This is a genomic window from Neobacillus notoginsengisoli, assembly GCF_003515685.1.
Taxonomy (GTDB): Bacteria; Bacillota; Bacilli; order Bacillales; family Cytobacillaceae; genus Bacillus_D; species Bacillus_D notoginsengisoli.
Window position 1 is genome coordinate 1 of the sequence record NZ_QWEG01000022.1, and the last position, 50,838, is coordinate 50,838.

The window sequence follows — 50,838 nt, forward strand, 5'->3', positions numbered from 1 at the left end:
CGTTCGTCCTGAGCCAGGATCAAACTCTCCAAGAAAGAGTATGAGTTTAGCTCATAAAGTTACGTTGGCTAGTGATCCGAAGATCACTATATTATTGTTTGTTGACGCTTGTTTGTTTAGTTTTCAAGGAACAATATTTTCGGAAACAACTATTCTAGTATAACATTTTCTGAGTCGCTTTGTCAACAACTTTTTTCAACTCGTTTTTGCTGAGTGAATCACTTGCCGACGAGGCAACTTTCTAAATATACCACCCGGATTAACAGCTGTCAACAGCTTTTTTAAAGGTTTATGAAAAATATTGTAGTGAAAACCTGTTCTCTCCTAGTGTTTTCTTATAATAGCACCGCATGTAATTTCCGTCAACAAAATATACCTTACCAAATTTTTCCTGAATGCCTCACAAAACATCCAGTGTGTTCTTTTGACCTTCTTCTATAATATACTTCATTATTTTTCTCAATACGCAGGTAATGCCGCAAGCCGATCCTTCTGATGAATTCCACATAAATTAAAAAGCGCCGGCTGCAGAAATCGTCCCGCCCGGCGCTTTTTTAAACATCTATTCTATTGAAATAATCCCTTCTTCACCCGCAGCAACGATTCCAGGTTTTTTAATCTGGATGCTTTCTCCTTCGCGAAGATTCGTAAATACAATTGGGGTAATTGTAGATGTTGCATTCTTTTTGATAAAGTCTAAATCGAACTTTAACAGAGGCTGGCCTCTTTTAATCACATCATTCTCCTGAACAAGTGATTCAAAGCCTTCACCCTTCAGATTTACCGTATCTATTCCGACGTGTATCAAAATTTCTTTGCCTGCATCAGATAAAATCCCAATCGCATGTTTTGTTGGGAACAGATTGATGATTTTTCCGTCAACCGGTGAAACAACAAGTCCTTCGGAAGGCTCTATCGCAAAGCCATCCCCCATCATTTTGCCGGCAAATACTTGATCGGGAACTTCAGTGATTGATTTGATTTCACCCTTTATAGGAGAAACAACCTTAAAATCCGTTCCTCTGCTGGCTTCATTTTGCAAAGCCGCAGGATTAACTTCCTCAATTTGCTGGACAACTTCCGCGGATTGATTTGTTTCCACAACCCTCGGCCTTTTACCACTCATAATATCCTTCATCTGTCCTTTGATTGTTTCCGAGCGCGGTCCAAAAATGGCTTGAATATTATTTCCGACTTCCATGACTCCCGCTGCACCAAGTTCTTTCAGCTTTTTCTTATCAACATTATTAATGTCCTTAACTGAAACACGCAGCCTTGTAATGCAAGCATCTAGATGGGAGATATTTTCTTTTCCGCCCATTGCTTCAAGAATATTAAATGGAAGGTCCCCCGCTTTTCCGTTTCCTTTTTCCCGCGTTTCCCCTTCATCTTCTGTGAGTTCACGGCCCGGAGTTTTCAAATTGAACTTAATGATAGCAAAACGGAATATAAAGTAATACACAACGGCAAACCCAATTCCTAATAGTATCGTAATCCACCAAGGTTCCCTGCCTGGCAGGACCCCGAACAGGAAGAAGTCGATCGCGCCGCCTGAGAAAGTATAGCCCAAATTGACATCAAATGCAGCCATTAATACAAATGCAAGTCCGTCAAGAACTGCATGGATCACAAAAAGGAGTGGTGATACAAACATAAATAAAAATTCTATTGGCTCTGTAATTCCTGTTAAGAAGGATGTTAATGCAGCAGACCCAAGCAAACCGGCTACTATTTTTTTCTTTTCAGTTCGTGCCGTATGGTACATAGCTAACGCCGCAGCAGGGAGCCCGAACATCATAATAGGAAATTCCCCAGCCATGAAATTACCTGCAGTAATATCGACGCCATCCTTCAATTGAGAGAAGAAAATCGTCATATCCCCGCGGACGATTTGGCCTGAGGCTGTCGTATAGGAACCAAATTCATACCAGAATGGCGCATGGAAAATATGATGCAGCCCGAACGGTATGAGCAAGCGTTTAATAAATCCAAAGAAGAAAGCCGCAATATACGTCCCGCTTCCCATCAGCCATAGGGAAGCACTATTCATCGCTTCCTGTACTGGAGGCCAGACGACCAAAAGCAAAAGGCCTGCCACTAGAGATGCAGCCGCTGTAACAATAGGTACGAACCGTTTCCCTGCAAAAAAGCCGAGGAACGAAGGCATTTCAATATCATGGTATCGGTTATAGCAAAACGCGGCAATAAGTCCTACGATAATCCCGCCGAATACCCCTGTTTGCAGTGTAGGTATTCCTAACACACTTGCGAAACTTGGGTCTTTCGCAATCATTTCACCAGTAACGCCAAGCCACGAACTCATGACTTGATTCAAAACGAGATAACCGACGATTGCAGCGAGTGCAGCCGCGCCATCAGCCGCCAGCCCAATCGCAACGCCAGCAGCAAAAATCAGCGCGAGGTTACCAAAAATAATCCCTCCCGCGTCCTCCATTACACTAGCTGTTAACTGAATCCAATGTGCATTCAGAAACGGCAAGTAATTAAGGGTTGTTTCTTGTTGCATCGCGTTGCCAATACCCAGCAATAAACCCGCAGCTGGTAAAAGAGCGACCGGCAGCATGAGCGCTTTACCGATTTTTTGCAAAACGCCAAATATTTTTTTAAACATTGTAAACCCTCCTATATGTTTTTGCCCAATAAAGTAAGCGGAGACAAAAGAGCAAATAAAAAAGGCATGAGCATAGAAAAGAACTGAACAGAATACAGGCATACTATACCTGTAAAAAAAGAGGGCGTTACTCCTCAATTTCCATCCAATTATTTTCTGTGCTCATGCCTGATCGAATCAGTAACACGCAAGAAAATGATTGCTATTTTGTTTTCTTTTGAAGCCGTTGCAAATGCATCGTCAGATAAACCGCCTCAGCATCGTAGACCGGCATCTTTAATGTTTGCTGCATTACTTTAATGAGTTTCCACGACAGATTATAGCATAATGGATATTCCTTTTTCAATAGTAATGATATCGCTTTCGGCTCTTCAACCTTTTCACCGGATTTTACGCGTTCGATGGCAAAACGCAAGTGGCGCACGAGTCTCATGTATTCTACACTTTCTTTATCAATGGTTATCCCAAGCTGGTCTTCAATCATTTGTACCAAAGTCGTCACAAGTTGGGAGTACTGGTTCACTTCGGAAAGCTCCCTGTTCGTTAAGGCACTGTGGATATGGAGCGCGATAAAGCCCGCTTCTCCTTCCGGCAGCAAAATCCCGGCCTTTTCTTCAAATAACTGAAGGACGTCTTTTGCAATTTTATATTCAAGAGGGTAAAGGGTTTTCGTTTCTATTAAAAATGGATTGCGAATTTCCATCCCATTCGCAACCCGGCTGACCGTAAACATTAAGTGATCTGTAAGGGCAACATGAATATGTTCATTCAAGGATTCACCTGCCTCTTTTTTGATCAGTTCAATGGCAGATATAATCAGCTGCTGCAACTCCTCTTCCAGGAAAGGAAGAAGCTTAATGTAGTTCATTTGCTCCTTCTCGTTTTTCAGAACAAAGACTTTTTCAGCGGCTGCGGCATCCAGTAACTCATTCTGCTTACGGTTAAAACCGATTCCTTTGCCAATTAGGACAACTTCGCCGTAATCCGGATGGTCCGCAATCAGGACATTGTTATTCAATATTTTGTTAATAGCCAATGTTGTTGACATCGTTTACATCCCCGCTTCTTGCATAGTATTCCCATCGTATAAGAGCCGTCAGCGTTCGTCAACTACATAGAGATTAAGGCATTTTTTGCAAAAAGAAGACCGGCTTAAGAAGCCAGTCTTTGTCATCTAGCTTCAGCGCCTATCGCCTAGCAAACTTCAGATCTCCTCCCTACGATAAGTCATCATCGAATCGCTTACGCTCTTCGTGATTCCTTTATCTCAGTCGAAGCCCTTCCAGTTTGTACGGCGATGACCACAAAGGAAAGCTCCCCAGAATAATCATCGCAGGGACAGGCGCTTTTTGCCTGTCACGAGGCGCTTGCGCTTTTGTAATTTATTCAGTCAAGAAAATAAAATACAGCAGGAAGATAATAAAGAAAAGATACATGATAGGATGTATTTCTTTTCTTTTACCCGCGACCAGCATTGTAATCGGATAGAAGAGAAATCCAGCCGCGATGCCAGTTGCGATGCTGTAGGAAAGTGGCATCGTAATAATCGTCAAGAAGGCTGGAACAGCAATCTCGAATCTTTTCCAGTTAATATTGCCTAATGATGAAACCATCAAAACACCTACGATAATCAATGCCGGCGCTGTAACTGGAGCTGTAACGATGGACAGAAGCGGGAAAAAGAAAATGGACAGGAGGAAACATCCCGCTGTGATAATCGCTGCAAAACCTGACCTTGCGCCCGAGGCAACCCCAGCGGACGATTCAATATAGGAAGTTGTCGTTGATGTACCAAAAATGGAACCGACCAACGAGGCAACTGAATCGGCGAAAAGGGCACGGCCCGCCCGCGGCAGCTTGTTGTCTTTCATGAGTCCGGCTTGGTTAGCAACAGCTACCAATGTACCGGCGTTATCAAAGAAGTCTACGAACAGGAATGTCATGACGATACCCAACATAGCCGTCGTATAAAAAGAACTATCGTTAAACGAGCTGAAAAGCGCCCCAAATGTCGGGTCAATGCTTGGAACAGCCCCAACAATTTGTGTTGGAGGATCAATAAGCTTAAAAATAATTCCAATAATGACGGTCACAATCATTCCGTAAAACACGGCCCCTTTAATACCTCTCGTCATCATAATAACGGTAATTAACAGACCAAAGAGTGCCAAGAGTGTTTCTGGACTTCCTAAATGTCCAAGACCAACAAGTGTTGCATCATTCTTTATAATAATTTTGGCATTGGTCAGTCCGACAAACGTAATGAACAGGCCAATCCCGGCACCCACTGCATATTTGAGCTCAACCGGTATTGCATTGATGAGTTTTTCACGCAGCCCGGAAAGGGTCAGCAGCAGGAAAAACACACTTGAAATGAACACGGCCGCAAGTGCATGCTGCCATGGCGCACCGTGACCAAGAATAACAGAATAGGCAAAGAATGCATTGAGTCCCATTCCCGGCGCAAGGGCAATCGGGTATTTACCGACCAAACCCATGATGATTGAACCAACGGCTGCAGCAAGCGCTGTTGCTACAAACACCGCTCCATAATCCATCCGTGCAGAATCTGGGAGACCCTCCACATTCGCTAGTGTCAACGTAAGCGGGTTAACAACAAGAATGTAAGCCATCGCCAGAAACGTTGTCAGTCCGCCAATAATCTCGCGGCGGTAATTCGTGCCCAGTTCATCGAACATAAAATACTTCTTCATCAGAATCCCCCTAATTTATATACCGGCACTAAAAACCGTTTTTATGCCGGGAACGAAAAAACGCCCCGGCTAAAGTTGCCGGGACGCTGACACGAAGCATGCATAAATAAATGGGCAGAAAAGTTCCCTTTACACACACCTCGTAGTCAAGCTCTTTACGGCAGCTTGGTAGAAACTTCTGGGCCATATCCCCAGTATTATACGAAGCAATCTATAATTACCTTGAAATTTTATCAGCTAAAACAAAAACAGTCAACAAGAAATACGAACATTTGACAATAAAAATGGAGTCATCGTACGTTAGAAATCCGTATCCTTACTCCCACTCAATCGTCGCCGGCGGCTTTGAAGTAATGTCGTAGACTACACGGTTGACATGCGCAACTTCATTGACGATGCGCGTAGAGATTTTCTCCAATACATCCCAAGGAATGCGGGCCCAATCGGAGGTCATGCCGTCGATTGACGTAACCGCGCGGATACCGATTGTATAATCATACGTTCTTGTATCGCCCATCACACCTACACTGCGGATATTTGGCAGGACCGTAAAGTATTGCCATACTTCACGCTCCAGCCCCGCAAGCCGTATTTCCTCACGCAAAATCGCATCGGACTCCCGGACAATTTCAAGCTTGTCCTCCGTAATTTCACCGAGTACACGAATCCCAAGCCCCGGTCCAGGGAAAGGCTGCCTCCAGACGATTTCATCCGGAATCCCAAGCTCTGTCCCAAGCGCCCGAACTTCATCTTTAAAGAGGGTGCTTAGAGGTTCGATCAGCTTAAATTGCATATCCTCAGGTAGGCCGCCGACGTTATGGTGTGATTTAATCGTTTGGGCCGTAGCCGTTCCGCTTTCAATAATATCGGTATAAAGCGTACCTTGGGCAAGGAAATCAATTCCTTCCAGCTTATGCGCTTCATCGTCGAATACATAAATGAACTCGTTTCCGATAATTTTCCGTTTTTGCTCAGGATCGGAAACGCCGCGGAGCTTCTCCATAAACCGTTCACGGGCATCCACCTTGATGACATTCATATGGAAACCGTCCGCGAAAGTTTTCATGACCTGGTCAGCCTCACCTTTTCGAAGTAAGCCGTGGTCAACGAAAATACATGTCAGCTGATCGCCAATCGCTTTATGGATTAGGACGGCGACGACCGAGGAATCCACTCCGCCGCTTAGCGCGCAAAGGACTTTTTTGTCTCCAACCGTCTGGCGGATTTTTTCCATTTCAATTTCAATAAAGTTTTCCATTGACCATGTCCCGCTGCAGCCGCATACACCTAAAACGAAATTCTTAAGTAGTTCATTTCCATGAACCGAATGGCGGACCTCAGGATGGAACTGGACACCGTAAAGCTTGCGTCCTTCGTCACTCATTGAAGAGATTGGGCAAGAAGGACTGTTCGCATCGACAGTGAAGCCCGGCGGTACTTGAGTGACCAAGTCACCATGGCTCATCCAGACAACTTGTGTTTCTGGAAGGCCTTTGAACAAGGCAGATTCATTCCCAACCGCAATGGAAGCTTTTCCATATTCACGGTTTTTCGCCCGTTCAACGCCGCCGCCGAAATGGACAGCCATCAGCTGCATCCCATAACAGATTCCGAGCACAGGGAGCCCCAGTTCAAAAATTCTTTCGTCACAGCGGAAGGCATTTTCGTCATATACGCTGTTCGGGCCGCCGGAGAAAATGATCCCCTTCGGATTCATTGCTTTAATTTCCTCAGCAGTGATCGTATGCGGATGAAGCTCGCTATAAACGCCAAATTCCCTGATTCTTCTCGTAATCAGCTGGTTATATTGGCTCCCGAAGTCGAGAACCACGATCAATTCCTGGTTTTGAAGTTCTGTTTTTCCAGACAAATGCTCCACCTCTTTCTCTCTTTTTAGTATACACAATAAGGTTTTTTACAATAAAAAATCGGACTTCCCCTTCTTTTTTGCAAAAAAGAAGGCAGAAATCCGATTCCACATGCATAGTCTTCCCGAAATTTCTGCCTTCATAGTCAGGCCATTTACGGCGGCCCGGTAGAGACTTTCGAACCATATCATCGAGGATATATGAAGGAGTCGTACAGATTCATTTAAATTTCTATTAACCCATTGTATCTGTACGAAAAATTCCGGTCAAGAGATTGTCTTTTTAATTAAATTTTCCCACAATTGCTTTGTTTCTAGCCACGTTCCCTCAGGAAGCTCCTTCCTGTATAAGAACTGCTCATACCTGGCTGTCAGTTTACCCATCTCTTTCGTCGCGAAGAATCGGTCGATATAGCCTGCATAATTCCTTAGTGTCTGTCCCTCATCCCTTTTAAGGCCAAACCTTTTCAGCTGCTCAAGCAAAGTCAGGTACGCCTTGCCAAATTGATCATCGTTCTTGGAAAACTTATACCGGTAGATGAGGTAATATGGAAGCCACCTTCCCCTTTTGCTATAAATGAACCATCCCACTGCAACTATAATCGCCAAGCATGCAGCAAGCCACTTCCACTCATTCTTCATAAAGATTCTCGCCTTTTCCAGCGGGCTCTTATTCGCTTTCAATTGTTGCGGAATCGGGTCATTCTCTTCAAGCCGGTTCAGCCGGTCCTGGGGATTGCTGTCTTTTTTGTCAGGCGTTGCAGCCGGTGTTTTCCCTGAAGAATCTGTATCTCTATCAATATCAATTTGAATGCTGTTCGAGAAACCCTTCGTCGGTTCAAATGGAAGCCAGCCAAGGTTCGGCAAATAGACTTCAACCCATGAATGGGCATCATTGTTCGTTACTTCATAAAGACGCTTCTTGGAATCGCCATCACCAAATGACTTTGCTTCCCCATACGTATATCCCTTTACCCAGCGCGCGGGGATACCGATACTTCTAAGCATTGTAACCATGGAAGTTGAAAAATTATCGCAATACCCTGTCTTCGTATCAAACAGGAATTGGTCAACATAGTCCTGATTTTTGTCCGGTACCGCGACATTCTTTTGGTCATACGTAAATTCACTTGACGCAAAATAACTTTCAACTGCCTTTGCCTTTTCGTACCAATTTAGCTTGTCTTTTGTAATTTCTGCAGCCAAATCCCTTACCCTGTCAGGCAAAGAAGGCGGCAGCTGGGTAAAGCGTTCAAAAAAGTCTTCAGGCATTTCCGCAAGGTCAGTTCCATCCGCCCATTTCAAATCATCCATCTTATAAGCAGGCACATCATAAATAAACCCGTAATCATCCAGTTCCGCTGGTTCATTCCAAGGCTCCATGGGCCGGATTTTTTCACTCACAGGATTATAAAGGAAACTCACCCCATACCTTGCGGCGACTTTTTTAGTGCCCTGCGGATAGACAATATGGGGGTACTTAAATTCGATATAGACCTTTGCGGCTTGCTCTTCCGTTTTTACATTTGGAGGGAAGCCCCCAAGCGGGAACGGATCATCTTGGCTAAACCCTTCCCCACCCTTTACCTGGTCGGAAAGTATCCATCCCTTCCCGGTATATACATCCTTTGTTTCAACCCTCCAGTATTGGCGGCTCTCACTATCAGCCCTGAAAACGACTGTATCATCCGGCAAAAAAGGCCCCCCAAGCCTGGAGTCATTCGTCCCATAACCAATTCTCGCGATACCGCCAGTTCCGCCACTACCGCTATTTTCATTGAAAGATTTCAAAAAAGGAACCGGATCGGGCCAAATGGGGGCTGCCTTCGGTGCTGCAAGGCCGACAGCCGCACTAAAAATGACCATTCCGGCGAGTGGCAGCATCCATTTACCGGCAAGAGTCCCATCGCCACGCAGCTTTCCTTCGGCCACGAGGCGCAAATACGTCAGAATGCCCATTACAGTAAATCCTAATACAACTGTCCTGATAATGGACCCGTTCCCTTTAAAGGTTGTAAAGGTATCCAGGACAGAAATATAAATAATCGTCATCAGGAAGAAAACAAAAATTTTCCGCCTGTTCAACAGCCAGTACTGAATGAGATAAACCATTAGCCAAAGCAGCAGGAAAAACAGGACGGTACGAAAAACATTCGTAAACTGTTGAAAATCGCGGCCAAGGAGCAGGCCAAGATTATATTTTACATCCGAAAAGAAGAGTCCTAACCATTCCGGGCGCAAGAAGCCGCCCTCAAAATAAAATCTGTAAACGGCATAGAAAATATAAAAGGTTTTAATAAATGCCTGGACAACCATCGGAAGCTGGAACAGTGCCGCAGCAAAGGCAATGACAAGGAAGATGAGAAACACTTCTATATTCTCCGTATCGGTCAGTTCCCCCATTGGCCTCAGCCATTCCCAGATCAGCAGAAATCCAATTAAATAAAGGAGGATTGAGGAAAAATTGAACTTTTCCTTGTTCGTGCTCACTGCATGCTCACCTCCGAGAATGCCGAATCAAATTGGTTTTCATGAACCAGGACAATACTGACGCCACGGGCAATTCCCATCGCCTTTAAAGCACGCTCTTCGTTTGTGGGTAGCTCCCGTTCATTCTTAATCAGGAACACTGTAACCTTGCCCTTTTTTTGCCCTAAATGTCCCGCCCTTTCAATCAGTGCTTTTGTTAGGTTTGAGGTAACAAGCATGATCGTCACATTTTGGCCAGAATAAAATGGCTCTGCTTCTAAAACTTTATCCATCGTAACAGTGCAGACAGGCTGTATTTTTGCAAGATGGTAAAAGAATAACTGCAGCTGGGCCTCTCCGCTCCTGATCGGAAATGAAGTCCTTTCCTTGCTGACAGTCAATAGGCCGGCTTGGGCCCCTTTTTTCAAAATAGCCCTCGCGATTGAAGCGGTAAAGGAGACGATTGTCTCAAAACGCTGCTCCGGTGCGCAGTCCATGACGATAAGGACATCGTGTGACTGCCTTTGTTCGAACTCCTTGGTCATCAGATCATTCCGCTTCGCCGATGCCTTCCAGTTAATCCACGAAAACCGGTCGCCGGGCTGATAGTCCCTGACCCCAATAGCCATCGTTGTATCTCGCTGGACCCGCTCCCTGGAAGCCGCCATCCCTTGGTCAAAATGGTTTTCAAAGGGGCGGTAAATCATTTCTGTATAAGATGGATAAACAAGAATTTTATCTTCTGAATCAGCCTTCTTTTCTTTTTCTATCAGGCCGAGCAAATCGCCTGTTTTCAGTTTGATTGAACGGAAATAATGCTCACCGCGAGGAAGTTCATGAATTGCATAATCAAAAATGATTTCTTTTTTAAAGCCAGGAAACAGAAGTGCTTTATTGTCCTGTTTTAATACCGCATTTCTAAAGGATCCGCTCAAATCTTCCTCCGCAAGCAAGTAAAAGAGCGGAAAGGATGTTTCCCTTCTTAAGACGATGCGGACCCTTAATGGTTCCCCTGCGACGTATTCCTGCTTTGGCAACAGCCGTTGAAGTTCCATATTCATCATTGGGTAAAAGGCAATGGCCAGCGAGTACACCGCAAAAGGCAAAAAACTATAGAATAAGAACCAGCTGACAAACCCGCCTTGGAACATAGCATAACAAAACACCAGAATGACAAGGGATATCAGCACAATCAGTTTCCATGTGTGTTTAAGTGCCCGGAATCTGGCTCTCATTATTTCACAAGCCTTTGCACCGGCACCGGTACCCTTGCAACGACCCGGTTGATCACTTCCTCGGCGGTGATCCCTTCAAATTTGGCTTCCGACTTAAGGATAATCCTGTGGGAAAGGACTGCCGGAGCGAGGTATTGGATATCATCTGGCAGCACATAATCCCGACCACATATGAACGCATATGCCTGGGCTACTTTCATAAGGCCGATTGATCCGCGTGGGCTGGCTCCCAAGTAGACATTTTCATGGATTCTCGTCCGGTGGGAAATGTCGACGATATAGCGTTTGACCGTATCATCAACGAAAACACTTTTAATTTCCCTTTGAAGCTCCCTCAGCTCCTCAAGAGTTACGACCGGCTCCAACTCTTCGATTGGCGGGTTTTTTTGCGCCCGGTTCAGCACTTCCATCTCTTCATTAATCTCGGGATAGCCCATTTTTAATTTAAGGAGGAACCGATCCAGCTGCGCCTCTGGAAGCGGATAAGTCCCCTCATATTCAATCGGGTTCTGGGTCGCCATTACAAAAAAGGGCTTCTCAAGATGATGGGTAACCCCATCAACGGTCACACTACTTTCCTCCATTCCCTCTAGAAGGGCGGATTGGGTTTTTGGAGAAGTCCTGTTAATCTCATCCGCAAGAATGATATTGCCCATAATTGGACCCGGGCGAAATTGAAATTCCATTTCCTTCGGATTGTAAATAGAAACCCCTGTTACATCGGAAGGAAGCAGATCAGGGGTAAACTGGATTCGTCTGAATGTGGCGCCGACGGATTTTGCAAGGGCTCGAACCATCATCGTTTTCCCGACCCCGGGAACATCCTCCAGGAGGACATGGCCTTCCGCCAAAAGGGCGACGAGGCTAAGCTCGGCAACTTTCCGTTTCCCGGTCATCACCTTTTCTATATTCGTTAAAATCTTTTCAATATTATTCCTGTTTTTTGATTGTAGCGACATGGTTTTCCTCCCGCATTCTAGTATTGAAGTTTGCTTGTCCATATAGTAAGTTTAACATAAATAAAAAGATTCTATATATTCTGTCAAAACTTTTCATAAGAAAAAAAAGGGATAAAAACCCCGTCATCATTTGACGTTTTCGATTGGTAAAAAGTTTCAAATTTTTTAAAAAATGTTTTTTTGGCTGGGGATTAAAATGAAATTAATCATTTACGAGATGAATGAATGGCTGGCGGCCGAGATATTGGGCTGGGTGTATGAAGCACCATACGATTTTTACAATAACTCTGTTACGCCCGAAGGAATAAGAGAGCTCCTCGACCAGCCATATTATGCGGTTCTAAGTGATGGTCGAGAACTGGCGGGGTTCTTTTGTATCGGTGAATCAGCCCAAGTACCGGCGGGGGCATCCGTTGGCGCATATACAGAGGGATCAATCGATATCGGGATCGGGATGAATCCCAATTTGACTGGCAAAGGGATGGGCTTCACATTCTTTTCTTTCATCCTTACCCATCTGCAGGATACTTTTCCAGGGGTGCCGACTAGGCTGACTGTAGCTTCCTTTAATAGAAGGGCGATTCGTCTGTATACTAAAATCGGCTTTCATGAAACAATGCGTTTTCAGAGGGGGGCAATTGAGTTTGTTGTTATGACCCGGGAATAGGCCACCGTCACTTGTTATGTTTTAACCGTGGAAGTAGAATAATAGTAGCATCCTTTTGTTATGCAAAATAGAAAAGTAAAATAAATAGTAACACATAAAGGGGGAAAAGAACTTGAGAACATCGACAATTTTAAAGTGGGTGACTGGCGGGCTTGAAGCGTTGCTCGGAATTCCGGTCCTCGGCGGGCTCATTATCCTTTCAACAGCGTGGACACCATTGTTCATCATGGCCATCCTTCACGTCGTCACGATTGTATTCGCTGTCCGGGAGAACGAGACGAAAGCAGGTAACATCCTCGGGCTAATCACTTCACTGGTTGGCTGGATTCCATTTGTCGGGATGGTCATGCACATGATTTCCGCGGTTGTTATCCTGATTGATGCCTATCGCTCTGATCGAAATGCCGTGCATCATACATGGTAAACACAAAAAATAAAGAGGCCCGCCCGGCCGCTTTATTTTTTGGTTATTTGCCCTCCGCTTATAGCCCTTACAGCTTGGCCATTCAATGCATACAGTAAAGCAAACGAGCTAAGGAGGGAAAGAAAGAATGAGCAACTTTACATGTGAAGATTTCCGCCGCAAGCACCGCTTTTTTTGCAATGAATTCGCCCCACTTTTAAGGCATCTCAATTTGTTTACAGAAGAAGATGAATGTGCGTCGGACAATCCAATTAGGGACAGACAATTTTCATGCTGCTGCCGCTTACGCCGCCATCACCATCATGGACATGAACATGACCATGAATTTGATTGTGGCTGCGATGACTAACAGCCTCAGAATAAAATAAACTTTGCAGTAAAAAAACCGGTTATCACATAAGCGATAACCGGTTTATATTTAGTTTCCAGCAAGATCATTCAATCTTCCTTTGAAAGGGCGTTGTAATTTTTCAGTTTTGTAAACCGTTTTTTCTTTTTTAAATACTTTTCGTTAAGGACGATTACTTTTCCATCCTCAGCGGTATTGTATTTTCGATAAACTGCTTTGTATTTTTCAAATGCTAAGTGCCCGGCAACATAAACTGGCAAGACCATAAACAAGAGGATCGCCAATTGCAGGAACAAATTGATTTTACTCCCCATCATATAAATGGTCATGACAGTATGTGCCCCGAAGGCAACCATTAAAACAATCAACACATTACATATATGAAAAGCAGCCACATTTTTTTCCTGGAACATCCGCTCAAGTTCATTCTTGAAAAAAAGTGTCACAAATGCGGATACCACAATGACTAAAAGGATAACAAAATAAGTAAGAACCGTGTACATTTTCCGCACCCCTCTATCCTTACTATTCATTTTAATTGTAGCACAAGTATGAGGCGTTGCACGGAAATTCCCGTCCTGTTTTTGTATACCCGTTTATAGCAGCTCCAGTTTCATGCCAACTTCCTTTTTTGCAATCGCTTTTAACTCTTGCAATGCATTTATTAAATGCTCCATCAATAGCTTGCCTTCTGTTTTGTTTTCCGAATAGCTTGAGATGTTGATTGAGATTGAATCGTCCTTAATGATATAGGCGATTCCATGTCCGTTTTCAACGACAGGGCCGAACATTCGGTATTTCACACTATCATATACCGTTCCACTTGTGGAAAGGAAGTTATGGCGCAACGTTAAGTATCCTTCATCCTTAAAGATCTCAGGCAATTCTTTCAAGCCTAGTTCTTCGGCAAAATGGTAAAAGATTTGTTCAAGGCCAAACATATGCCGTTCAACACCGAGGCCTTTTTGACAATCTCTTATTCGCTCGGAATGGGCATCGCTCGCTTTTTGCATGAGTGAGTATAGAAACTCGCTCGCCTCATTTCCGTACTCCAATGCTTCCACCACGCTTCGCTTTTCCATACTCGTTGCGCGTGCGCATTCCGTTCTCCCCTCATAAAAGAAGCGAACACCCACTGGTTCGTACACGCTTGTAAACTTCCCGAATGTCCGATATTGAGCGATTTGTAAGGCCATGTGGAAAAAGGCGTCTGGACTTAATTTCATTTGTTTAATCTCTTCCGCACCGAAGTCAGTGAATAGGCTTTGTTGGAGGTCGTAGTTTTCTTTTTCCTGCAAGTACTCTTGCTTGAATTGATTTAACAAATCTACCATTTCTTTATCTAGGTCCCATTTTTGCTTTTCAACAATAGGTTTTTCATTTATTTTTACAGGTTGAAGGGGATCGTTCTTCAACCCTTGATTGACGTGGCTAATGACAGCAGCAATCGATGTGCCATCCACGGCACAATGCTCAATATTAAAGCCTAATTCACAGCGCCGCGTGAGAATAATTTGGATTGTCTTATCAAAATACTTATTGTTCGCATTTAACATGAGATGCCTAATTGCGTCTTCTGGATTATTGCTATCCTCATCAATGGAAATAACCACTAGTGAATCGGCGATGCAATCGAGAATTTCCTGATTTACTTTTGACTCCCTCAGCATGTCGTACGCCTTAGCAGCTTCATCTCTGTTAGCGGCCGTAAAGACGCCCACGTTTGTCCCTTCAACGGGATTTGCCTTCATGGCTTCTTCAATGGCGGAAACGATCTCATTGCTATCGTAGATCATCCCTTCATGATTTGTTACAGGTACTTTATAAAGATTGTTCCGGTAGAAGAGAACAACATGATTATTTCTTTTATCAAAATCGGCGGCATGAAAGATATCCTTATCCAACCTAGGGATTCGAATCGAACGGAAGAAATAGTTGTATTGGCTCATATCAAGCCGCTTTCCTCTAAAAGTATCTGGTTCTACCTTCTCATCGATAATCGCGTGATAAAGCTCCGTTACAAAATAACTCACTTTCCCAGCCATTTCAGCGTAGGAGTAACGATTTTGGTAGTCTTCACTTTGTATGAGAATATTGAAATTCGAACTATATGGCAAGGGGTTTCGGTGTGTTAAATATAAATCATCCCAAAAAGGAGCAAGCCAGCTTCCTGTCCTGTTTTGAGCAAATTCTTGTAATTTCTTTTGAAGCTTTTCCCCATCTCCCTCTATTTCAAAAAATCGGTCAATTACTTCTGTAGTTTTTTGAAATTGTTCCACGGAAACTAAAGGCTTGATCCATTCAAGAAGCTTAAGCTTCGTGCTATTTAGAGAAGGGATTGGTAGTGATGGTAATTCATTTTGAAAAGAAAAGGTTTTTTCTATAGGTCATATTCCTTTCTACATGTATTTTCCTAAAACAATCAACCTCAGGTCATCTGAAAATTCGTTTTCTGCTCGGTGACAATCTTCGTTCAAACCATGCCATAATGACGTCTGCAAATACAGCCATCAACGCAGTTGGAATCGCACCTGCTAGTATGATTGCTGTTCCGTTCGTAGCATTTGTTCCCCGTAATATGATGTCACCTAAACCACCAGCCCCGATAAAAGTTCCAATTGTCGCCACACCAATCGAAATGACTAAGGCTGTCCGTAATCCGGCCATGATGACAGAAAGCGCAAGCGGGAGTTCGACCATCCAAAGGACTTGGAATTTCGTCATGCCCATCGCCTTTCCAGCTTCAGTTAAAGCATGGTCGACAGTTCGAATGCCAGTGTATGTGTTGTTAATGATTGGCAGCAAGGAATAGAGAAAGAGTGAAAACACGACAGTATTTGTGCCAAGCCCCATCACAAGCATGAGGATTGCTAACATAGCAAGGGCAGGAATGGTTTGGATAATGTTCGCAAGTGAAATAACCCACGTACTTAATTGGCGGTAGCGTGCGATTAAAATCCCAATAGGAATCGCTACAATCGCGGCAAATAGCACCCCATATATGGACATTAAGAAATGCCGATAAAATTGTTCCCAAACATAAGAAGCATTTTGTGAATAATAGAACAAAACATCTTGAATCGTTTCCAAAACATCACCACCCTATTTAAAATAGTTTGCCGCTTCCAAAAACTCTTTCGCAATGATCGAAGGCTCTTTCATCTTCCCATCAGCCTCATAATTGAGAGCCTGCATCGTTTCCGTATCAATTTTCCCTGATAGTTTCTGCAGAATTTCGCGTAGTTCTGGATATTTCCTTAACACATCATTTCGTGCAACGAGCGATGAATCATAAGGAGGGAAAAAACGTTTATCATCTTCCAATACTTTCAAATCGTAAGCCTTAATCCGCCCGTCCGTCGTATAGGCAAGTACAACGTCCATTTTCCCACTTGCGGCCGCTTGATAGACAAGCCCAATTTGCATCGGAAATGTATTACCAAATTGGAAGCCATACTCCTTTACAAAGCCCGGATATCCGTCGCCTTTTCGCTTTAACCAGGAATTATCAACGCCTAACTTTAAATCTCCAGCAATTGGCGCTAAATCAGAAACGGTTTGCAAGTTTTCTTTTTCCCCGAGTTCTCTGGTTACGGTGAATGCATAGGAGTTAGCGAAGCCGTATGAATCAAACCAAGTTTGATCAAACCTTTCTTGAAATTCGCGCTTAACGATTTCAAGTGCTTTCTTCGGATCCTTCTCTGGCTCCATCCCTAAAACGCCAGCTAAGTCCGTCCCTGTATACCTTGTTGCTGTAATATCCACATCGCCATTCATCATTGCCTTATGCTGGACGATCGTTGACCCTAGATTATTTACCATGGATACAGGTGCATCTGTATAGTGTTCAATTAAAAGCCGAACCATATGCCCTATAATTTGGGATTCCGATGTGTCTAGTGTTCCAATGGCAATGGTATTTTTAGAATGGCCAGCAAGTCCTGGGAGAGAACAACCGCTAAGGACCATCGATAGGACGATGGCTATAACCACAACTATTCGATTTCTTTTACCCATTTATTTCGCTTCCTTCACTTTTTTGATTCCTGTTGGCGTAGCAAGGCTTTCAACTTTACCCAAAAGCAGGTCCGTTAACAGAGCAAGAATCGTTACCGGGACCGCGCCAGCAATAATAAATTCTGCTTGATATAAGTTCAGCCCGCTAAAAATATAGTCCCCTAAGCCGCCAGCGCCAATATATGAAGCAAGGGTTGCCCAGCCAATTAAATAAACAGTCGATAAACGAATCCCAGTCATAATAACCGGAATGGATAACGGCAATTCAACATACATAATTCTTTCCCATCCAGTCATCCCCATTCCTCGGCCAGCTTCAAGTAAATCATGATTTAATCCATTTATCCCTATGTACGTATTGCGCAGGATCGGCAAGACTGAATAGAAAAATAAAGCAATAATGGCGGGTATTTTCCCCACTCCAAATATTGGTATGAAAAATGCTAAGATTGCAAAGCTCGGGAAAGTTTGGACCACACTTAAAATGCCCATGACAATACCTGCGACCTTGGGAACTCGTGTTAGAGCGATACCGAGCGGAACTGCAACCATAATTCCCAAGATTGCCGCAATCAATGATATATAGAGATGCTCTCCTGTTTTATATAGCAATTCAGAGCCGTTACTGCTCAAAAAATCAAAAATACTTTCCACTCATTTCCCTCCATTATTACTGTAGTGAAGCCTCATCCTCGCTCCAAATGGAGTCATAAACGATATCGACAAGACTTGCTCTTGTTATAATTCCAATTAAACGTTTATTTTGGTCAACGACAGGAACATATTTCAGTCCGTTTTTTAAGATGCGGCGAATCGCGTTACGAACAAGTGTCCCTTCTGTCACTGTAAATATTTCCGCTTCATATGCGTCGGCAACCAAGCTTTTCTTTTTCCGCTTTTGATCAATCATTTCGACATCAATAAATCCTTCCAACCTATTCTGTTCATTGACAACGAGCAACGTATCAACTCTTGTATCCTTCATTAACTGAATGGCCTCCGATAGTTTGCGGTCTTTCGTAATTTTTATCGGATTCGGATTCATAATTTGTTCAACCGTAGAAATGTTCGGTTTTGCCTGTACGAGCCGGTCTTTCCCAATAAATTCTTCTACAAAGTCATTCGCTGGATTGCGCAAAATTTCTTCAGGTGTATCACATTGGACCAATTCACCATCACGTAAAATCACAATTCGGTCCGCCAGCTTAAGCGCTTCATCCATGTCATGGGTAACAAACACAATTGTTTTCCCTAATTTTTGCTGTAAATTTTTAAACTCCTCTTGTAAAGAATCCCGAGTAATCGGATCAAGCGCGCCAAATGGCTCGTCCATTAAAATAAGCGGCTGATCTGCCGCTAACGCACGTAACACACCAATACGCTGCTGTTGTCCGCCACTTAGTTCATGCGGGTAACGATCCAAGTAATCAGGAGTCAAACCGACTAAGTTGATTAATTCTCTTGCCCTTTTATTTCGCTTTTCTTTCGGCCATTTTAGTAACTTTAGGACAAGCCCAATGTTTTCTTGTATCGTCATGTGTGGAAACAGACCGATTTGCTGAATGACATAGCCGATCTCCCGGCGAAGTTGAACAGGGTCTTTATCGAGTATGTTTTCACCATTAATATAGATACTGCCGGATGAAGGTTCAATTAATCGGTTAATCATTTTCATCGTTGTTGACTTACCGCAGCCGCTTGGGCCGATAAAGCAAATAAATTCGCCTTTTTTAAAGTGTAACGATAAGTTATTAACCGCCTTCTTTCCTCCTTTATACACTTTTGAAACATTTTCAAATCTTAACAATGATCAACGCCTCCATTTATTCTATATAAAAAAGAGATTAATTATTGAACGTTGTCGTTGATTTACTCTTCAGGCACTTCGCTTTCCGCGGGGCGTCAGTGAAGCCTCCTCGGCGCTTAAAGCGCCTGTGGGGTCTCCACCTTGCCGCCGAATCCCGCAGGAGTCTACATGCCTTCCGATCCAATCAACTATGTACAATTCTTTCGTTCAACCTATATAAAAAGAAAAAAATTCTCCTTATTCGTCGTGGTCCATCCGCTGCTGTTCCTTATTTTGTTGCTTTTCATGTAGTAAGATACATAGTTCAATTTTATAATAAAAAAGGTCTCTCAACAAATTCAATGATGAATTGCTGAGAGATCTCTATTGTAGAGAGAATAGAATCTATGCCTTAATGGCTAATGAACCTAGTTAGGTTACGAAATCCTAACTGCATCACTTTATTATATCATACCACCCATTCACTTTATAATATCAGAAAGTATATCAAACTAAAGACAAGCAGTTAAAGTAGGGAAGAGTAGTTCGTATACATATGGGTTACCAATGTAGTCACCAGAATTTTGCTTAAGCGATTTGAATAACAACACCGACTGTGTTTTTATAACAGTCGGTGTTGTTTTGAGGGTTGATTAACTCAATTGCTTCTCCCGCGAATCAGAGCTTGGTTGCTTGAATCATCCTTCATTTTTCTTAAATCAGCCCCAGCGGGATTCTGGAATACTTTAAGTCCAAACTCTGGCGCAACGGCAAATAGATGGTCAAAAATATCAGATTGCACCGTTTCATACACGGCCCACTGTACGGAATTTGTAAATGCATAAATTTCTAAAGGTAACCCGTGTTCACTATGAGCCAGCTGTCTGACCATTAAGGTCATATTCTGATTGATTCCATCATGATTCTTGAGGTAATTGCTGATATACGCCCTAAAAACACCGATATTGGTAAGGGCCCTACCATTCACAGGATTGTTTCGATCGATTTGATTTTTGGCATTGTACTCCTGTATTTCCATTTCCTTTTGAATAATGTAGTCGGAAAGGTAATCGACTTTTACAAATTTCTCAATCATTTCATCGGTGCAAAACGTAATACTACTGGTATCTATATTCAATGTGCGCTTGATTCTCCGTCCACCTGAACTTTGCATCCCTCTCCAGTTGATAAAAGAATCAGAAATAAGGACATAACTAGGGATCATCGTAATCGTTTTGTCAAAATTTTGTACCTTTACCGTATTTAAAGAAATATCAAGAACGTCCCCATTTGCTCCATATTTGGGCATTTCAATCCAGTCACCAACACGTACCATATCATTTGACGCCAACTGAATTCCGGCAACTAATCCTAATAACGAATCCTTAAATACCAACATTAAAACGGCCGAAAGCGCACCAATCCCACTTAATAGGATAAGAGGACTCTTACCGATTAGATTCGAGGTCACTAAGATGACCCCTACAGTCATGATGATAATGTTAACCACCTGAATATATCCTTTAATCGGCTTAACCTTGGATATTTCAAAGGTTTGATAAATATCATTAAACGCATTTAGTAAGCTTTGAATAAACACTAACCCTACAATAATGATATAAGAAATAGCCAATTTCTCAATAAATAATTTATAGGTAGAAAAGGTTGAAGCTAACGAATAAACAATAATCGCAGGAACCATATGGGATAACTTTCGGAAAACTTGTTTTTCCAAAATGATTTTACCCCACTTGACTTTGGAGTTTGTAACGATACGAGTGATGATTCTGATCACTATTTTCTTTGAAATAAAATTTGCTACGATACAGATCATCCCTATTAGCAGAATCTTGATTATAATCGCAAGAGGTTCCACTAATTTTGGATTTAGCTCCATATTCAGTAGTAGATTATTAACGAATTGCATCTGTTCTCCTCCGGTTAAATGATTATAAGCAACTTTACGGGTAAAGTATCTAAACGTCAACGCCTTCCATTTCAAAAACAAAAAATAGTCCATTCATTTTGTAACATCTTTAACTGTAATTAACATATGTTGCTTAAATGGCATGAAATCAATCTTTTAGAGGGATTATTATGGAATATTTTGAACGATAGATAACAACTTAATACGAGTTTATGTTCCCCCTTAGTTCCCCTTCTTTTTGACGGTTTCTCCAAAGCGTAAAGGAAATGGAATCCTGTATTTAACGACCCATAGAATATTTAGCCAAATTTATTCGCAGTAAAGGAAGAACGAGAAGTGGGAATGTTAATTAATCGATTTTACTAGAAAACTAGCTTTTTTTTAAAAGACTATTCTCCATAAAAAGATGTAAGTCCTTTCACCTATTAAATAAAATTAATTGTTTCAAAATTGGTAATTTATACACTACTTACAAATCGCTCCATATCCTACAATTGAATTTAATAGGGTAAAGGAGGGATTTAATGAAAAAGAGAGCGTTTTCACTAGTAACTACATTAGTAACAACCATTGCTTTAACGCTATCATCTGTGAATTATACAAATGCTGAAACAGTAGCGCCGAAGAAGAGTCATGAAGTAAACTCATTGGCAAATGTAAAATCAGAGGCGAAATATTCCTACAAGGATGCCATCCGCGAAACTGTTTTTGTCCAATCAAGCCTTGACACGGATGAAAACGGGGTTTCTGATCGAATTGCCGTAGACATCATTCGGCCGAAAGAATCTGACGCAGGGCTGAAGGTACCTGTGATTATGGATGCCAGCCCTTACTATGAGAGTATAGGAAGAGGCAATGAAAGTGAGGTAAAGGACAAAGATAAAGACGGGATTAATGAGAAGTTTCCGCTTTATTATGATAATTATTTTGTTCCAAGAGGATATGCAGTTGTCTTGCCGGATATGGTAGGAACCAACCAATCGGATGGCTGCCCTACTACCGGCGGTTATGAAGAAATTGAAAGTATTAAAGTTGTCATCGATTGGCTTAATGGAAGGGCAACGGCAGTTGATAAAAATAATAACGTGGTAAAGGCCTCGTGGACAACCGGTAATGTTGGGATGATTGGTAAATCGTATGACGGCACATTAGCAAATGGTGTCGCGGCTACGGGAGTAGAAGGTTTAAAAACAATCGTTCCGATTGGTGCAATTAGCAATTGGTATAATTATTACCGATATGCAGGGCTAACATACTATAATAATGGGCCAGGCGGATTGGCAAGCAGGGTAGTAAACAGTTCCCGAAAAGCAGCATGTAAGCATGTGTTCGATCGTGTAAATCAAGCCGCAGATGACGCCACCGGCGACTACAATGATTTTTGGAATGAAAGAAACTATGTAAAAGATATCAAAAACGTAAAGGCCAGCGTCTTCGCCATCCACGGTTTAAATGACTTAAACGTGAAGATGAACCATTTTAATGACTGGTGGGAAGCACTAAATAAGGAGGAAGTGCCTCGCAAACTATGGCTAACGCAAACAGGCCACGTCGATCCATTTGATTTCCGAAGAGCAGAGTGGGTCGATACGCTGCATCGCTGGTTTGACTACTGGCTCCTTGGCATGAAAAATGGCATCATGGATGAGCCTACTGTAGATATTGAACGAGCAGCAGATGTTTGGGAAACCCATGCCACATGGCCGGAGAAAAATGTGAAATCAACGAAAATCCGCTTTGCACCTGGGGAAAACGAAAATTCACCTGGAGTTTTAACAACTGGTCCGGTAAAAGGAAATTTCACGCAAACCTTTACAGACAACCCGAGGCAAACAGAAACGGCGATGGTCACAAATGAAATGACCGTGAAAAGCGACCGTTTAGTCTTCCTCACTGAACCACTAAGCGAGGATGCCCGTATGAGCGGTGTACCGGAAATTTCACTTCGAGCAACAGTAGATAAAGATAATTCCAATTTAACCGTGATGATTGTCGATTATGGACTGGATACCAGGGTCAATCATACCGGAAGTGGAGAAGGAATCAGAACATTGGCAACTGAAAGCTGTTGGGGAGAAAGTTCCGATACAGATGATGCTTGCTATCGAGAGACAGAAAAAACGTTCCGTACAGCAGGGTATGAAATTGTCTCTAGAGGCTGGTTTGATCCGCAAAATTGGAAATCACTTTTAGCAACAGATCCACTAAATCCAGGTAAAAATTATAAATTTGAGTGGGGCGCATTGCCTCATGACTATGTCTTTAAGAAAGGCCATCGCATCGGAGTCATTATCGCAGGAAGTGCGTACCAGCGGACACTTCCTTCGGCAACAGGAGCTACTTTCAATGTCCACCTTGGCCAAAGTGTTATAAACCTGCCAATCGTGGAAGGCAAAAAAGGCGTTAATTTTTAAAGGTAAGCTGTGTTGTCAAACCCACCAATGATTTATTGAACGGTAGACTAAGTTCCTCTGTAAATGCAAGCCAGCAGTCTCCCTTTGGAGGCTGCTGGTTTTAAATGTGCTTCCTATGAATCCATTCCACAAAAAATGGAACGATTAGGACACAAGGATGAAGATACAACAAAAAATGTATATCTACATGTGACCAACGGGATGAAAAAAGAGGCTTCCCAAAAGTTCAAAAAACTCATGGTAAGCCTCTAATTCAGACCCTTATTCAAGAAATGTTACCCTTTTGTTACCCGTTAGGTATTTTCAGAATATATAAGGGTCTATAAACCCTATTATTACTGGGTTTTAGGGGACATGATTACATCATGCCGCCCATTTAACAGCCCATATAATAGGAAGAAATACAGCGAAGAAAAAAGTTATATATCAGCTTTTGTCGGTTTTTAGTTTAAATAGAAACCAATAGATTGTAAACAAGAGGAGGACAAATAGGAGGACAAAATCTTTGGCGAAAATTGTAGAAATTTTTCCCTGTAAAAATGAGGATTAGTTTGCTATCCTTGATAGACGGAGCCTGCCTTAACATGTTAAAGGTTCAGGGAGCAAAAGGTGGTGTTTAAAATGGAAAAACTCGAGCAAATGATGTATTACTTTATAAAAGAATTTCCCCAAAAGCTCGGAAGAACCAGTCTAATCAAGGCGATTTATTTACTCGATTGTGAATGGTATAAGTCTTTTGGTGAAACATATAGTGGAATGGAATACAAGCGCGATAAAAATGGGCCCTTTAATGCTACCTTTTACGATGCAAAATCAAGCTTGTGCGAAATGGGCTTGATTTATGAAAACCCTTACATCTACTCAGGCGGTGGCGGTCGAGGCTTTGAGTTTTATTTGCTGAAGGAAGATCCAGAACTGGAAAATAAAATAAATCCTGTCGCGAAGTGTATTGCTGATGAAATTGTGGAAAAGCTGTCATATAAGGACCTGAACAGTTTTCTCGGTTTTGCATATAATACTGAGCCAATGCTCGAAATATTGCAAGTAGAGGATTCTGGTTCAAAACAAATTGGGAGGGTACTTAATATGTCTAGAATTAAGGATCCACAAGGCCCTAAACCGCTTTTCAACTTTGAAGAGATTCGGAAAATTGCCGGCACACTCGATATGGAGAACCGTGGATCTGATGAGGACTACAACAAAACAGTCATTGAGGAAATGAATGAACTTTCTATTTTCAGGGAGAGGGTAGAAAAGGTATGTCAGGTAATAGAAGAGGCATAGATGCACGGGACGAGCGCGAATTTAAATATGGGGAAATCTACAGGATCAAGGACAGTCTTGTAGATTTCCCTGAAAGCCAAATTGTTCAAAGAACTTACCACTGGAAAAGATTGTTGGTTATAACCCAACATTGCAATTCAAATTATGACAAAAATATATGGACTTTGAATGCGGCTCCTTGTTCCTCTCAAATTAACATGAAACGGGATACGGATTTAGAAATTGAACCAGCTACAGGGAATTATATTAATAAAAAAACGCTTATTAGACTGGGGACTGCCCAACCTTTTCTTAAAATAGACTTGGAGGGCCCTATCGGTGAGCTTACAACAGATCAAAAGAAAATGATGGCGGCGCTACAAGTAAAACTAGCTGGTGTTCTTTAGATTTTTATACATACTAGTAAACTAGCAATTTAGACCATTTCTCCGGAGATGGTCTTTTTCGTTTTCTTACAATATGTTCACAAAAAGAAGCCAGGTTATTTATTCCCTGACCTCATCTTCTTTTTTATCTAGTTTTAATTGGTATCCTAGCAAATCAGCAACCTTAACCAGGTCCCTCACTCTTAAAGAATTGTTATCCAGCTGCGACTGGAAAGTACTCCTTGGAATTTTTAATTCCTTAGCAATTTCCTGAAACTGTTTGTATGATGTTCCTTCCATCATTAGTCTAATAGCCGACTTAATACTGATTTCGTTCAAATCAATAATCCTCACGGTACCCCTCCTCAAAACTATAATATCATTATAAAACGAAATATTAAACAAAAAATGATAAATTAACTTTACAAAACGAATATTTAGTTATATGATGAATATATCAAACGGATGAGGTGATAAAATGCCTAATGAGAACTCCAGCGAAATAACATTCACACTTGGCCATATGTACCTTTTAGTAGGTGGCGATAGGGAATCAGTTTTCATTGAAATTAACGATCGTGGCGGACATCACGAGGAAGCACAATCTGTAGACCTTCCCCTTGCTGAAGTCGAAATACTTATTAAAGCTTTAATAGTTTGTAAAAAAAGAATTGAAAACAACCCGTGTAAAGGGTGTCCAGAGGAGGATTTATAATGGGTAAGGTTTTAACTCCGCAACAAGCCAAATTCGCTATGGAGATAGGCGAGGAATCGCCTGGTGCAATGATGAATTACCTAGTTTGGCAAACCATCAGTAAAAAGTTAAAGGACAATGCCGAGCTTTCAAAAGCATATCAAAAAGGATTTCAGACTGGCTTTGATTCTTGCATAGTTTTCATGGAGGAAGTTTTAAAAAACATGAGAGAAGGCGGGGATCAGAATGCTTAAACAGCTGCAGGAGCTTCAGAATGTGGACTTTGAAGGGTATGCCTATTTCGAAGAGCAGGAAGCCGTTTTACCAGTTTTCACGCTGATGGATATTCCAGCTGATGAATGGAACCGACGAGCACGAATCAACAATACCGAAGCTTTCATCAGGGAGCATAGAAGGATGCCTGACACCTATGAAGAAGTGCGGTCCTGGATTGATTCCTTAATTGCTGCCCCCGACCCAACACCTATTCTTTCTGAAGAAACAATTAAATCCTTATTGCAAATCGTATCAAAAGCGACAAAGAAATACCGCCTCGCTGAGAACGGGGCGGCGGAATCGATAACCATCCGCTGATTATCTTCCCTTTATATTATCATTCCGGGATTATAGGTACAACCTATAAAGGAGTTGGACACCTGATGAAAACTTTACATGTTTATAAAGAAAATGGCGAATTTGTTATAGAACGTGTAAATGAATTTAACCATGCCACAAAGCGATTATTTGTCACTGAAGAAGGTTTGAAAGAAGGTTTAGATTGCTATCGTCCGGTTATCGCCGGTTATAAGGTAGCTGTCGATGTGGAACTTATTGCTCTGGTAAGAGATAGGTTAGATTAAGACAGTAGGGCAGCCAATCGGCCGCCCTTTTTACATGCTCCAAAAATCATCCGATTTTACTCCTGGATCAACTTCTCTTAAAGCCTTTAGTATCTTGGCCATGGTCCGGCTATTCGGCGCGCGATCCTTATCGGCGGCCAGGGCATTTATCGTATTTCGGTTCACCCCTGACTTTTTGGCCAGCCATGATTGAGTGATTCCTCTTCTATCCAACCATTTGCCTAATTTAGTCCGTTTTTTCCCTAATCCAAACATAAAAATCGCTCCTGATTTGTTATTCCCCCGGGTATCAACCCATCCTGTCCAAATAGCCTCAAAAAAATACCCAATTTGCATAAAAAATTAGTCAACTTGGACAACCAGTGCTGAATAGTATCTACCAAGGTTCCGTTTTAGGCAGCTGTCACGTTAATAGTAAAATAAGTGATTTGATTTTAATTAAGGTATTAATCAAAGTATCTTTATCAAAGTAATTAAGCTTAATCTCCACAAATTTAAAGAAATTAAAAATCTGTTTAGAAGGAGGCGGAGCCGGAAGGCCTGAAGGGGGAGTGTGAGGGGGATTTAGAAAATTCAGAAAATTAAATGTCTGAATTGTATCCATTAAGCCAACAATATTCCTGCAGGCCGAAAAACAAAAAAAGGGGGAGATTAATCACAATGAAAAAAGTTTGGTGGGAAATGCGTGATCTCGAGCAGGCCACAGGATACAGCGATGACTGGCTGAAAGAAAACATCCTACTCCAGCCACGCTACAAAAAGATTCTAGATCTAGAAAACGGCGGTTTTGTTTATTACCCCGAAAAACGCGGTGAAAAGTGGTTATTCATAGCATCTAAAATGGAGGAATTCTTAGAAACCTACTTTAGCGAAATCTTTAAAAAAAATTAATTGATAAGTTTTGATTATTTATTAATAAAAAACAAATAAGAAAAAGTTATAAATTAATTACACAAACAATGGGCAGGGAATTGAAAAAGAGGGACTTTCGAACATTTTTGTGCAAAAGTCCTTGATATAGAAATTAAGTAAAAACATTTCAAAAGCTCCTATGTTCGTTTATAGACACGAAATCCCTTTTAGATAATTCCGGGAACTCAACAGCAGCTGGATCTACTTCTCTTAGAAAACAAGAAACAGCATTCTTTGTTGCAATAGTCCACCTACTTGTAGATATCCCGCCTTCGGAATAGCACCGAATCCGTTCTTCCATGTATTCCATTGATTTACCTTTTAAATAATACTCTTCAGTCTCATCATCACGAAAAGTAACATTTAAAACAAAATATTTATATTTCATTCTAATACCTCCCTTTTATTGAGAAATTCGACAAAAAAACGGATTCACCTTTGATAAAAAAAGAAAATTTTTGTTATAAGAACCCCCCTAAACTGGGGTATAGGCGACAACTTAACCTGTCGCATGCAACCTGTCGCCCCATGCGACAAGTCCAAACCAGTCCCAGCATGGGTTCGAGGCTATTTGAAAATCCGGACTTCAACCGGCTTTTACGCCACCTAAAACTAGGGGGTTGGAGATTTGCCAAGTTGTCGCCTGTGACCAAAAAAAAGGAGGAATTTAAATGTTTGAGGCACCTTTGTTAATCGCAGCTGGCGGGATTCTAGTCACGGCATTAACGGATTCTCTAGCTGATTCGTTGGGATATCATTGGCTCGGAACGGTTGTAAAAATCGCGCTCCCGATTGCCGGTTTTGCAGCAGGAATATATTTTCTGGAATTCAATCCAATGCTGAGGTGGCTGCCATGAACTATTGGGTAAAACTGAAGGCACGGCATAAACTCATCAAGGCCTTCCGATATGCCGGCGTTTACAAGACCGTAGGAACCGATAATCGCAAAATATTCCCCAAAATCCACAAATTAGATCTCACTACACATTCCGAAGAATATGTTTTCTCGCTTCCGAGCGGACTGGATCCGCAAATTCTAAAGAAAAACTTTTTTGCCTTTCAACAAGTATTCGGAACCTCTATTTCGCTCGAAGGTGAAGTAAAAACCTTTGTCCTAAAAGTTTTCTCGCATTCCTTACCTTCCGAATTAACCTATAACTTCGAAACCTTCGATTCACTCATAGAATTTATGAGGTTGCCCATCGTGGCCGGGATGGACTTAAACGGCGATTGGATAACGTTCGACCTAGTTAAATATCCGCATATCCTGATTGCCGGCGAAACAGGTTCCGGAAAGTCTACTCAACTGAGAAGCGTTCTAAGCACCATAATTCAAGCGTTATCGCCTAAACGACTAGAACTATACCTTTGCGATTTAAAACGCTCAGAATTCCATATTTTCAGGCACATAGAACACGTTCGCGGGCTGTTCGTTACTCCAAAAGAAATGGAACCCATGCTGAACCACATTCAAAAACAAATGCAAGAGCGGGGCGATCTGTTGGATCAGCACGAGGAAATTCATATTGACGACTTGCCGCCAGCGTTGCGGCCGCCTTATATCGTCCTATGTATTGATGAGGTGGCCTTATTGCAAAAAGAAAATGCCATTATGGAGCTTGTCGAGGAAATTAGTGCAATCGGAAGGGCCCTTGGAGTGTTCCTAATTCTTTCGATGCAACGACCAGATAGGAAGGTACTGGACGGCAAGTTAAAGAACAACCTGACTGTCCGTATGGGCTTCAAATGCGCCGATTTAATTAATTCAAGAATCATCGGCACTCCTGGAAGCGAAAAATTGAAGGAACCAGGCCGAATGTTTCTAAAGCTCCCTGCATATTCCGATTTAAAAGAAATTCAGGCTCCATATTTAGGCACGAATGAAGCGAAGAAACTTTTAAAGGAGTACAGGTGCGCGAATCCTAAAAAATCGAAAATGAAGCATTCTGATGCTTCTGTAATTGATTTGAAGGAAGTTGAAGAAAATGTGTTTGGGGTGTTGGATGAATGAAGAAAAGAGACCTGGCCATCATTAAGGATCTAGAACGATTCCGTTGCATGACACGTGACGACATTATTGACCTTCACTTTCCGGGCCTAAAACAGCCGGTTACATGCTGCAATACTGTTTTAAAACGGCTTAGGAGGGATGGCCATATCGAGGTGAATAGGGATCGCCTGCCTTACCTTTACTTCCCTTCCCCAGCTGGCATTAAGAAGGATTCAGCAAAAATACCGCATTTCTTAAAGATTGTGGAGATATACAAAGACTTACTGAAATACGAGACTCCGAAATCCTTCCTAGTAGAGCCTAAATACGGGAAGGGATTCATGGAGCCTGATGCCTTTATGATCTGGAAGCGCGCGCCGTTCTTCGTGGAGATTCAGCGCTCAATATACTCTGAAAAAATCATGAATGAGAAAGTGACCAGATATGAGGCGTACTATTTAAGCAGAAAATGGGAGGATGAGTCCTGGCAATCAGCAGACAAGAAGATTTTTCCGCCTGTAGTGGTCATCACAGACACCAGGTATAACATTGAGAGCGCATATGTCCGGTTTATTCAAGTACAAAATATTGAGCAGCTCGTCAGCCTGTATACTCAGCCTAAAAAGAAGATTGACGTTAAGCCAGTGACATTAAAATTGAAAACAAGCTAAAGGGGAGTCGATTACTCGGCTTCCCCTTTTTTTATTAATAAATAAGCTCCACCAAAGTTATGAATCTGGAGAGAAAAGTTGTAGATATTGTCCTGGTACTTCTCCAAAATAAAGAACCTCTGGATAATAATTAGGGTTTATTGTATTGGAGTATTTTTCAAACGCCTTTAACCATCGTTCTTCAATTGCTTTATAATTCTGGACATAGTATTCAAAAGGAAACCTGGTATTCCAATAAGATTCTGCAAATCCTTTTAGGTCTTCGTCTTTTACGTCACACTGTTTTAGTTGTGTTATAACCGTACTAAGGTTAAGCGAAAAAACCCAAAGTTTACTTTGATCCAAGCAATCAGAATCGACGAACAAACCAGAAAAAGGAACAGGATCAGGTTCTAACCATCCCATATTGATAAAATCCCTTTTAAATGTGAAAAACACACATTTACTTCTCTTTAAATTAATATGGTTTGGTCGATATTTATCAATTACTCGATTAGCCATTATGGTCTCTTCGTGATTGAATAAAGAAAAAATTCGTCCTCTGTAAGTAAGACCTTGTTTTAATATTCGATTTACTAATATTTTGGGTGTTCTATGGAATAGTTGTGTCATATTTTTTTCATCATCTCCTTTTTGCCTTTAGAGAGGCGAGATGGCTACCAGCTGCCTCTCCAAAGGGAGATTGCTATAGTGATTTTCGAGCCGCTACCTTCAACAAAGTTGGTACATGAACAGTATTTACTATTCGGACATGGTTTTTAAAAGCCTCAATTTCATCATCAGAGCCATTTGAAGACGTTCTATTTTCCACCATTGCTTTGAATGCTCTTGTGCAATTTAAGAAGGTATGAAGGTCTTGCTTTGAAAGTTTACCCATCATTTTCACCTGCCTTTATCTATCTCCTGCATTTCTTTCCATCCGGATTTTTGAGCCTGCCGTTTTCAATTTCAAATGTACCGATAAGCGAGGATGTATAAACGCCATCTGTTAAACCTAAATCGTTTATCATTGTCTCCTGCTGGACAGTCCTATTGTTAGAGATTGCATTGTAGGATCTGCATCTCGGACATTTGATAACGGCCGTTCCCCTAACCCGTGCCAGAAATTTTTCACACTGATAACATCGAAATGCTGGCAAGTCCACCACTCGTTACCCCCCATATATGTCGACAAAATAAGCCTTACTCTTCTCGAACTTCCTCAGCTTGGGCTTCCTCAGCTTGAGTATTTTCATCTATGAAAGATTGGAGCCATAATTCCAAATCATCCAGCTCTTTGCTAAGCGTCGCTTTTTTTTCTTCGAGCTTTAACTGGGCTTCTTTTTTGAGTTTTTGCTTGTTTCTACGCCGTTGGCTGGCCATTTAATTGCCTCCTTTTAAAGGGATTTCGGCATAAATCAACTGGGTTGTTTTTGGAATAATCTTCACATCTAGTTCCTCTACCCCTCTAAAAACATGGAACGGTCTTTCTAGCCCAAAAGGATTTTTTGCTAAGAGCACTCTAACTTCGGGATAAGAGAATAGTTTTACTGTTCGTTTAAAAGATCCATAAATAAATGGGGCTTTTCCTTCTTTCGAAGGTAGGTCATCATTCGAGTAAACTTCAAGTCTATAAATATCGAAAAACCGTTTTGGCCCCTCGTTTTCAACTTGCAAGTATTTAACCGGATCCCCATCAGCTGTTAGGTGATTAAACTGCTCTAGCCCGTCCTGGTTAGTCACGATTAAAACTTCATTTTCCAAAGCAGGATTTAAATCCATATTTAACGATGTCTTCAAATCCACCACGCTTCCTAATTGTTTAGGAGTAAGGCTTGTCCGGATAGTCTTAAAAATCAGCTTGTTTTCTGTTTTTGTTGCTTTTTCCGCGTGTGCATTTTCAAAGAACTTTAACAGATCAAATGCTGTATCTCTGTACAGGCTTTCAGAAATCGGAGTAAATGATCCGTATTTTTCTATTTCCCACCGGACGCCTTTCATTTTTAAAGCCTGTTCATTTATCTCTGGTCCATCAAAATCTGAATCGATAAGGTGTAGCTCCTCATGGTTTGCTTCGTCCTCCGTCGAATAGATCCCTGAACGGGCAGAAACCGAAATGACATCAACATACTGGCTCATGGATTTGTTGTGTTTTTTTGCTCTTTCGATATCGCTTCTCAAATCCTCGGGCAGTAAAATATTCTTGTCATCCGTTGTTAGCAGGTTCCTAATCTCCCCTGGTAATTCCTTACCGCGAAAATGTGAGTTGATGATACTTCTAGTATCAATTGTTTGTTTTGTCATTTTGTTCAGTCTCCTTAAAAAATTTGTATTTTGGGAGTGAAAACGCCCGAAAAATTTCATTTTGCGAAAAAAATTCGCGCGAATGGGCACAGGGGGTGTTGGTGGGCTCGTTAAAAACTTTTTTGACTCCCCCTACCCCTTAAGCTTGAAAACTTCGGCTCAAAGGCGGCCAAATTCCCAAGCGCTTGGGATTTTCACTGTTCTTGCAGTTGCAGTCCTAGCTGGTATCGCTTATACCTTTGTGACTCTGTAATCCGCTTGATCATCTCTTCTTGAATTGCTAAACAGAGTTTGCTTTCTGCCGCTTTTACGATTAAATTAAAGCGTTCTGATGCAAAAAACCTAATGTTTCTATGCTTTTTAAAGTATTTAAATCGAATCGCCAGCTGTTCTTTTGCCGTCAGTTGGCTAAACTCTTCCTCAAACATACGGGCCTTCCTGTCCTCTCGTTCGATTAACGATAGGTATCTTTCTTTCTCCTCGATTATCCGTAGTGCCGTGGACTCCGCTCTCGAACTGGATGTATACAGTAACCCGGTGGCGTAATCGACGTGGGTAATAGTTGGAGCAATGTCATCATATAAGGACTCGAAGTATTCTTCCTTATTCTCCACTAGCCGCCGATGCCGGCTCCTGGCGTAGACATAGCGAGAAAGTTCATAAAGCCCGATCTCTTCATTAATCGAATTGTGTTGGTACATCATCAGGATGGTTAGGTCGTATCTAAAGCCTGGGACTTCATGCAACCTTTCACCTCCCTCCATGGTCATCCCCCGCAATCTTCCGTAATTCTGCCTAATTCGAGAATTTAACAGATAAATATCATTTGTTCTGATACAGCCAAAACCCCATAGCACCAAGGGTTGAAGGGGTTTTCCCGGGTAAAATGAACAGATGTCACACATACTTCTCTATATATACTGCCAATTAGACAGATTAGGCGGCGTAGGTAATTCCCCTTTCTGCCTAATCCGCTAAAATACTCTTTTAATATATTCATCTGATACATCTGATACAGAGGGATTAAAGCCTTGTTTGACGGGATTCCCACCGTATCAGTGGGTTGTAACAGTTTGTTGTTCGGTATGATACATCTGTTCCACTCTATTCTCTCGCTCGAATACGGTTTGAAGGCCATACCTGCCGTGCCGGGCTCTTCCGTTATTCCCTGAATATCTTCTCCAACCGGGAGTGTTTTTCAGAATTGAATTAATCTCCCTTGCCTTCGCCGTGGTAAATTTATCTTGCGGCTGGCCAAGCATTTCGCACCATATTTCTAGCGCGCAGACACGGTCTCTTATTCCAACCTGGGCACCTGGTAAGAGGTCATAGCCCCAAGGCTTGTCCAAATATTCTCGAATGTAACCTGCCAATGAGCTTTCCTCGGTATATGCCTTTTGAAGCTCCCTCGCCCTCTGTTCAAGATGATCCGGCAGCAATAATGGCTCACCTCTCTTAAACAGTGTTACAGCTTCAGCCCATAACTGGTCCCCTGGAAAATTGATTCTCCTACCAAAATCGACTGGATGAACTCCAACGGCTACCGGCCAAAAGCGGCGGTTCCCAGTTTGGTCCTTTAAAGGCTCATCATCATTCGTGGATGCAATAAAGATGCATTGTCTTGGATACTCTTTTACCAGCTTGGCGTAAGGTTGCCTGAACTTATCGACCTGGGCACTTACAAACCGTTTAATTGCCTCCACGTCAGCCTTCCTTAGCGCCGCCAGCTCTCCTAGTTCGATAATCCAGCTTCCCTGGATCTGCCCGTAGGCGTCCTTCCCCCTGACGTCATCCAGTGAATCCGTATACCAATCGCCGCCTAATAAAGCTAGCAAACTACTTTTTCCGATACCTTGCTTACCAATCAGAGTTAATACGTAATCGAATTTGCACCCCGGGCGATAAATCCTGGCCACGGCACCGACCAATGTAAGCCTGGTCATTGCTCTTGTGAGCTCATTGTCTTCAGCTCCCAGATAATCAATCAGCAATGTTTCGACTCGGGGGATTCCATCCCAATGCAGCTTCGACAGATATTCCTTCACCGGATGGAACTCGGATGAAAGAAGTATTTCCGAAAGGGCGTCATCGATGACGGCACGGCCCACAATCCTGTAATGCTTCGAAAGGAAATTACGCAAGGCGGAAATGTCGTCATCCTCAAGTCGTCGCGGCTTCCTAATCTGGCGCCAGGGTACGCTGCCAAGTAAAAGCGGCTTATCCCCGAATACATCTCTAGCGAATTTCCCTACAAGAGCGGGGTCGTTCTTCAGAATCAATTCGACATTCTCGGCGCTGGCCACAAATCCGTTGCCATTTGGTTTTCTCTCGAGTTTTTCAAGCCAGTTTGAACTTTTTACATCGAAACCGGGCCGCTCGCTAAATTCGTCTTTCAATCTTTCCCGGTTTACCCGTGGATCCTCGGCGGCGAATTTTACCATGCTTCCATACGAAGGCAGCTTATTTACCGGGGTATCCGGCTTCGATTCGCTGTCCATTTCGCCAAATTTATGGATTCTGACAAGGTCAAACGCATTTACCAATCGGCCGCTGCAGGGATCAGTCGCATGATGTGAAAACAGGAACTGGCCGTTATCGTAAACCACAGCCCCGCCCACCGTAGAACCACCGACATAGGTATAGCGGCCGCTGCCGTCATTAAGAGCGGTATAAAGCCCTGGAAGGAACGTCTCAATCGCTGTGGGAATATCGTACTGTCTGCAAAACGCCCCAATGATACCGGGCTTTTCTTCCGGGTTTCCCTGCTTTGCTGCTAGCCTGATCTGCTTCTCAGGTGCACCTGGAACCTCTGGCCACTCACTTATGTTTCTCCAATCGTTGTATGTAGCTAGGAGTCCGTCCACGTCAAGAAACGGCTTATCTCCGTATTGGAAGATATATTGACTGTCAGAGCAACAGGACGGCCAGTACATGAGCCTTGAGGCTTCGAACGTGGTTGGATCAGCCAGTTCCATGCCAATGAAAGATGCCAGTTTTCGGGAAAGCGGCTCGTATTCGTCAGCTGAAACAGTTCTGTTTAGAGGAACCAATATTCTCAAGCGAGGCCGGGCCTCTTCGTGCTTCCTGGTGCTGTAGACAGCATAAGCGCACCCTAACCCCTCCACTCTCTTTAAAACGTCCTGGGTGCCTCCGGGATAGATATTATCAAGGTCTAGCGTGATGACGTCCCTGCCTAAGACGTTGTTGGCTTTACGGCGATTTCCAGCGAAAGTACCCGCGACAAACCCGCCTACGTCCTTTAATTCATCTTGCTGAGTTTTCGGAAGCTGTAGATAAGCTTGTAACGTTTCGGCCCCTCTAAAAGCAGTCTCGAGCTTCCTTACCAGTTCGGACCAGTAGAGGACTTGCGCTGGCCAGTGTACTGCCTTCCTGCTGCCGGCAGCTGATATCATTATTTGTTTATCGAATTGGAAAGCCCCAATATTTCTTGCTATACTAGCGGTAACACTACTCACAACTACTTCTCACCTCCCCTCAAAGGGATTAAGCGGTTTTTTCTCTATTTGCCCTTGTTGCCTTTCGAATCTTCAAAGCGACGAAGGGTTTTTTGTTTTTCTAATGCCACCCAATCCCATAATTCCGTTTGATGGCTAAACGGCCTCCCGTTAGCTTCTAAAAATAAAAGCGCATAAGGTAGAGGACTTAATCGAACGGAACGAATCTCGCTCTTTCGAATGCATTGAGTACCGTAATAGTCGAAAATCAATTCCTGGCTCTGATTTAAAAACTCGTAAACTGACGGCGCAGGATGTCGAAATTCGATTTCTTTATTGCCCACATGTACCAGAAAATCAGTGTAATCATTCATACCGTATCACCTCCTTTAAACGGTCGTTTTTCGACGTCTTCCAACAGCATTTTTCGCGGTTAGCGCTAAAAGAAAAGCCCCTTTGGGCAAATACTTTATGCTCTCTTCCTTTTATCAGCGGACCAGCGATCAATGTAAGCCTGGACTTCATTTCGGTTAAACATCCATTTAGTGCCTACCCGCATCTTCGGGAAATTTGGATCGCTTAGAAACGTTTTTTCAATTGTTGGCCAAGACAACGAAAGCATTTGGCAAAGCTTCTTGGAATCTAGCAACATTGAATCAAGCTCCATCCTGTCTAACCTCTTTTGCACCTCCATTTGAAACATTGCCCGCAGCTCATTTTCATCAAGCTTTAATTCGAACATGTGCTTCTCCTCCTTCAATAGTTGCATTAAATGCAACTTTATATGATATTTTCATAATATTATTAAATTGTTGCATTGTAAAGAACATTTACAAAGAATTTTAAAAAATGTTTGTTAAAATGCAACTTGAGGGGTAAAATAATTTTAGATATAAAAAGGAGGAGCAAAGAATGTTTTTTTCGGGAGAAAGATTGAAGGTTGCTAGGCAGTATAAGAAATATACGCTTGAAACCCTTGCTGATAATCTGGAGCTTCTTTACGGGATTAAAATTAATAAAGGGATGATTTCCAGATGGGAGAACGGGAAGGCCAAACCTCGCGATTCAACCCTTGATGCTCTTTCCGTCGTCTTAGAAGTGCCCGTAGAATTTTTAATGGGGAGAAACGATTTCGGTAATAACTTGATGTTTCTTCGTTTATCTTCCGGACTGTCTTTGGAAGAGTTGAGCGAAAAAAGTGGGATACTTCAGTCTACTATTGAGCTATCTGAAGCGGGGATATTCCTTCCACAAAATGAAGCTGAATTGCAAAAATTAGGCGAGGCATTAAATGTCGATGATTTACGGAAGTACATAATGGATAGAATAGATGAGCCTAAACCATTAACTGTGGAAGAGCATGAAGATTGGCTCGGTACAAGTTCGGAGGCTGGACACGTTGACAGCCAAAATGCCGATGATCTATATAGCATACTTAACAGCAATAACGTTTTACATTACAAAGGCAGAGCCCTCAGCAGCAATGAACTAGACAAAATAAACAAAGTTATAGAAGCCATTCTTGAAATTGAAGAATAAGAAAGGAGGTCACCAATGGCCAAATTTAAACAGCGCGGCAAAACTTGGACCTACTATGTTTATGTTGGCATTAACCCATTAACTAAAAAACGGATTGAAGTTTCGAAAGGCGGATTCAAAACAAAAAGAGATGCACAAGCAGCTGCCCGTCTTGTTGAGTTGGAAAAAGAAAATGGTACTCTGATATTGGAATCAAAGATTACCTTTGGGCAGTTTGCCCATGACTGGCTAAAGACTTATAGCCGCAGCGGAGTAAAAAAAAGCACCGTGCGAGCTAGGGAAAAGGAAATGAAACATTTTATTAAGGTATGGTGGTTATATCAAATTGGCCTTATTACAAAGAAGATGTACCAGGAAAGAATGTTGGATTTATCCGAAAAGTACAGCCAAAACTACATGGATGGGATCGCGGCCACCGGCAGAATGATTTTTGGCCATGCTTTTGAATTAGGAATCATAAAGGTTAATCCAACTGAAGGGTTCAGGTTGCCAAAGAAACAACTAACAGTTGAGGAACTGGAGAATCAAGAAGAGGACATTACTTTCCTGGAGAAAGAGGAACTTTCACAATTTCTTAAATTATCTGCCACAGAAGGCCTAGAAATGGACTTAGAGGTATTTACCACTCTATCCTACTCCGGAGTGCGAATAGGTGAACTACTGGCCTTTAAATGGGCAGATTTTGATGAGAAAAAAGGGACATTGAGGATAACAAAGACTCTGTATAATCCAAATAACAACATTGAACAATACGAACTCCTCACCCCTAAAACCAAAGGATCCGTGCGTACAATTAGGATTGATGATTTTCTGGTGAAACTGTTAAGAAAACATAAGATTAGACAAAAAGAAATTCAGCTGAAAAATAAACCTATCTACCAGGATGAAGGATTTATCTTTGCCCGCGATGACGGTCGGCCGCAGCTGAGGAAAGTCATTGAAACTAGGCTAAAGCGGCTCCTAAAAAAAGCAGGCATTACAAAGAACATTACCCCTCATTCATTTAGACATACACATACTTCATTATTGATCGAAGCTGGGGTAGGTATAAAAGAGATTCAGCAACGTCTTGGTCACACCGATATAAATACGACGATGAACATTTATGCTCACATGACCGCTAACATGGAAGAAAAGGCCTCCCAGCAGTTTAGCAAACTGATGAAAGACCTTCTCTTGTAGGCGGTTTATAATTAAGTAATACAAAACGGCCATCCACAGTATTTGGTGGACGGCCGTTTTTAAAAAATAAACTAAGGGTGAAGACGTCCTTCACCTGTACAAACCGAGCGAATCGATTTTTTCCTTATGTCAATACTACACAGTGCTTTTAAGAAAGTCAACTATTTTCTTGAAGTAATTGTAAACTGAGACAAGAGAAAAGTGTTTTGAATATTCGGCCTTTAATCTTGTGCTCCTTTTCAATAAACCATCGACATCATCATACCTGACTTTCTTCATCGGTTGACTAGTTACATACTTATCATACACAAAGAGTAAAGCCGTTATGTCATGAATTTTTCTGTTGGATAATCTTTTTCTCCTCACATCTTTGGAAATAGTCTTTATATTTCCAACAAAGGTAGTGACTGGACGGGCAATGGGTCCGGTTATTTGGTTAGTAGCTACTATGTCCAAAATTAGCGGACTGTTATGGGCTGCTGAATTGCGAACGTTCTTGACATACTTCAGAACCTCATAAAGATCAGCGTATTTTTTGGGCTTATTTTTATATACGTAATAAAACTCAAAAAACTTAACAAACCCACCGAACGGAATAATTTCAAACAGCACCCATACCGGACATTTTTTATGATGCTTTGTATAAAGACCGTTATTATAATGCGATGAGTCTTTCATAGGATTCATATAATCATCTAGCTTTCTTCTCTCGTGCGCAAGAAAATCATCTACAATCTTATATCCATCTTCAGAGCGATCATTCGTTATATCCGCCAGGACTTTTGTTTTAACAGAATGTTCGATATCAAGGCACATTTGCAAAACTATATAACGCAGTCGCATGTCTATGGTGGCTAAGTCATATAAGTATGCAAATTCTAAATTAATGTATTCTCCCTTTGCATTTTTGCTGAAATTCTTTCTATATGCAGTGATTTTATAAAAATAATTGGATTCCTCCAGCATCTTCCTGGCTTTCGTCTTACTAATGATGTTAAAACCAACCTTTTTATTGTCTAAATGCTTAATCATATCAGCAAAAGAAAGTTTTATTTTTCCGGAAGCAGTAACAGGCGCTTGGTTAGCTTGTACCAAAAATCTCCCCCCTTCCCCATAAATATACAAAACGTTCCTTTTTTTCCTATCTACCATTATACTGGAAACCAAGACGGAATTGAATAAATATTTGAAAAGAAAAAGCCATCAACAGTTACACAACTGCTAATGGCTTTAAAATTTATCAAAATTTAGCGAAAGGAGGACAATTAGGAGGACAAACCAATCTATAAACCCTCAAAAACCTTGATACATAAGGTTTAAATGATGTTTATTACATCATGCCGCCCATTCCGCCCATTCCGCCCATGTCAGGCATTCCGCCGCCTGCACCAGCTGGTTCTGGCTTGTCAGCAACGACTGCTTCTGTTGTCAGGAACATAGCCGCAACGGAGGCCGCATTTTGAAGTGCGGAACGTGTAACCTTAGTCGGGTCAACGATACCGGCTTCGATCATGTTTACCCACTCGCCGGTTGCAGCGTTGAAGCCAGTGCCAAGTTCTTCACTCTTCAGGCGCTCAACGATGACAGAGCCTTCAAGGCCTGCGTTTTGGGCAATTGTCCGGACAGGCTCTTCCATTGCGCGAAGCACAAGCTTCACACCAGTTGCCTCGTCACCTTCAGCCTGGATTTCAGCAACTTTACTGTATACGTTTAGAAGGGCAACGCCCCCACCGGAAACGATTCCTTCCTCAACAGCAGCGCGTGTGGAGTTCAGGGCGTCTTCGATACGAAGTTTGCGCTCTTTCAGTTCAGTTTCAGTAGCAGCTCCAACCTTGATGACAGCTACGCCGCCAGCAAGTTTTGCAAGGCGCTCCTGAAGCTTTTCACGATCAAACTCGGAAGTGGTTTCTTCCAGCTGAACGCGGATTTGGTTTACGCGTGCAGCAATGGCAGCGGAATCTCCTGCACCTTCAACGATTGTTGTATTCTCTTTTGAAACAACAACCTTGGAAGCGCGTCCGAGTGAGTCGATTGTAGCAGATTTCAGGTCACGGCCAAGCTCTTCAGTGATGACTTCAGCTCCAGTTAGTGTAGCAATGTCTTCCAGCATCGCTTTACGGCGGTCACCGAAACCAGGTGCTTTAACAGCAACAGCGTTGAATGTTCCGCGAAGCTTGTTTACAACCAATGTAGCAAGTGCTTCACCTTCAACATCCTCAGCAATGAGTAAGAGTGGCTTGCCCTGTTGGACAACCTGCTCAAGAACAGGAAGAACTTCCTGAATGCTGGCAATTTTCTTGTCCGTAATCAGGATGTATGGGTTATCAAGAACAGCTTCCATTTTATCGGAATCAGTGATCATGTATGGGGAAGCATAGCCACGGTCGAACTGCATACCTTCTACAACATCCAATTCAGTTGCGAAGCCTTTGGATTCCTCAATTGTGATGACGCCGTCGTTGCCAACGCGCTCCATAGCTTCTGCAATTAGTTGGCCAACCTCCTCGTTGTCAGCTGAAATAGCAGCAACTTGGGCGATTGAATCTTTCCCTTCAATCGGTTTGGAAATTGTCTTTAATTCTTCAAGAGCAACCCTTGTAGCTTTCTCGATCCCTTTGCGGAGAACCATTGGGTTAGCGCCTGCGGTTACGTTTTTTAGGCCCTCACGGATCATTGCCTGTGCTAGGACTGTCGCAGTAGTCGTACCGTCACCAGCAACATCATTTGTTTTGCTTGCAACTTCAGCAACAAGCTTTGCACCCATGTTTTCAAATGCATCTTCAAGTTCAATTTCTTTCGCAATCGTTACACCATCATTTGTAATAAGCGGCGAACCGAATTTCTTTTCCAAAACAACGTTGCGCCCTTTAGGCCCAAGTGTAACTTTTACAGCATTAGCAAGTGCATCGACACCGCGAAGCATCGCGCGACGTGCGTCTTCACTGAACATAATGTCTTTTGCCATTATTTAAAACCCTCCTCAAATTGTTAAAATGAACAAAACTAATTCAATTATTTACCGATAACAGCTAGGATATCACTTTCACGGAGAATCAGGTATTCCTGTCCTTCGTACTTCACTTCTGTTCCGGCATATTTTGAGAAGATGATACGGTCGCCTTCAGAAACCTCTACGGCAACTCGTTCTCCGCTGTCGAGTACACGGCCAGTGCCAACTGCAACAACTTTGCCCTCCTGCGGCTTTTCTTTTGCTGTATCAGGAAGTACGATGCCGCTGGCAGTCTTTTCTTCAGACTCAACAAGCTCAATGACAATGCGATCACCAAGTGGTCTTAACAAATCAAACAACCTCCTCAAAAAAGTTATGTAGAATTTTATTAGCACTCTATCACATCGAGTGCTAACACAATTATTATAATAATAAATCCTCTTTTTTTTTGCAAGCGAGAAGCATGAATTTTTTAAAAAGAAATATTGAATGGAGCGAAGGGCAATGACTAATCCAGAGAAGTGGAAATGAACCTTAAGAGTATAACCGCCTTGCCAAAAGATATACAAAAAGCGCTTCCTATTGAAATAACCTTCGTGTTAAGAGTAGAATGAAGAAAGGCACAGAATAGAGGAAACGGAATGTACTGATACTAACAGTAAGTTTCGTTTGGTTAATCATAAAGGAGTATGTCAATTTGAAACGGGAATACGGATGGATCCTTATTGTCTATATTGCTATGCAGCTTTCAAGCTTGGCAGGCGTCCCGCTCTTGACTTTTATTTTTGTAAAAACCGGGAGCAGCCTTCAAGAAGCGCAAATGAATGCATTGAATTCCTGGCTGCTTGTCAGCTTTTTCTCAGCATTCCTGATCATTTTATTTCTCTTGCGTAAGGAAATGTCCCTTTCTTTTAAAGAGAGGAATAAGGCTGATTTACCCGAGACAATTGGCTGGGCGATTGGCGGAATTTTTCTCGCTCTTTTCGCACAGGCCTCAGCTGCCTCGATTGAGCGAATGCTGGGCATTGAAATGGGTTCGGAAAATACGCAAAATATCCTCCGGATGATTGAAAGCTTCCCGGCAGTTATCTTCATCAGCTCTGTCATCGGTCCTATCCTAGAGGAAATTGTTTTTCGGAAAATCATTTTCGGGAGTCTTTATAAACGTTTTAACTTTTTTATCTCAGGATTAATCAGCTCTATCATTTTTGCTGCGGCACATATGGAGTTTGAACATATTCTTTTATACTCGGCAATCGGATTTACTTTTGCTTTCCTTTATATACAGACAAAGCGGATTATTGTTCCGATTTTTGCCCATGTTGCGATGAACACTTTGGTTGTGCTAATGCAAAGTATTTATCGTGAGGATATTGAAAAAATCTTGCGTCAAGCAGAACAACTGCAAAACTTTATCGGAGGGTTTTTATGAGGCAGTCACCGTTGTTTTCCGGCATCATTTACCTCCTGCTCGGAGTTCTTTTTACATACTTTGCGATCGGGAATGTCAGAACCGAAGGCTGGGGCTTCTTCTCCTATCTGCTTGTGATCCTGGCAACATTCGATCTTGGAGCAGGCATAAGGATGATCAGCTTTCATTTCAAAATAAAACGAAGTCTAAAAAAGTGAGCCTCGGGCTCACTTTTCTGTTTCAGCAGTATCCTCATTTACATCGGTTCCGGGATAGTTTTTCAAAAAATAGATTAACGATTGCAGTTCAACTGCCAGGTCAATGTGATGGACCCGAATGGATCCGGGTACATTCAGCCTTGCTGGAGTGAAATTTAAAATTCCTTTTACATTCGATTTTACAAGCCTGTCCGTAATTGGCTGTGCCACTGAAGACGGTACAGTCAAAATGGATACCGAGATTTGTTCCTCTAGTAAATGCTTTTCAAGATCGTCAAGATGGTAGACAGGAACATCGCCGATTTTTGTGCCGACTTTGTCCGAGTCAACATCAAATGCCAAAGCAATTTTCGTATTATTGTTTTTCAGGAAGTTGTAATTCAGGAAAGCAGTCCCTAGATTCCCGACACCGATTAAGGCCACTTTGGTCAGCTCGTCCTGGTCAAGTGTTTTCCGAAAAAAGCCAAGCAAATAGTTCACATTATATCCATAGCCCTTTTTGCCAAGAGCACCGAAGTAAGAAAAGTCTCTGCGGATTGTGGCTGAATCCACCTTTACTGCCTCACTTAGTTCCGCGGATGAAACTCGTTGTTTTCCCGAAGAATGTAAATTCTTTAAAAACCGGTAATAAAGCGGCAGCCGTTTGGCAGTTGCCTGCGGTATTTTCATTGTCTCACTCATCCATTGATCCCCTGCCCCTGTTTAGAATTGGTTCTCCGGCCAGTTAGCCGCTTAACTCCGAACCCTTTTAATCCAAACGTGCATCTCTTTTAAAATCACCATGTTTACCGCCTGTCTTCTCCATCAGATAGGTTGGGCCAATGATCATCCCTTTATCTACAGCCTTGCACATATCATAGACAGTCAATGCACAAACAGATGCGGCGGTGAGCGCTTCCATTTCCACCCCTGTATTCCCCTTTGTTTTAACAGAAGCTGCGATTAGCAATTTATGGCCTTTCGCCTCTTTTTCCCATTTAAATGATACATCAATCCCAGTTAAAGGAATTGGATGGCACATCGGGATGATTTCCCATGTTTTTTTCGCTGCCATTACCGCCGCAACCTGTGCCACGGCTAGGACATCCCCTTTTTTCATGCTATGATTTGTAATTTTTTCATATATATCATCATTCACAAGAATACTGGAATACGCAATGGCCGTTCTGGCCGTTTCAGCCTTCTCGCTGACATCGACCATTTTCGCCCTTCCTTCTTCATTAAAATGTGTAAATTCAGCCATCGTTAAACTCCTTTCGAAAAGCAATTTTAACAGAAACTATAAATTTCAGCCGCCTCCAGGGCATATCTCACCCTTTGTCTTATTAGTAAAATCATACACTATTTTTAGAAGGATGTGTATGACCTTTGTTCCTTCCTTCACAATTGTTAGTGGTTTTTAATGTTTTTTCTATTGTAACCGTGATTTTTTTAGCAAAAGTGCACTCCGGCTTCTTACCGCCGCCTTCGGTTCCATGATTGCCGCTCTCTCCCGAATACGTTACACTTTAGTAGTAATGGGGTGAAAACAATGATTTTGCTTCAAGTCAATCAACTTGAAAAATATTATGGTGCGGACCAGATTTTGTCGAATATAAAACTTGAACTTCAGAATCGGGACAGGGCGGCTCTTGTCGGCCGGAACGGTGCCGGTAAGTCCACCCTCTTGAAAATTATCGCCGGCCACATCAGCCATGATGGCGGCGAGATTATAAAGCCCAAAGACGTAACCATTGGCTACTTGGCACAAAATACAGGACTTGAATCCAGCCTGTCCATTTGGGATGAAATGCTGAAGGTGTTTGAACCTGTCAGGCAGTTGGAATTTTCGCTCAGGGAGCTTGAAATGCAAATGGCCAATCCTGAAGTGTTGGAAAATCCCTCAAAGTATGAACGGGTCCTTAAGGAATACGATGAGCTCCAAGTTCGCTTTAAGGAAATGGGCGGCTATCAATACGAGGCTGATATCCGATCTGTCCTCCACGGTCTGAACTTCCATACTTTTGATTATTCAACGAGCATATCCAGTTTAAGCGGTGGCCAGAAGACCCGCCTTGCCTTAGGAAAACTGCTGCTCGGGAAACCTGACATCCTGATATTGGACGAGCCGACAAACCACCTGGATATCGAAACACTTTCATGGCTTGAACAATACTTACAGAATTACAGCGGGGCCATTCTGATTGTTTCCCATGACCGCTATTTTCTCGACAAAGTTGTGAACCATGTATATGAGTTGTCACGACGCCAAATTCTTAAATATACGGGAAATTACAGCTCCTACCTCGTCCAAAAGGCGGAAAATTTTGAGCGTGAATTAAAACAGTTTGAAAAACAGCAAGAAGAAGTAGCCAAGCTGCAGGAATTCATTCAGCGCAATCTTGCCCGCGCCTCAACGACAAAGCGGGCTCAGAGCCGGCGGAAGAAACTGGAACGGATGGACTTGATGGACCGCCCTTCTGGGGATGAAAAATCTGCATCTTTTTCATTTGATATTGACCGGCAAAGCGGCAATGATGTCTTGCAGGCAGATTCACTTGCCATAGGATACGAGGAACCGATTGCGGAGAATATTTCTTTTGCCATCACGAAAGGTGACAGCATCGCACTGGTTGGCCCGAATGGAATCGGCAAATCCACTTTGCTTAAAACAGTCATTAAAACCCTCCCAGCCTTTTCAGGCAAAATTCACTATGGGACTAATGTTGCGATTGGCTATTATGACCAGGAGCAAGCGAATCTTCGTTCCAATAAGAGGGTATTAAATGAATTATGGGATGACTATCCGATGAAAAACGAAAAGGAAATCCGGACTGTTCTCGGCAATTTCCTCTTTTCTGGAGATGACGTTCTTAAGCCAGTTTCTACACTGAGCGGCGGGGAAAAAGCCCGGCTCGCCCTGGCAAAGTTAATGCTTCAGAAGGCAAACTTCCTGATCCTTGACGAGCCGACCAACCATCTGGACCTCGATAGTAAGGAAGTGCTCGAAAACGCTTTGATTGATTATCCAGGAACAATCCTGTTCGTCTCCCATGACCGCTATTTTATCAACAGGATTGCGACAAAGGTGTTTGAGCTTGAAAGGATCGGTTGTACCGAATACCTTGGCGATTATGATTATTTCCTTGAAAAAAAACAGGAAATGATTGAGCTGGCTGAATTTGAAAAGGTAGCCTCGGAGGCTTCAACTCAGATTCCTGTTGCGAAAAATGCGTTTTATCAGGATAAGGAATCAAAGCGGCTGGAAAGGCAACGCAAACGGAAGCTTGAAGAAGTTGAGGCACGAATTTCTGAGCTGGAGGAGTTAATCGAAGCAAATGAGGCACTTCTTTGTGAGCCAGAGGTTTACCAGGACCATGAAAGGGTATTATTTATTAACACTGAAAATGAACAAGCCCGTAATGAGTTAGATGAGTTATTGGAACAATGGGCAGAATTAGCTGAGTAAAGCGCAGGAGACCCCTGCGCTTTTCCACATTTTTATACACAACTGAATCCCTTTCATATCAGTTATCAACGGACTTATCCACTTTATCCACAAGTATTGAAGTTTTTATCCACATTATCAACAAGAACACGTGTGCTTATCCACAATTCAGCTTTTTCCTCTCAAAATCTTATCCACAAAAAAGAGGGTTGCTGATTTTTGCCAGCATCCCTCTATTACTAGTTATATTTTTCAATCTCCAAACCAGGATTGGCATTTAACGATAAGTCTGCCCTAATCCCTTTTTCAAACATCACACTGCCTGCCGCGGCAATCATCGCGGCATTATCCGTACAGAGGAATAAAGGCGGAATGACAAGCTCTACCTCTTCGCTTTTGCTAAAAGTATTATTAAGGGCGTTTCTTAACCCTTTGTTGGCTGCCACACCACCGGCTAGCAACACTTGCTTAACCCCGTATTGGCGGACTGCCCGCTCTGTTTTCGCTACTAATACCTCTATGACACTTTCCTGAAAGCTTGCCGCCAAGTCTTCAGGGGCAATTGTTTCACCACGTTGCTCCGCATTGTGGACTGTGTTAATAACTGCGGACTTTAATCCGCTAAAGCTGAAATCATAAGAGTCCTCTTCAAGCCAGGCCCGCGGCAGAGGGATCGATGCGGCTCCTTCCTGTGCAAGCCGGTCAATATGGGGGCCGCCTGGATAAGGCATATTCAGCACCCTGGCCACCTTATCGTACGCTTCTCCTGCAGCGTCATCACGCGTTTCACCAATTACTTCAAAATGGCCGTGCTCTTTCATATAAACCAGCTCGGTATGCCCTCCTGAAACAACGAGAGCCAGAAGCGGGAACTGCATCTCAGTGATCAGCCTGTTCGCATATATATGGCCTGCGATATGATGGACGGGAACAAGCGGCTTCTGATGGGCAAATGCGAGCGCCTTGGCTGCATTCACACCAATCAGCAATGCACCGACAAGGCCTGGCCCTTCGGTAACTGCAACAGCGTCAATATCTTTCATCGTAACCTCTGCCTGTTTTAATGCCTCTTCAAGTACGATGGTCATTTCCTCGACATGATGCCTGGACGCAATTTCAGGGACAACCCCTCCAAAGCGTTTATGGCTTTCAATTTGAGACGCAACCACGTTGGCGGCAATTTCTTGGCCATTCTTGACAATGGCAACCGCTGTTTCATCACAGCTTGTCTCAATTCCTAAAATCAATTGATCTTTTTTCATAGCTTCACCCACATCACAATTCCATCTTCCTGGTTATCGGTATAGTATTTCTTCCGGAGTCCGCCTTCCTGGAAGCCGTATTTCTTGTATAACGACCGAGCAGGGGTATTGGATACCCTCACTTCAAGAGTTGCCGTTTCTGCTCCCATTTCCTTTGAAACATCCATCACTTTTTTTAATAAAGCTTCGCCCAGTTTCCTGCCGCGATATTCAGGCAGAATGGCAATATTCGTAATATGCGCTTCATCCAAAACAACCCAGACCCCGCCATAGCCAATAATTCGATCATCCTCTTCAAGAACAATGTACACAGCATACTGATTATGGTTCAATTCATTGTGAAAAGCTTCCCTGCTCCATGGCAAAGTAAATGATTCGCGTTCCACAATCAAAATCTGGTCGATGTCCTCCTCACGCATGAACCGGAAGGTAACCGTTTCATTTTTTCCAGCAGCGTGGTTACTCATGGCTCCCGCCCCTTGCCTCAAGCCACTTTGCTTCCGCCTCAGCGAGCCTGATATAGTTCGGAACAAAAGAATGCACCTTCGCCTCCTGTTTATTCCTCCCAAGAAAAGCCAATTCGGAAGGCCTCGGATTCATTTCTGCCGGGCTGGCAAAAACCGCTTTGTCACCCATGATGGCTTCAATTTTTTCTTTATGGAGGGCAACATCATTTCCGATAAACAATGTCCTATCTCCCCGATTGGCAAGCATCGCTGCCCACTCCTCGAGCATCGTCAGCTGATCGGGTTCAACAGCGCTGATTTGGCCGTTATCGAACGTGTAGAGGCCCGTATAGACTTGTCCCCGACGCGCATCAAAAATCGGCGCAATGGTTCCTGCAAAATATCTTCCCGGCATTGCCAAAACTTCAAGGCTTGATACCCCGACAAGTGGAATCCCTAATGTCCACGCCATTGTCTTGGCAATCGTCACGCCAATTCTGACTCCAGTATAAGAACCTGGTCCCTCAGCCACGACAATTTTCTTTAAATCGGAAGGCTCCAGTTCCGCTTCCTTTAAGGCTGTTTCAATTGCCGGCATAATCCTAAGCGAATGGTTCCTTTTCAGATTGGTCATATATTCGGCAATCACCCTGTCCCCATCAGTAACAGCAACTCCGAGCGGATAATTGGATGTGTCAATTGCTAAGATCTTCATGAAAAAACTCCTCACATAATTGCTCATACCTGCTGCCCTTCGGCTTAAAAACGAGCCTTCTGCGATTATCTGGTTCATGATATAAATGAATGTCCAGCCTGCTTACAGGCAGCTGCTCGCCAATCAGGTGCGCCCACTCTATCACAGTAACTCCCTCACCATCAAAATATTCATCAAAGCCTAGGTCTTCACCTTCATCTGAAACCCTGTACACGTCCATGTGGTACAATGGCAGCCTGCCATGGTATTCTTTTATAATCGTAAAGGTTGGGCTGTTCACTATCCGTTTAATCTCCAGCCCCAGGGCCAAGCCCTTCGTAAAAGTAGTCTTTCCCGCACCGAGATCCCCTTCCAACGTGAGAACATCCCCGGGCTGAAGAAGCCTGCCAAGCCTTTCGGCAAATTGTATTGTCTCCTCTGATGTAGAGGTAATAAAGTCATATGTTTTCATTCAATCACCTGTATAAAGGATAAGTGTGCAAAAACCCTTAGGATCGCTCCTTTGGTTTGCCGGTTTACATGTATGTAGTTTACATGATTTTTAGGGAATGGGCAAAAAAGGTTGATTATTGGATGGGATTCATTAGTCTTTGTCTGAACTTGAGGGAACTTCGGACAGACTGAGGCTGGACCATGATTTTTTGTCCGAACTTGGTGTAACTTCATTGCTCTTCGGTTAATAAACCGTTCTTTAGTGACCGAAGGACCGGCTGTTCTTTGCTCTTCGGTCACTAAACTGTTCTTTAGTGACCGAAGGACCGGATGTTCATTGCTCTTCGGTTACTAAACCGTTCTTTAGTGACCGAAGGACCGGATGTTCATTGTTCTTCGGTCACTAAACTGTTCTTTAGTGACCGGAGGGCCTTTAACTTCAAAGAGACTGAGGCTGGATTCATGATTATCTCTCCGAACTTGAGGCGTCTTCGGACAATGAATAAATTTTAATATATTTTCTTCATAAAAAACAAAATACTACAGCCCAATAAGAACTGTAGTAATAAAAAGAAATAAAAAAAGACGAAACTATGTTTCGTTTTTCATTATCAAACTATTAAAGTAAATGGCGGTCCGGACGGGACTCGAACCCGCGACCTCCTGCGTGACAGGCAGGCATTCTAACCAACTGAACTACCGGACCAAATGATTGCGGGGGCAGGATTTGAACCTGCGACCTTCGGGTTATGAGCCCGACGAGCTACCAGACTGCTCCACCCCGCGACGATAAAATATATAAAATTGTACAGCCCGGCAGTGTCCTACTCTCACAGGGGCAAGGCCCCAACTACCATCGGCGCTGAGAAGCTTAACTTCCGTGTTCGGGATGGGAACGGGTGTGGCCTTCTCGCCATTACTACCGGACTATTTGGTTTGAGGTTCATTCCCTCAAAACTGGATAATGCAAGAAGAAGTTCGAAGAACGAATGATAAAATATATTTGTCTAGCTACAGCGTCCAGCGCCTAGTGTACTTCGCTCTTCTCCCTATGATAAGTCAACATCGAATCGCTCACGCTCTTCGTGTTTCCTTTATCTCAGTCGAAGCGCTCCAGTCCATACGCCGCTAAACGGACACTTCCGCTTTTCTATTTGGTTAAGTCCTCGATCGATTAGTATCAGTCAGCTCCACGCGTCGCCGCGCTTCCACCTCTGACCTATCAACCTGATCGTCTTTCAGGGATCTTACCAGCTTACGCTCGAGGGAAATCTCATCTTGA

General features: G+C 42.7%; 53 protein-coding genes, 2 tRNA genes, 2 rRNA genes and 2 riboswitches. Of the genes, 19 read left to right on the top strand and 38 right to left on the bottom strand.

The features are described from left to right. Positions 1-562: 562 nt before the first annotated feature. The 7 genes from ptsG to D1B31_RS21960 form a co-directional block, all read right to left on the bottom strand. Positions 563-2,632, bottom strand: a complete 2,070-nt coding sequence (gene ptsG / locus D1B31_RS21930; RefSeq protein ID WP_118924513.1) for a glucose-specific PTS transporter subunit IIBC — start codon at positions 2,630-2,632, stop codon at positions 563-565. A gap of 202 nt (positions 2,633-2,834) precedes the next feature. Beyond that, entirely contained in the window at positions 2,835-3,680 is an 846-nt protein-coding gene (gene glcT / locus D1B31_RS21935; protein WP_118924515.1) for a glucose PTS transporter transcription antiterminator GlcT, read from the bottom strand. A 334-nt stretch (positions 3,681-4,014) separates the two neighbouring features. After that, complete coding sequence (locus tag D1B31_RS21940; protein ID WP_118924518.1) at positions 4,015-5,346, bottom strand: NCS2 family permease; 1,332 nt, start codon at positions 5,344-5,346, stop codon at positions 4,015-4,017. 123 nt (positions 5,347-5,469) lie between these two features. Then, positions 5,470-5,571, bottom strand: a riboswitch (purine riboswitch). 91 nt (positions 5,572-5,662) lie between these two features. Beyond that, a complete protein-coding gene (gene guaA, locus D1B31_RS21945) occupies positions 5,663-7,216 on the bottom strand; it encodes a glutamine-hydrolyzing GMP synthase (protein WP_118924520.1) in 1,554 nt (517 codons plus the stop codon). A gap of 120 nt (positions 7,217-7,336) precedes the next feature. Continuing rightward, positions 7,337-7,438: riboswitch (purine riboswitch) on the bottom strand. 42 nt (positions 7,439-7,480) lie between these two features. Then, the gene (locus D1B31_RS21950; RefSeq protein WP_118924522.1) at positions 7,481-9,703 is read right to left on the bottom strand and encodes a transglutaminase TgpA family protein; all 2,223 of its coding nucleotides are present in this window, start codon (positions 9,701-9,703) and stop codon (positions 7,481-7,483) included. Then, positions 9,700-10,917, bottom strand: a complete 1,218-nt coding sequence (locus tag D1B31_RS21955) for a DUF58 domain-containing protein (protein ID WP_118924524.1) — start codon at positions 10,915-10,917, stop codon at positions 9,700-9,702. The genes D1B31_RS21950 and D1B31_RS21955 overlap by 4 nt, the downstream gene beginning before the upstream one ends. After that, positions 10,917-11,876, bottom strand: coding sequence for an AAA family ATPase (locus D1B31_RS21960; RefSeq protein WP_118924526.1), 960 nt, complete (start codon positions 11,874-11,876; stop codon positions 10,917-10,919). Before D1B31_RS21960 ends, D1B31_RS21955 begins: the two co-directional genes overlap by 1 nt. Positions 11,877-12,072: 196 nt before the next feature. Here D1B31_RS21960 and D1B31_RS21965 point away from each other — a divergent pair, with 196 nt between their 5' ends. The 3 genes from D1B31_RS21965 to D1B31_RS25090 all read left to right on the top strand — a co-directional run bounded on the left by D1B31_RS21965 (position 12,073) and on the right by D1B31_RS25090 (position 13,335). Further along, a complete protein-coding gene (locus D1B31_RS21965) occupies positions 12,073-12,543 on the top strand; it encodes a GNAT family N-acetyltransferase (RefSeq protein ID WP_118924528.1) in 471 nt (156 codons plus the stop codon). A 112-nt stretch (positions 12,544-12,655) separates the two neighbouring features. Next, positions 12,656-12,967: a hypothetical protein gene (locus D1B31_RS21970; protein WP_118924530.1), complete on the top strand. Its 312-nt coding sequence runs from the start codon at positions 12,656-12,658 to the stop codon at positions 12,965-12,967. A 233-nt stretch (positions 12,968-13,200) separates the two neighbouring features. Further along, complete coding sequence (locus tag D1B31_RS25090) at positions 13,201-13,335, top strand: hypothetical protein (protein ID WP_275670739.1); 135 nt, start codon at positions 13,201-13,203, stop codon at positions 13,333-13,335. A gap of 70 nt (positions 13,336-13,405) precedes the next feature. Here D1B31_RS25090 and D1B31_RS21980 read toward each other — a convergent pair whose 3' ends face one another. From D1B31_RS21980 to D1B31_RS22010, 7 genes are all read right to left on the bottom strand, one after another. Beyond that, positions 13,406-13,819, bottom strand: coding sequence for a hypothetical protein (locus D1B31_RS21980; protein WP_118924534.1), 414 nt, complete (start codon positions 13,817-13,819; stop codon positions 13,406-13,408). 93 nt (positions 13,820-13,912) lie between these two features. After that, positions 13,913-15,700, bottom strand: a complete 1,788-nt coding sequence (locus D1B31_RS21985) for a choline/carnitine O-acyltransferase (RefSeq protein WP_118924536.1) — start codon at positions 15,698-15,700, stop codon at positions 13,913-13,915. Between the two features lie 49 nt (positions 15,701-15,749). Beyond that, positions 15,750-16,406 (bottom strand): ABC transporter permease, encoded by a 657-nt coding sequence (locus tag D1B31_RS21990; RefSeq protein ID WP_118924538.1) that lies wholly within the window; start codon positions 16,404-16,406, stop codon positions 15,750-15,752. A 12-nt stretch (positions 16,407-16,418) separates the two neighbouring features. Further along, entirely contained in the window at positions 16,419-17,333 is a 915-nt protein-coding gene (locus D1B31_RS21995; protein WP_118924540.1) for an osmoprotectant ABC transporter substrate-binding protein, read from the bottom strand. After that, the gene (locus tag D1B31_RS22000; RefSeq protein WP_240035390.1) at positions 17,334-17,987 is read right to left on the bottom strand and encodes an ABC transporter permease; all 654 of its coding nucleotides are present in this window, start codon (positions 17,985-17,987) and stop codon (positions 17,334-17,336) included. 16 nt (positions 17,988-18,003) lie between these two features. Then, complete coding sequence (locus tag D1B31_RS22005; RefSeq protein ID WP_118924542.1) at positions 18,004-19,140, bottom strand: betaine/proline/choline family ABC transporter ATP-binding protein; 1,137 nt, start codon at positions 19,138-19,140, stop codon at positions 18,004-18,006. Between the two features lie 637 nt (positions 19,141-19,777). Then, the gene (locus tag D1B31_RS22010; RefSeq protein ID WP_118924544.1) at positions 19,778-21,046 is read right to left on the bottom strand and encodes a mechanosensitive ion channel family protein; all 1,269 of its coding nucleotides are present in this window, start codon (positions 21,044-21,046) and stop codon (positions 19,778-19,780) included. 524 nt (positions 21,047-21,570) lie between these two features. Here D1B31_RS22010 and D1B31_RS22015 point away from each other — a divergent pair. From D1B31_RS22015 to D1B31_RS22030, 3 genes are all read left to right on the top strand, one after another. After that, complete coding sequence (locus D1B31_RS22015) at positions 21,571-23,460, top strand: Xaa-Pro dipeptidyl-peptidase (RefSeq protein ID WP_118924546.1); 1,890 nt, start codon at positions 21,571-21,573, stop codon at positions 23,458-23,460. A gap of 621 nt (positions 23,461-24,081) precedes the next feature. Further along, on the top strand, positions 24,082-24,744 hold the full coding sequence (locus tag D1B31_RS22025; RefSeq protein ID WP_118924548.1) for a hypothetical protein: 663 nt from the start codon (positions 24,082-24,084) through the stop codon (positions 24,742-24,744). Beyond that, the gene (locus tag D1B31_RS22030; protein WP_118924550.1) at positions 24,720-25,130 is read left to right on the top strand and encodes a hydrogenase; all 411 of its coding nucleotides are present in this window, start codon (positions 24,720-24,722) and stop codon (positions 25,128-25,130) included. Before D1B31_RS22025 ends, D1B31_RS22030 begins: the two co-directional genes overlap by 25 nt. A 99-nt stretch (positions 25,131-25,229) precedes the next feature. Here the strand turns inward: D1B31_RS22030 and D1B31_RS22035 are convergent, their stop codons facing one another. Continuing rightward, positions 25,230-25,463 (bottom strand): hypothetical protein, encoded by a 234-nt coding sequence (locus tag D1B31_RS22035; RefSeq protein ID WP_118924552.1) that lies wholly within the window; start codon positions 25,461-25,463, stop codon positions 25,230-25,232. A 124-nt stretch (positions 25,464-25,587) separates the two neighbouring features. Between D1B31_RS22035 and D1B31_RS22040 the strand changes: the two genes are divergently transcribed. The 4 genes from D1B31_RS22040 to D1B31_RS22055 all read left to right on the top strand — a co-directional run bounded on the left by D1B31_RS22040 (position 25,588) and on the right by D1B31_RS22055 (position 26,663). Continuing rightward, positions 25,588-25,824 (top strand): hypothetical protein, encoded by a 237-nt coding sequence (locus D1B31_RS22040; protein ID WP_118924554.1) that lies wholly within the window; start codon positions 25,588-25,590, stop codon positions 25,822-25,824. Further along, positions 25,824-26,057, top strand: coding sequence for a hypothetical protein (locus tag D1B31_RS22045; protein ID WP_118924556.1), 234 nt, complete (start codon positions 25,824-25,826; stop codon positions 26,055-26,057). The genes D1B31_RS22040 and D1B31_RS22045 overlap by 1 nt, the downstream gene beginning before the upstream one ends. Continuing rightward, positions 26,050-26,397, top strand: a complete 348-nt coding sequence (locus D1B31_RS22050; protein ID WP_118924558.1) for a hypothetical protein — start codon at positions 26,050-26,052, stop codon at positions 26,395-26,397. Before D1B31_RS22045 ends, D1B31_RS22050 begins: the two co-directional genes overlap by 8 nt. 65 nt (positions 26,398-26,462) lie before the next feature. Next, on the top strand, positions 26,463-26,663 hold the full coding sequence (locus D1B31_RS22055) for a hypothetical protein (protein ID WP_118924560.1): 201 nt from the start codon (positions 26,463-26,465) through the stop codon (positions 26,661-26,663). Positions 26,664-26,693: 30 nt separating this feature from the next. Here the strand turns inward: D1B31_RS22055 and D1B31_RS22060 are convergent, their stop codons facing one another. After that, positions 26,694-26,918 (bottom strand): helix-turn-helix domain-containing protein, encoded by a 225-nt coding sequence (locus D1B31_RS22060; RefSeq protein ID WP_118924562.1) that lies wholly within the window; start codon positions 26,916-26,918, stop codon positions 26,694-26,696. 405 nt (positions 26,919-27,323) lie between these two features. Between D1B31_RS22060 and D1B31_RS22065 the strand changes: the two genes are divergently transcribed. Then, complete coding sequence (locus D1B31_RS22065) at positions 27,324-27,554, top strand: DUF771 domain-containing protein (RefSeq protein ID WP_118924615.1); 231 nt, start codon at positions 27,324-27,326, stop codon at positions 27,552-27,554. Between the two features lie 148 nt (positions 27,555-27,702). On the opposite strand, the gene D1B31_RS22070 is transcribed toward D1B31_RS22065, so the two are convergent. After that, complete coding sequence (locus D1B31_RS22070) at positions 27,703-27,963, bottom strand: hypothetical protein (protein ID WP_118924564.1); 261 nt, start codon at positions 27,961-27,963, stop codon at positions 27,703-27,705. 283 nt (positions 27,964-28,246) lie between these two features. On the opposite strand from D1B31_RS22070, the gene D1B31_RS22075 reads away from it, so the two are divergent. The 3 genes from D1B31_RS22075 to D1B31_RS22085 are packed head-to-tail and all read left to right on the top strand — an operon-like array spanning position 28,247 to position 30,236. Beyond that, positions 28,247-28,432, top strand: coding sequence for a hypothetical protein (locus D1B31_RS22075; RefSeq protein WP_118924566.1), 186 nt, complete (start codon positions 28,247-28,249; stop codon positions 28,430-28,432). Next, positions 28,429-29,586: an FtsK/SpoIIIE domain-containing protein gene (locus D1B31_RS22080; protein ID WP_118924568.1), complete on the top strand. Its 1,158-nt coding sequence runs from the start codon at positions 28,429-28,431 to the stop codon at positions 29,584-29,586. Before D1B31_RS22075 ends, D1B31_RS22080 begins: the two co-directional genes overlap by 4 nt. Further along, complete coding sequence (locus D1B31_RS22085; RefSeq protein WP_118924570.1) at positions 29,583-30,236, top strand: replication-relaxation family protein; 654 nt, start codon at positions 29,583-29,585, stop codon at positions 30,234-30,236. The genes D1B31_RS22080 and D1B31_RS22085 overlap by 4 nt, the downstream gene beginning before the upstream one ends. Before the next feature lie 57 nt (positions 30,237-30,293). Here the strand turns inward: D1B31_RS22085 and D1B31_RS22090 are convergent, their stop codons facing one another. The 8 genes from D1B31_RS22090 to D1B31_RS22125 all read right to left on the bottom strand — a co-directional run bounded on the left by D1B31_RS22090 (position 30,294) and on the right by D1B31_RS22125 (position 36,716). Next, positions 30,294-30,737 carry a hypothetical protein gene (locus D1B31_RS22090; protein ID WP_142922615.1) on the bottom strand — a complete coding sequence of 148 codons (444 nt, stop codon included), beginning with the start codon at positions 30,735-30,737 and terminating at the stop codon, positions 30,294-30,296. A 184-nt stretch (positions 30,738-30,921) separates the two neighbouring features. Beyond that, positions 30,922-31,116, bottom strand: a complete 195-nt coding sequence (locus D1B31_RS22095; protein ID WP_142922616.1) for a hypothetical protein — start codon at positions 31,114-31,116, stop codon at positions 30,922-30,924. Positions 31,117-31,418: 302 nt separating this feature from the next. Further along, positions 31,419-31,598, bottom strand: coding sequence for a hypothetical protein (locus D1B31_RS22100; RefSeq protein ID WP_118924576.1), 180 nt, complete (start codon positions 31,596-31,598; stop codon positions 31,419-31,421). Continuing rightward, entirely contained in the window at positions 31,599-32,519 is a 921-nt protein-coding gene (locus tag D1B31_RS22105) for a phage major capsid protein (RefSeq protein WP_158587652.1), read from the bottom strand. Between the two features lie 194 nt (positions 32,520-32,713). Beyond that, the gene (locus tag D1B31_RS22110; protein WP_142922618.1) at positions 32,714-33,265 is read right to left on the bottom strand and encodes a hypothetical protein; all 552 of its coding nucleotides are present in this window, start codon (positions 33,263-33,265) and stop codon (positions 32,714-32,716) included. A 309-nt stretch (positions 33,266-33,574) separates the two neighbouring features. Continuing rightward, positions 33,575-35,995 (bottom strand): virulence-associated E family protein, encoded by a 2,421-nt coding sequence (locus D1B31_RS22115; RefSeq protein WP_204563060.1) that lies wholly within the window; start codon positions 35,993-35,995, stop codon positions 33,575-33,577. 44 nt (positions 35,996-36,039) lie between these two features. After that, a complete protein-coding gene (locus tag D1B31_RS22120; RefSeq protein ID WP_118924582.1) occupies positions 36,040-36,348 on the bottom strand; it encodes a hypothetical protein in 309 nt (102 codons plus the stop codon). A gap of 95 nt (positions 36,349-36,443) precedes the next feature. Next, on the bottom strand, positions 36,444-36,716 hold the full coding sequence (locus D1B31_RS22125) for a MerR family transcriptional regulator (protein ID WP_118924584.1): 273 nt from the start codon (positions 36,714-36,716) through the stop codon (positions 36,444-36,446). 170 nt (positions 36,717-36,886) lie between these two features. Between D1B31_RS22125 and D1B31_RS22130 the strand changes: the two genes are divergently transcribed. Both D1B31_RS22130 and D1B31_RS22135 read left to right on the top strand, forming a co-directional pair. Further along, positions 36,887-37,513 carry a helix-turn-helix domain-containing protein gene (locus tag D1B31_RS22130; RefSeq protein WP_118924586.1) on the top strand — a complete coding sequence of 209 codons (627 nt, stop codon included), beginning with the start codon at positions 36,887-36,889 and terminating at the stop codon, positions 37,511-37,513. A gap of 15 nt (positions 37,514-37,528) precedes the next feature. Then, positions 37,529-38,695 (top strand): site-specific integrase, encoded by a 1,167-nt coding sequence (locus D1B31_RS22135; RefSeq protein WP_118924588.1) that lies wholly within the window; start codon positions 37,529-37,531, stop codon positions 38,693-38,695. 135 nt (positions 38,696-38,830) lie between these two features. Here D1B31_RS22135 and D1B31_RS22140 read toward each other — a convergent pair whose 3' ends face one another. The 3 genes from D1B31_RS22140 to groES form a co-directional block, all read right to left on the bottom strand. Next, on the bottom strand, positions 38,831-39,790 hold the full coding sequence (locus tag D1B31_RS22140; RefSeq protein ID WP_158587653.1) for an Abi family protein: 960 nt from the start codon (positions 39,788-39,790) through the stop codon (positions 38,831-38,833). A gap of 235 nt (positions 39,791-40,025) precedes the next feature. Then, a complete protein-coding gene (groL, locus tag D1B31_RS22145) occupies positions 40,026-41,660 on the bottom strand; it encodes a chaperonin GroEL (RefSeq protein ID WP_118924592.1) in 1,635 nt (544 codons plus the stop codon). 47 nt (positions 41,661-41,707) lie between these two features. After that, positions 41,708-41,995, bottom strand: coding sequence for a co-chaperone GroES (groES, locus tag D1B31_RS22150; RefSeq protein ID WP_118924594.1), 288 nt, complete (start codon positions 41,993-41,995; stop codon positions 41,708-41,710). Between the two features lie 347 nt (positions 41,996-42,342). Between groES and D1B31_RS22155 the strand changes: the two genes are divergently transcribed. Then, the gene (locus tag D1B31_RS22155) at positions 42,343-43,077 is read left to right on the top strand and encodes a CPBP family intramembrane glutamic endopeptidase (protein WP_118924596.1); all 735 of its coding nucleotides are present in this window, start codon (positions 42,343-42,345) and stop codon (positions 43,075-43,077) included. Further along, complete coding sequence (locus tag D1B31_RS22160) at positions 43,074-43,274, top strand: YdiK family protein (protein WP_118924598.1); 201 nt, start codon at positions 43,074-43,076, stop codon at positions 43,272-43,274. Before D1B31_RS22155 ends, D1B31_RS22160 begins: the two co-directional genes overlap by 4 nt. Positions 43,275-43,283: 9 nt before the next feature. Here the strand turns inward: D1B31_RS22160 and D1B31_RS22165 are convergent, their stop codons facing one another. Further along, on the bottom strand, positions 43,284-43,955 hold the full coding sequence (locus D1B31_RS22165) for a redox-sensing transcriptional repressor Rex (protein WP_118924600.1): 672 nt from the start codon (positions 43,953-43,955) through the stop codon (positions 43,284-43,286). Between the two features lie 67 nt (positions 43,956-44,022). Next, positions 44,023-44,517, bottom strand: a complete 495-nt coding sequence (gene moaC / locus D1B31_RS22170) for a cyclic pyranopterin monophosphate synthase MoaC (RefSeq protein WP_118924602.1) — start codon at positions 44,515-44,517, stop codon at positions 44,023-44,025. A gap of 288 nt (positions 44,518-44,805) precedes the next feature. Here moaC and D1B31_RS22175 point away from each other — a divergent pair, with 288 nt between their 5' ends. Beyond that, positions 44,806-46,722: an ABC-F family ATP-binding cassette domain-containing protein gene (locus D1B31_RS22175; protein WP_118924604.1), complete on the top strand. Its 1,917-nt coding sequence runs from the start codon at positions 44,806-44,808 to the stop codon at positions 46,720-46,722. 218 nt (positions 46,723-46,940) lie between these two features. On the opposite strand, the gene tsaD is transcribed toward D1B31_RS22175, so the two are convergent. From tsaD to D1B31_RS22215, 8 genes are all read right to left on the bottom strand, one after another. Then, positions 46,941-47,963, bottom strand: coding sequence for a tRNA (adenosine(37)-N6)-threonylcarbamoyltransferase complex transferase subunit TsaD (gene tsaD / locus D1B31_RS22180; RefSeq protein WP_118924606.1), 1,023 nt, complete (start codon positions 47,961-47,963; stop codon positions 46,941-46,943). Next, positions 47,960-48,430, bottom strand: a complete 471-nt coding sequence (gene rimI, locus D1B31_RS22185) for a ribosomal protein S18-alanine N-acetyltransferase (RefSeq protein ID WP_240035391.1) — start codon at positions 48,428-48,430, stop codon at positions 47,960-47,962. The genes tsaD and rimI overlap by 4 nt, the downstream gene beginning before the upstream one ends. After that, the gene (gene tsaB, locus D1B31_RS22190; protein ID WP_118924609.1) at positions 48,423-49,124 is read right to left on the bottom strand and encodes a tRNA (adenosine(37)-N6)-threonylcarbamoyltransferase complex dimerization subunit type 1 TsaB; all 702 of its coding nucleotides are present in this window, start codon (positions 49,122-49,124) and stop codon (positions 48,423-48,425) included. Before tsaB ends, rimI begins: the two co-directional genes overlap by 8 nt. Further along, positions 49,105-49,575 carry a tRNA (adenosine(37)-N6)-threonylcarbamoyltransferase complex ATPase subunit type 1 TsaE gene (gene tsaE / locus D1B31_RS22195; RefSeq protein ID WP_118924611.1) on the bottom strand — a complete coding sequence of 157 codons (471 nt, stop codon included), beginning with the start codon at positions 49,573-49,575 and terminating at the stop codon, positions 49,105-49,107. Before tsaE ends, tsaB begins: the two co-directional genes overlap by 20 nt. Positions 49,576-50,185: 610 nt before the next feature. Beyond that, positions 50,186-50,262: transfer RNA gene (locus D1B31_RS22200), tRNA-Asp, on the bottom strand. Positions 50,263-50,268: 6 nt separating this feature from the next. Further along, positions 50,269-50,342 (bottom strand) — tRNA-Met (locus D1B31_RS22205). A gap of 25 nt (positions 50,343-50,367) precedes the next feature. Further along, positions 50,368-50,483 (bottom strand): 5S ribosomal RNA (gene rrf / locus D1B31_RS22210). A gap of 227 nt (positions 50,484-50,710) precedes the next feature. Further along, positions 50,711-50,838: ribosomal RNA gene (locus tag D1B31_RS22215) — 23S ribosomal RNA — on the bottom strand; the annotation flags it as partial.

What these genes read in the sequence shown, in the direction of transcription:
- ptsG (WP_118924513.1), bottom strand. Translation starts at nt 2,632, where the DNA reads ATGTTTAAAAAAATATTTGGCGTTTTGCAAAAAATCGGTAAAGCGCTC.
- glcT (WP_118924515.1), bottom strand. Translation starts at nt 3,680, where the DNA reads ATGTCAACAACATTGGCTATTAACAAAATATTGAATAACAATGTCCTG.
- D1B31_RS21940 (WP_118924518.1), bottom strand. Translation starts at nt 5,346, where the DNA reads ATGAAGAAGTATTTTATGTTCGATGAACTGGGCACGAATTACCGCCGC.
- D1B31_RS21955 (WP_118924524.1), bottom strand. Translation starts at nt 10,917, where the DNA reads ATGAGAGCCAGATTCCGGGCACTTAAACACACATGGAAACTGATTGTG.
- D1B31_RS21960 (WP_118924526.1), bottom strand. Translation starts at nt 11,876, where the DNA reads ATGTCGCTACAATCAAAAAACAGGAATAATATTGAAAAGATTTTAACG.
- D1B31_RS21965 (WP_118924528.1), top strand. Translation starts at nt 12,073, where the DNA reads ATGAAATTAATCATTTACGAGATGAATGAATGGCTGGCGGCCGAGATA.
- D1B31_RS21980 (WP_118924534.1), bottom strand. Translation starts at nt 13,819, where the DNA reads ATGTACACGGTTCTTACTTATTTTGTTATCCTTTTAGTCATTGTGGTA.
- D1B31_RS21995 (WP_118924540.1), bottom strand. Translation starts at nt 17,333, where the DNA reads ATGGGTAAAAGAAATCGAATAGTTGTGGTTATAGCCATCGTCCTATCG.
- D1B31_RS22010 (WP_118924544.1), bottom strand. Translation starts at nt 21,046, where the DNA reads ATGCAATTCGTTAATAATCTACTACTGAATATGGAGCTAAATCCAAAA.
- D1B31_RS22015 (WP_118924546.1), top strand. Translation starts at nt 21,571, where the DNA reads ATGAAAAAGAGAGCGTTTTCACTAGTAACTACATTAGTAACAACCATT.
- D1B31_RS22025 (WP_118924548.1), top strand. Translation starts at nt 24,082, where the DNA reads ATGGAAAAACTCGAGCAAATGATGTATTACTTTATAAAAGAATTTCCC.
- D1B31_RS22030 (WP_118924550.1), top strand. Translation starts at nt 24,720, where the DNA reads ATGTCAGGTAATAGAAGAGGCATAGATGCACGGGACGAGCGCGAATTT.
- D1B31_RS22040 (WP_118924554.1), top strand. Translation starts at nt 25,588, where the DNA reads ATGCCTAATGAGAACTCCAGCGAAATAACATTCACACTTGGCCATATG.
- D1B31_RS22045 (WP_118924556.1), top strand. Translation starts at nt 25,824, where the DNA reads ATGGGTAAGGTTTTAACTCCGCAACAAGCCAAATTCGCTATGGAGATA.
- D1B31_RS22050 (WP_118924558.1), top strand. Translation starts at nt 26,050, where the DNA reads ATGCTTAAACAGCTGCAGGAGCTTCAGAATGTGGACTTTGAAGGGTAT.
- D1B31_RS22055 (WP_118924560.1), top strand. Translation starts at nt 26,463, where the DNA reads ATGAAAACTTTACATGTTTATAAAGAAAATGGCGAATTTGTTATAGAA.
- D1B31_RS22060 (WP_118924562.1), bottom strand. Translation starts at nt 26,918, where the DNA reads ATGTTTGGATTAGGGAAAAAACGGACTAAATTAGGCAAATGGTTGGAT.
- D1B31_RS22065 (WP_118924615.1), top strand. Translation starts at nt 27,324, where the DNA reads ATGAAAAAAGTTTGGTGGGAAATGCGTGATCTCGAGCAGGCCACAGGA.
- D1B31_RS22070 (WP_118924564.1), bottom strand. Translation starts at nt 27,963, where the DNA reads ATGAAATATAAATATTTTGTTTTAAATGTTACTTTTCGTGATGATGAG.
- D1B31_RS22075 (WP_118924566.1), top strand. Translation starts at nt 28,247, where the DNA reads ATGTTTGAGGCACCTTTGTTAATCGCAGCTGGCGGGATTCTAGTCACG.
- D1B31_RS22080 (WP_118924568.1), top strand. Translation starts at nt 28,429, where the DNA reads ATGAACTATTGGGTAAAACTGAAGGCACGGCATAAACTCATCAAGGCC.
- D1B31_RS22085 (WP_118924570.1), top strand. Translation starts at nt 29,583, where the DNA reads ATGAAGAAAAGAGACCTGGCCATCATTAAGGATCTAGAACGATTCCGT.
- D1B31_RS22090 (WP_142922615.1), bottom strand. Translation starts at nt 30,737, where the DNA reads ATGGCTAATCGAGTAATTGATAAATATCGACCAAACCATATTAATTTA.
- D1B31_RS22095 (WP_142922616.1), bottom strand. Translation starts at nt 31,116, where the DNA reads ATGATGGGTAAACTTTCAAAGCAAGACCTTCATACCTTCTTAAATTGC.
- D1B31_RS22100 (WP_118924576.1), bottom strand. Translation starts at nt 31,598, where the DNA reads ATGGCCAGCCAACGGCGTAGAAACAAGCAAAAACTCAAAAAAGAAGCC.
- D1B31_RS22105 (WP_158587652.1), bottom strand. Translation starts at nt 32,519, where the DNA reads ATGACAAAACAAACAATTGATACTAGAAGTATCATCAACTCACATTTT.
- D1B31_RS22120 (WP_118924582.1), bottom strand. Translation starts at nt 36,348, where the DNA reads ATGAATGATTACACTGATTTTCTGGTACATGTGGGCAATAAAGAAATC.
- D1B31_RS22125 (WP_118924584.1), bottom strand. Translation starts at nt 36,716, where the DNA reads ATGTTCGAATTAAAGCTTGATGAAAATGAGCTGCGGGCAATGTTTCAA.
- D1B31_RS22130 (WP_118924586.1), top strand. Translation starts at nt 36,887, where the DNA reads ATGTTTTTTTCGGGAGAAAGATTGAAGGTTGCTAGGCAGTATAAGAAA.
- D1B31_RS22135 (WP_118924588.1), top strand. Translation starts at nt 37,529, where the DNA reads ATGGCCAAATTTAAACAGCGCGGCAAAACTTGGACCTACTATGTTTAT.
- groL (WP_118924592.1), bottom strand. Translation starts at nt 41,660, where the DNA reads ATGGCAAAAGACATTATGTTCAGTGAAGACGCACGTCGCGCGATGCTT.
- D1B31_RS22160 (WP_118924598.1), top strand. Translation starts at nt 43,074, where the DNA reads ATGAGGCAGTCACCGTTGTTTTCCGGCATCATTTACCTCCTGCTCGGA.
- D1B31_RS22165 (WP_118924600.1), bottom strand. Translation starts at nt 43,955, where the DNA reads ATGAGTGAGACAATGAAAATACCGCAGGCAACTGCCAAACGGCTGCCG.
- moaC (WP_118924602.1), bottom strand. Translation starts at nt 44,517, where the DNA reads ATGGCTGAATTTACACATTTTAATGAAGAAGGAAGGGCGAAAATGGTC.
- D1B31_RS22175 (WP_118924604.1), top strand. Translation starts at nt 44,806, where the DNA reads ATGATTTTGCTTCAAGTCAATCAACTTGAAAAATATTATGGTGCGGAC.
- tsaD (WP_118924606.1), bottom strand. Translation starts at nt 47,963, where the DNA reads ATGAAAAAAGATCAATTGATTTTAGGAATTGAGACAAGCTGTGATGAA.
- rimI (WP_240035391.1), bottom strand. Translation starts at nt 48,430, where the DNA reads ATGAGTAACCACGCTGCTGGAAAAAATGAAACGGTTACCTTCCGGTTC.
- tsaB (WP_118924609.1), bottom strand. Translation starts at nt 49,124, where the DNA reads ATGAAGATCTTAGCAATTGACACATCCAATTATCCGCTCGGAGTTGCT.
- tsaE (WP_118924611.1), bottom strand. Translation starts at nt 49,575, where the DNA reads ATGAAAACATATGACTTTATTACCTCTACATCAGAGGAGACAATACAA.